Source organism: Planomonospora parontospora, assembly GCA_014647935.1.
Classification (GTDB): domain Bacteria; phylum Actinomycetota; class Actinomycetes; order Streptosporangiales; family Streptosporangiaceae; genus Planomonospora; species Planomonospora parontospora.
Genome location: BMQD01000020.1, coordinates 57002 through 112588 on the forward strand (window position 1 = coordinate 57002; position 55587 = coordinate 112588).

The following is a 55587-nucleotide window of genomic DNA, read 5'->3' on the forward strand; positions in this document are numbered from 1 at the left end:
ATGGGTTTTCCTCCATGGGAACGAAACGGAGCACTGTCGGTGACTCCGGCGGCGGACCGCGTCCGGCCGGCCGCTCGGCGTCGTGAACAAGCATCGCTCCCGGAAAGAGCGCCGCTCCGCCGGGTTCCTGCAGTGTCCGGCCAAGGCCGGGTGATGCTTTCTTGGCCGCCCCCGCCGTTTCGCCCGCGCCGCCGGGAGGTATCCGTGCGGCCGGGAGGTATCCGTGCGGCCGGGAGGTATCCGTGCGGCCGGGAGGTATCAGGTCTCGCGCTCGGGGTGGTAGTCGGCCTCGGACAGGCCGAAGGTCCAGGCGACGCCCTCGCGGGCGGTGCCGGTGGTGGGCGGGACCCGCAGCCAGTACTTCCGGAAGGTGCCGTCGGGTTCGGCGGTGGAGTTGACCACCTCGACCATCACGACGGGCTCGTCGTCGGGCAGGTCGATCCGCCAGAGGACGCCGGTCTCGTCCCGGTGCAGCGGGGTCGCGCCGGACTCCGCCAGATAGCGGTCGTAGCCGAAGTGCTCCAGCATCACCCGGCGCAGCTCGGCGTTCTCCTCGGCGCGGATGCGCGCGGGAGACAACCCCGCCATGGATGCGGCGAAATCCGCGGGGACGGGCATGCCGCCCCAGGCGTGCACCGCGAAGCCGTCGGGGAAGAGCAGGGCCGGACCGTCGGCGCGGTGCAGGCGGTGCAGCTCGTCGAGGTGCAGCTCGGCGGGGCGCTCGCAGACGACGGCCACCCGCTCGAACGGCCACCACCAGCCCGCCGACCGGGCGACCCGGGCGAGTCCCTCGGTCTCCGGCCTGCCCAGCGCGTCGAAGAGCGCCAGCCAGGCGGCGTCCTGCTGGCCCAGCACGGCGTCCAGCGTCGAACCCCGGAGCGCGGCCCCGGCCTCCTCGGTCTCCTCCGCCGCGGCGACGCCCCGCCGGATCTGCGCGGCGAGGTCGCCGACCGGGCCCCAGAGCCGGCCTCCCGTCAGGGACCAGGCCAGCGACCAGTCGGCGGTGCCGAGCGAGGCGTGCACGGCGGCCCTGGCCAGCTCCCACTGCCGGGTCCTGACCTCCTCGCGGACCGGTCTGCCGGCGCCCGGCGCGGTGGCGGCCCGCGCGCCCGCGAGCGGCGAGTCGACCCAGACGATCTCCTCGGGCTCCGCCAGGCCGGCGGTGCGGTAGGCCAGCCGCACCCCGGCCTCGGCTCCGGGGCGGTCGGCGGCTCCGGAACGGAAGGCGACCCCCTCCCAGTCGCGGGCCGTGGCGGTCAGGACGTCGGCGAGTTCGATGGTGACGGTCATCTCGTCGGTCTCCCGGGATCAGTCGGCGACGACGCGGAACGCGCCGGGGGCGTATTCGCGCTGGCGCTGCACGCGGTACCACCCCTTGGGGAGGGGGATCGCGGCGTGCTCCTCGTGGACCACGCGGCCTCCGGAGGGAAGGTGGAGGAAGTCGGGGTCCATCGGATGCGGACTCCGGACCAGGGCTCCGGGGCCGACGACGGCGTGGGCGTGGCCGGTCGCCTCGCCCAGGGCCAGCACCAGCCGGCCGCCGGGGTCACGCGACGAGGAGGGGGCTGTGCGGACGACCGCGGGCACGGCCTCCTCGGGGACGGGCACGATCAGGATGTCACCCTGGCGGTACATGGCCGGCTGGTCTCCTCAGGTCGGGGTCGATCGCAAGCTAGCCCCCGCCACCGACATTCCAGTGGTTCCGGGACGACGGACCCGGACCTGCTCCCGGCCCGCGGCCCGGCGCGGCTTCCGGCCGGGCTCCCGATCGTCCTTCCGGGCTCCCGGGACGGAAGGAGCACGATCGAGACGGGGACCGCGGGCGGAACCGGTGCGATTCCGGCTGGCTACGGTGATGTACGCCTTTTTCGAATAGAACGACAGAAAAGCGGCTCCACGGCCGGGAATTGGCCGTGGAGCCGCTCTAGATTGCGTTGATCAACGCTCCAGAAGTTTCCCCTGAATCGGGGTGGTGTTTACAGGGAAGACGGTTTCCTGTTTTGGAGGACATTCACCTGGTGAATGTTTCCGCTCGGCGGGGACGCCGGGGCGGACCGTCTCCGGACGGGCGTGTCCGATCTCGGGACCGGGCGCGCCGTCGCGCAGAGAGGATCAGTTCTCGATGATGCCGAGGAGCGCGAGGTCGAGGAGGTCGTTCAGGACCTCGTTGTGGTTGCCACCGTTGACGTAGGTGGTGCCGCGGTCGTGACCCCAGTCGCCGGCCGAGGCGGTCCCGGCGACGGCCAGGGCGCCGACGCCCACGAGACCTGCGATGGCCGCACCGGCGAGAATACGACGGATCATGATTTTTCCTCCATGGGAATGGAACGGGGAACTTTTCGGCTTCCGCGGTGGGCCGCATCCGGCCGTCCGCAGGTCGCCGCGAATAAGCATCCCGTACCGGCGGCGTGGTTTCAGCGAATTAACGCCATGATTGATCAAAGCCTGGTGACGGTTCTTTTAAGGTCGTCGCCGGTTTTATTGATTCGCTGATCGCGGCCGTTGTTTTGTTTCTTCCGGACCGGCTCCCAGTGCGCGGAGCACGAATCCGGAGACGATGTCCTCGGCGTCCTCCACCGTCACCGTGCCGTCGAGCAGCGGGAGCCGTTCCGCGCCGATGACGGCGAGGATGAGCCGCGCGGTGGCGGGCACGTCGACGGCCTGGAAGTCGCCCGAGGCCACGCCGCCCTCGATGATGCCGGTCAGGATCCGCTGCATCGGCGCGACATGCTCGGCCAGCCGCTGGTAGGCGTCGGGTCCCAGGGCGGCCGACAGGTCGGCGGGGCCGGGGTGCGGGTGGGCGAGCAGCCCGGCCAGCTGGAGCCGGACGAACGCCCGCAGCCGCTCGGCGGGTGAGGCGTCGTCGGCGAGCTCGCGCTCGTAGGCCTCGATGAAGTAGTGCGTCACCCGCTCGGTGAAGGCCAGCAGCAGCGCGGCCTTGTCCGGGAAGTAGTTGTACAGCACGGTGCGGGTGATCCCCGCCTCGCCGGCCACGTCGGTCATGGAGATGGCGTCGATGCCCTGGCCCCGCGAGAGCCGCGAGACCGCCTGCAGGATGCGCTCCCGCGTCTGTGCGCGGTGCTCGCCTATCGTCGCGGCCGAAATGCGGGGCATGGGCCCATCGTCGCACATGCCCGGCGCGCCGGCCGGGGAGTCGCGTGGGGCGCCGGCCCGGCCGGCCGCTCGGCCGCGGACCCGGCTGCTCGTGCGGGCGCCGGCCCGGCCGACCGGCCGGATGACGGGGCCGGTGGCGGCCGGAGCATCGCGGTCAGGCCGCGAGCTCGGCTCGCGCCACCCGGCCGAGGTCGGCCAGGACCTCCGTGTTGAGCTGGTAGGCGAGCCTGGTCTCGCGGATGATGCGCTGCTTCTCGGGCTCGTCCACCGGCAGGGCGTCCAGCCGGGCGCGGTAGGCGTCCTTGAACCGGGGCAGGCTGCCGACCCGGTCGAAGCGGTAGAAGTCGACCCCGCCGCCGGGCCCGAAGTCGTAGATCTTCTCCAGCTCCATCCGGATGAACTGCCCGCCGGACAGGTCGCCCATGTAGCGGGTGTAGTGGTGGGCGATGTAGCCGCCGGGCCAGGCGGCGACCTGGTTGATCCGGGCGACCAGGGTGAGGGTCGGCTTGGAGGGCTCGATCCGGTCCGCCCAGCGGGCGCCGTAGACCGTCTCCAGGTCGCGGACCAGCGCCTCCTCCCGGTAGAGCTCGGGCAGGACGAACGGCCCGGCGACCGGGTCGCCGGCGAGCTCCCGGGAGGCGCCGTCGAGCGCGACGTAGGCGAAGTAGTGCTGGGCCACCAGCTCGCCGTAGGCCTCGCGGCTGAGCCGCCCGGCCATCAGCGCCTTGAGGTAGCCGTCGTCCTCGGCGGAGGCGTGATCGCCCCAGGTGGCGGTCCTGAGTACTTCGGAGAACGGCGCCTGGCTCATGATCACTCCGTGTCGCAGGGGACTTTCATGACAGAGTGTCACAAAGAATCGGAGGGCACGTCAAGGTGATGATGACACCTTGTCGTGAAACCGGGGGCGCGGGGGTCCCCGGCCGGCTCCGCGCCGTGCGGTGGCCCCTGAGTCGCTTCTGCGGCACGTGGCGATCCCTGAGCCGCTTCCGCGCCGTGCGGTGGCTCCTGAGCCGTCCCTCCGGTACGCGGTGGTCCTTGAGCCGTCCTCCCCGCATGCGGCGTCCGCGTCCGGCGCGCGGCGGGGTCCCGATGTGCGGCGGGGTCCCGGTGTGCGGCCCGCAGCCCGGGACGGCCCCGGCGTACGGCCCGCAGCCCGGCGCCGGCCGTACCGGCCAGGGCGAGCAGTGCGGTGACCACCGCCAGCCAGCCCAGTCGGTGCGCGAGCCAGCCGGGGTCGGCGGGGGAGGAGAGCAGCCCGGGGACGTCCCCGAAGCGGAGCGCCGCGACGGCGGTCACGGACAGGGCCGTCTGGTGCCAGAGGAAGACCGTCATCGCCGACAGGTTGACCATTGCGGTCACCGCCCACAGGCGGGGCCGCCGCATCAGCCGGGCCAGCCGCCCCCGGACCAGCAGGGCCAGCCCCACCTGGGCGAGGCCGAAGCAGACGGCGGCGAGCGTCGGAGGGCTGAGGTTGGACACCTCCGCCCCGGTCACCCCCACCATGCTCGCCGGATATCCGGCCGCGGCCACCAGGAGCACCGCCCCGGCCGCGCCCCCGGCCAGCAGCGCGCCTGCCGCCCGCCGCGAGGCGAGCATGCCGCGCGCCCAGCCCATCCCCAGCGCGTACGGCACCAGCCACCCGGCCGCGAGGTTCACCCAGCCGAGCCGGTCGAGCCAGGCGGGACCGCCGGGCCAGAACCTGGCCGCGTCCGCGGCGAGCACCACCGCGGCCGCCGAGGCGGCCGTGACGCCCGGCCGCAGCCGCGCCAGCAGCGGGGTGGCGGCGGTCAGCGCGGCGAAGACCGCGAGGAACCAGAGCGGCGCGAGCGCCGGCAGCGCCAGGGCCCGGACCGTCGTCCAGGGCGTGCCGTGCAGCGTCAGCCCCGCGACGATCCCCGCCCAGACCAGCAGGAGCGGCATCACCGGCCGGAGCAGCCGCGCGGCCCTGCTCCGCAGCCACGCCCGGACGCCCGGAGTCGAACGCAGGCTCCGCGCCGCTGCGTAGCCGCCGACGAAGAAGAACACCGCCAGGGTCTGGAGCACCCAGGACAGCGGTGTGAACGCCGGCAGGTGGGCCAGCGGGCTGGAGATCGCCAGCTTCCCGCCGGGGGCGGGCGCCCACGCGGTGACCAGCCAGTGCCCCAGGACCACCCCGGAGATCGCCAGCGCCCGGAGCGCGTCGACCCCGCGATCCCTGCCCGCCGGGGTCGAGGCCTCGATCCGGCCCGCCCAGCGGGCCGCCCAGCCGGTCGCGGGGCCGTCCGGGGTGTCGGTCGCGGAGCCGACCAGGGGGCCGGTCGCGGGGCCGGTCACGGGGCGGAGGGTCTCCAGGTCAGCCACGGGACACCTCGGCGGCCCGCCCGAGGGCGATCAGCGCGAGGTTGCGCAGCGACCGGCTGCCCGGCTCGAGGTAGTCGCTGTGCCCGGCGGCACCCGTGGCGAAGATCCGGGAGCCGAAACCGGATCCCGCCGGATCGGGGCCGAAGCCGAGCGGCCCGAAGCGGACCTTGGGGACGTGGCGCATCCAGTCGCGCGTGCCGCTGCCCGCCCACAGGCGCGTCCCGCCCAGTTCGGCGGCCGATGACACCCGCAGGCCCGGGCTGCCGAACACCGCCAGGTCGGAGACCTCCGCCCCGGGCACGGCCCCGGCGCACACCACCGACCCGTAACTGTGGCAGAGCAGGGTGACCCGCTTGCCGCGGAGCGTGTCGGAGACGTAGCGGCGCAGCGCCCGGGCGCCCCGCTCGGCCGCTCCGCCGGTGGCGACGTGCAGGCTGACGGTCGCCGGGCTGTCGTAGCCGAGCCAGGCGACCACCGCCAGCCGCGCCCCGGGGTCGAGCTCCCGCGCCTGCGCCAGCAGGGCCCGGGCGCCGCCCCCCGGCGTGCTGTGCACCTTGGCCCGGCCGCCCTCGAAGGTGGCGGCGGTGGTGTCGGCGCCGGGGACGACGACGGCCACGTGCTCGGCCGTGTGCAGGTCGCCGTAGACCTTGACGATCCGGTCGCCCGGGGGTTGCGGGACGATCACGTAGGTGAGCGCGGTGATCGCGCTCACGGCGAGCACGGGGCGGAGCATGCGGGCCTCCTGTCGGGTTCCCGGGACGTTCCGGGGAACAGGACAGGACGGTACGAATCATGATCGATAACCCGCGTCACCCCGCGGAGCCCACCGCGTCGTCACTCCGGGGAGGGACGGGGACGACAGGGCAAGACCCGGTGCGCGTCACTCGCCGGGGCGGACCACTCCGGTCTCGTAGGCGTACACGATCGCCTGGGCCCGGTCGCGCAGGCCCAGCTTGGCCAGGATCCGGCCGACGTGCGTCTTGACCGTCTGCTCCGAGAGCACGAGCTCCCCGGCGATCTCCTGGTTGGACAGGCCGCGGGCGATCAGCGCGAGGACCTCGGTCTCCCGCTCGGTGATGTCGTCCGGCCGGGCGCGCGGGCGGCTCGGTCCGACGCGGGCGAACTCCGCGATGAGCCGCCTGGTCACTGACGGCGCCAGCAGCGCCTCTCCGGCCGCGACCACCCGGACGGCCTCGGCCAGCTGCTGGGCGGAGGCGTCCTTGAGCAGGAACCCGCTGGCCCCGGCCCGCAGCGCCTCGTAGACGTAGTCGTCGAGGTCGAACGTGGTCAGGATCAGGATCTTCGGCGCGTGGCCGCCGGAGGAGAGGATCTCCCGCGTCGCCGCCAGGCCGTCCATGACGGGCATGCGCACGTCCATCAGCACGACGTCGGGCCGGAGTTCGGCCGTGCGGGCCACGGCGTCCCGCCCGTCCACGGCCTCCCCGACGACCTCCAGGTCGGGCTGGGAGTCCAGGAAGACGGTGAAGCCCGTCCGCACCATGCCCTGGTCGTCGGCGATGAGCACCCGGATCGGCATATGTCCTCCATCGTCATGATTTGTCCGCATCCGGGAGCATGGCAGAGACCGCGGAGAGCGGGAACGGATCACGCCCGGGAGCGGCGGCGGCCCAGGGTCAGGGATCCTCAGGGAGCGGGAGCACGGCGGTGACCGCGAAGCCGTCGCCGGCCGGTCCGGCCCACAGCCTCCCGCCGAGCATGGACACCCGCTCCCGCATGCCGAGCAGGCCGTGCCCCGCGTGCCGGGAGGCCTCCCCGATCCCGGGCTCCGCGGGGGAGCGGCGCCCGCCGTCATCCGCCACGTGGAGATGGAGCTCGTCGGCGGTCCGGGTGATCCGCACCGAGACGGCCGAGCCCGGGGCGTGCCGCATGGCGTTGCTCAGCGACTCCTGCGCGATCCGGTAGGCCGACAGGCTCACCGCCGCGGGCAGCCCGGTCAGGTCGCCGCCGAGCTTGAGCGTCACGGCGAGCCCGGCCGAGCGCGCGGTGGCGGCCAGCTCATCCAGGTGGCCGAGACCGGGCTGCGGCGCGGTGTCCCGCGCCCCGTCGGCGTCCCGCAGCACGCCCAGCACCCGCCGCATCTCGGTCATGGCGGTCAGCGAGAGCGTGCGGATCTCCGCCAGCCCCTCCTCCAGCAACCGTGCCTGGCCCCGGGCCTTCAGGGGTACGGCCTCCGCCTGGATGGCGATCACGGACATGTGGTGGGCCACGATGTCGTGCAGCTCCCGGGCGATCCTGGCCCGTTCCTCCAGCACCGCTTGCCCGGCCAGGGCCTGCTCGCTGCGGCGCTCCTCCTCGGCCAGGAGCCTGACCGCCGTGCGCCGGGCCCGGACGTTGTAGCCGAGCAGGACGGCCGCGGTCATCAGGCCCACGCCGATGGCGGTCACGCCGGACTGGTCGATCTGCACCTCGAGCCACCACGCGCCGGCCGCCGAGACGAGCCATGCACCGATGGTGACGTGCCGCTCGCAGCGGACCGCGACGGCGTAGAGCACCAGCAGGTACATGATCACGGTATCGGCCGAGTAGGGCGTCTCCAGGGTCTGCAGGCGGGTGAGGATCCCGGCGGGGACCAGGACCGCCGCCAGGCGCCAGGCCCCCAGCGGCCAGCGGTCGCGCAGCGCCAGCGGGAGCGCGGAGCAGGCGGCGGCGAACTGGATCTCCCCCCAGCCCAGCGGCGCCGGCAGGCGCGTCGTGTCGGTCTGCAGCATCGACTGCACGGCGCTGTACAGCACGAAGGCGAGGACGAGGTCGGCCAGCAGGATCAGGTCGATCGTGCGGAACGGCAGCAGGCCCAGGAAGCCCGGCACGCGGGGGGCCAGCCGCCGGGAGCGGGGGTGCGCCGGGTCGGCCCTGCCGCTCCACGCCGCGCCGGCGAGCGCGCGCGCCAGCCAGGTCACAGGGCTGCGGGCCCGGTCCCGCGGGGCGGGAGGGGGGATCATCCGGCCAGTCTAGAGAGGGGGATCCCGTCCCGCGTCACCCCGGAGAGGCACCCGCGGACTCACCCCGCAGAGGGACGGCGAGGGATGATTACACGATTACGATCGCTGACAGCGAACAGGCTCAAGCCTGGGAACAATCTGCGGCTCCTGTTAATTGAGTCGGTATAACTCAACCTGATGGAGCCAAGATGAGTGAGAGCTTGAACCTCCCGGTCCTTCCCCTCGACGACGAGGTCGTGCTGCCGGGCATGGTGGTCCCCCTCGACCTGTCCGACACCGAGGTCAGAGCCGCCATCGACGCGGCCCAGGCCCTCGGTGAGAAGAAGCCGCAGGTGCTCCTCGTCCCCCGGATCGACGGGCGTTACGGGGCCGTCGGCGTCAGAGCGGTCGTGGAGCAGGTCGGCCGGCTGCCCGGCGGCGAGCCCGCCGCCGTCGTGCGCGGAGTGGACCGGGTCCGCGTGGGCGCCGGCACCACCGGCCCCGGCGCGGCGCTGTGGGTGCAGACCATCCGGGTCGAGCCCGTCGAGGCGGGGGAGCGCGCAGAGGAGCTCGCCAAGGAGTACAAGGCGCTGGCCACCACGATCCTGCAGAAGCGGGGCGCCTGGCAGGTCGTCGACGCCGTCAACGCGATGAGCGACCCGTCCGTCCTGGCCGACAACTCCGGCTACGCGCCCTGGCTCACCACCCCGCGCAAGGTCGAGATCCTCGAGACCGCCGACCCCGCGGGCCGGCTGGAGAAGCTGGTCGAGTGGGCCCGCGAGCACCTGGCCGAGCTCGACGTGGCCGAGACGATCCGCAAGGACGTCCAGGAGGGCATGGAGAAGCAGCAGCGCGAGTTCCTGCTCCGCCAGCAGCTCGCCGCGGTCCGCAAGGAGCTCGCCGAGCTCGACGGCTCCTCCCCGGAGACCGAGGAGGAGGACTACCGCGCCCGGGTCGAGGCCGCCGACCTGCCCGAGAAGGTGCGCGAGGCCGCGCTCAAGGAGGTCGGCAAGCTGGAGCGGACCTCCGACCAGTCCCCCGAGACCGGCTGGATCCGCACCTGGCTCGACACCGTCCTGGACATCCCGTGGAACGTGCGCACGGAGGAGCGTCGTGCCGAAGGCGCGCCGGAGGGCACTGTCGACATCGCCGCGGCCCGCGAGGTCCTCGACGCCGACCACACCGGCCTCGACGACGTCAAGGACCGCATCATCGAGTACCTCGCGGTCCGGGGCCGCCGCGCCCAGCAGGGCCTCGGCGTGGTCGGAGGCCGCCGCAGCGGCGCGGTGCTCGCGCTGGCCGGGCCTCCCGGAGTCGGCAAGACCTCACTCGGCGAGTCCGTCGCCCGCGCGATGGGCCGCAAGTTCGTCCGCGTCGCGCTCGGCGGCGTCCGGGACGAGGCCGAGATCCGCGGTCACCGGCGCACCTACGTCGGCGCACAGTCCGGCCGGATCGTCCGGGCCATCCGCGAGGCCGGCTCGATGAACCCCGTCGTGCTGCTCGACGAGATCGACAAGGTCGGCTCCGACTACCGGGGAGACCCGACCGCCGCGCTGCTGGAGGTGCTCGACCCCGCGCAGAACCACACCTTCCGCGACCACTACCTGGAGGTCGAGCTCGACCTGTCCGACGTGCTCTTCCTGGCGACCGCCAACGTGCTGGAGGCGATCCCCGGCCCGCTGCTGGACCGCATGGAGGTCGTGACGCTCGACGGCTACACCGAGGACGAGAAGGTCGCGATCGCCCGCGACCACCTGCTCCCGCGACAGCTGGAAAAGGCCGGCCTGTCCGCCGCCGACGTCGCGGTCGGGGAGGACGTGCTGCGCCGCCTGGCGAGCGAGTACACCCGGGAGGCCGGGGTCCGCTCCCTGGAGCGCTCGATCGCCCGGGTCCTGCGCAAGGTCACCGCGCAGGCGGCGCTGGGCGAGGCCGAGCTGCCGGTGACGGTGGACGACCTGGTCCCCTACCTCGGACGCCCGCGCCACGTGCCGGAGTCCTCGCTGCCCGAGTCCCGCCAGCGTACGGCGGTGCCGGGCGTGGCCACCGGGCTGGCGGTCACCGGGGCGGGCGGCGACGTCCTCTACGTGGAGGCGTCGCTGGCCGACCCGGAGACCGGCGCCACCGGGCTGACCCTGACCGGCCAGCTCGGCGACGTGATGAAGGAGTCGGCGCAGATCGCGCTCTCCTACCTGCGCTCGCGCGGGGCGGAGCTGGAGCTGCCCGTCTCCTCGCTCAAGGACCGCTCGGTGCACATCCACTTCCCGGCCGGAGCCGTCCCGAAGGACGGCCCCTCCGCAGGCGTGACCATGACCACGGCCCTGGCCTCGCTGCTCTCCGGCCGACCGGTCAGGAACGACGTGGCGATGACCGGCGAGATCTCCCTCACCGGCCGGGTGCTCCCGATCGGCGGGGTCAAGCAGAAGCTGCTGGCCGCCCACCGCGCGGGCATCACCACAGTGCTGATCCCGGCCCGCAACGAGCCCGACCTGGACGACGTGCCCGAGGCCGTCCTGGGCGAGCTGACCGTGCACGCGGTGAGCGACGTGCGGGAGGTCCTGGAGATCGCGCTCACCCCCGCCAAGGTCGCCGAGCCCGCGGCGGCCTGACGCCCGGCCGCCCGGTCACGGGTCAGGTCCGGACGGCCCGCACCCCGCCGCCGGGGTGCGGGCCGTCCGCCGCGTCCGGGTCCGGAGAGGCGGCCGACGGGCCGAGCCGGTGAACGCGGCCCGGACGGGTCACGGGTCATCCGGAAGATCACGATTTGCCCCATGGCTCCCTGTCCGGGCCGGGGAGTTGGAAGAATCTCGGTCCGGCGGACGTGGACCGAGCAGAGAGCCTTTCATGAGCCCTTCGACGAGCACCGAGACCGACATCTACCACCCTTCGCTGTACGAGACCGCCATGCCCTGGGAGCGGTACGCCCGGCTGCGGGCGGACGACCCCGTCCACCGGCACGCCGAGCCCGGCGGCCCCGGTTTCTGGGCCGTCATGCGCCACGCCGACATCCAGCACGTCTCGCGGCATCCCGAGGTCTTCTCGTCCCGCGCCGGGGGCGTCATGGTCCCCGACGCGAGCGAGGAGCAGCTCTCCCGGAACCGGCTCATGATGCTCTTCCAGGACCCGCCGGAGCACACCGCCACCCGCGCCGTCGTCAACCGGGGCTTCACGCCCCGGATGATCGGGAAGCTGGAGGAGCACATCCGCCAGATCTGCCACGAGCTGGTCGACGCGGCACTGGCCCGCGACTCGGTGGACTTCATCGCCGACATCGCCGCGCCGCTCCCGCTGTACGTGATCTGCGAGCTGCTCGGCGCGCCCGCCGAGGACCGGGAGAAGATCTTCGCCTGGTCGAACGCGATGATCGGCGCCGACGACCCCGACTTCGCCGGCCAGGACACCGCGCCGATCTTCGAGCTGCTCGCCTACGCCTCGGCGCTCGGCGCCCGGCGGCGCGAGGAGCCGCGCGACGACATCGTCAGCAAGCTCGTCGCCCCCGCCGAGGACGGCTCCAGCATGGACGACCTGGCCCTCGGCGTGTTCGTGGTGCTGCTGGCCGTCGCGGGCAACGAGACGACCCGCAACGCCGCCTCCGGTGGGCTGCAGGCCTTCTTCGACCACCCGGACCAGTGGCGGCGGCTGCTGGAGGACCGGTCGCTGCTGCGCACGCTTCCCGACGAGGTCATCCGCTGGGTGTCCCCGGTGATCACCATGCGCCGCACCACGCTCACCGAGACGGAGCTCGGCGGCAGGACGATCCCGGCGGGGGAGAAGGTGGTGCTCTACTACCCGTCGGGCAACCGCGACACCGCCGTCTTCCCGGACGCCGACGTCTTCGACATCGGCCGCGACCCCAACCCGCACGTCGGCTTCGGCGGGGGCGGCCCGCACTTCTGCCTGGGCGCCCACCTGGCCCGGATGGAGGTGCGGGTGCTGTTCGAGGTGCTCGCCGAGCGCACCCCCGGCATCGCCCCGGCCGGTACGGCCCGGCGGCTCCGCTCCAACTTCGTCAACTCCATCAAGGAGATGCCCGTCCGGCTCCGGCTGTGAGCGGCATCACACGAGATGTCGGGAATGGAATGACAGGAACGGCGTGTTGACGCCGACGTGAACGCGGCGCCCGACATCGAGGCGGCCCGGCCGGCCGGCCGGGCCGCCTGTCGTGGCGGGCGAATGCGCCGAATGCGCTGTCGGGCCGTGGAGACACCCCGCACGCGCTGAGACCCGCCCCGCCCGTTCCCTCCCGCCGAGAAGGCCCCGCCGACATGACCTGCCCCGCGGACACCCTCGTCCTGCGCCGTCTGAGCCACCTGCCCTTCCCTCCCGGCACGCGCTAGCCGTACCCCCGCCGAAGTCCTTTCTCCGTGCTGAACCGTTCCGTGTTGGGGGAACCGCTGTGATCGATGTGTCGGGCCTGCGCAAGGTCTATCGAGATAGGGGGCGCGAGGTCGTCGCCCTGGGAGGGGTCGACCTGCGCGTCCGCGAGGGTGAGATCTTCGGCGTGCTCGGGCAGAGCGGCGCCGGCAAGAGCACCCTGCTGCGCTGCGTGAACCTGCTGGAGCGGCCCACCGAGGGCACGGTCTCCGTGGCGGGCCAGGAGCTGACCGCGCTGCGGGAGGGCGAGCTGCGCCGGGCCCGCCAGCGGATCGGGATGATCCACCAGCACTTCGCGCTGCTGTCCTCCCGGACGGTCGCCGGGAACGTGGCCTTCCCCCTCGAGGTGATGGGCGTCGGGCGGGCCGAGCGGGCCCGGCGGGTCGCCGAGCTGCTGGAGCTGGTCGGCCTGGCGGACAAGGCCGGAGCGCACCCGGCGCAGCTGTCCGGCGGGCAGAAGCAGCGCGTCGGCATCGCCCGGGCGCTGGCAGGCAACCCGTCGGTGCTGCTCTCGGACGAGGCCACCTCGGCGCTCGACCCGGCGACCACGCAGTCGATCCTGTCCCTGCTGCGGAACCTCAACCGCGAGCTGGGGCTCACCATCCTGCTGATCACCCACGAGATGCACGTGGTCAAGGGCATCTGCGACTCGGTGGCGGTCATGCGCGACGGCCTGGTCGAGGAGTCCGGGGCCATCCCCGAGCTCATCGCGCGGCCCGGCTCCCGCCTCGCCGCGGAGCTGTTCCCGCTGCCCCGGCCCGAGGCCGGGAACGTCACGATCACCTTCACCGGGCAGGCCGACGAGCCGGTGGTCTCGGAGATCGTGCGCAAGTTCGACGTCGACGTGAACATCCTCGGCGGGGTGCTGGAGGAGGTGGCGGGCGTCTCGGCCGGCCGCCTGCGGGTGCGCCTGACCGGCGGCGAGCGCGAAGCCGCCCTCGACTACCTGACCGAGCGCGGCCTGCTGGTGGAGGTGACCCCGTGACCTGGGACGAGATGAGCCCCCTGCTGCTGGAGGCCACCGGGCAGACCGCCCAGATGGTCGTCTGGTCCACGCTGTTCACCGTGCTGTTCGGGCTGCCGCTCGGCATCGCGCTGGTCGTCACCGACCGGGGCGGGCTGCTGCCCTCCCCGGTGCTGAACCGGGTGCTCGGCCTGGTGGTCAACCTCGGCCGGTCGCTGCCCTTCATCGTCCTGATGATCGCGGTGATCCCGCTGACCCGCCTCATCGTGGGCACCACCATCGGCACGTTCGCCGCGGTCGTCCCGCTGACCCTGGGCGCCGCGCCGTTCTTCGCCAGGCTGGTGGAGACCGCGCTGCGCGAGGTCGGCCGGGACACCGTGCAGGCGGCCCAGGCCATGGGCGCCGGACGCGGGACCATCATCGGCAAGGTCCTGCTCCCCGAGGCGATGCCCGGTCTGGTGGCGGGGCTGACCGTGACCGTGGTGGCGCTGATCTCCTACTCGGCCATGGCCGGGGCGATCGGCGGCGGCGGCCTCGGCGACCTGGCCATCCGGTACGGTTACCAGCGCTTCGAGACCACGCTCATGGTGGTCACGGTCGTGGTGCTGGTCGTCATCGTCCAGCTGGTGCAGACCCTGGGCGACGTCGTCGCCCGCCGTCTCGCCCGGCGCTGAACCCCATCGCTCCCCAGGCGGTCCGCCACGAGGGATATCCTGGGTTTTCCTATCTACAAATAGGGTTTTACTCACCGAAGGAGCGCACAGTGCGCAGATTGTTCGCCATCGCGTCCGCCGCGACCGCTCTCGTCCTCACCCTGGGCGCCTGCGGTTCCAGTGACTCCGGCACCGCCGGGGACGCCGCGGGCAAGGCCTCCGCGCCCGCCGCGGGCGAGGTGCTCAAGGTCGGCGTCAGCCCGGTCCCGCACGGCCAGATCCTCAAGTTCGTCAAGGACGAGCTGGCCGCCAAGGAGGGCCTGAACCTGGAGATCGTCGAGTTCACCGACTACGTGCAGCCGAACGTGCAGCTCCAGGACGGCGAGCTCGGCGCCAACTTCTTCCAGCACCGGCCCTACCTCGACGACTTCAACGCCTCCAAGGGCACCAAGCTGACCTACGTCCAGGACGTGCACCTGGAGCCGCTGGGGCTGTACTCCAAGAAGCTCAAGGCCGTGACCGAGCTCGCCGACGGCGCGACCGTCGCGGTGCCCAACGACGCCACCAACCTGGGCCGCTCCCTGAAGCTGCTGGCCGACAACGGCGTGGTCACCCTGAAGGAGGGGGTCGGCACCGCCGCCACCGAGCGCGACGTCACCGGCAACCCGAAGAACCTGAAGTTCCAGCCGCTGGAGGCCGCGCAGTTGCCCCGCTCCCTGGAGGACGTGGACGCCGCCGTCATCAACGGCAACTACGCGCTCGAGGCCGACCTCAAGCCCGCCTCCGACGCGCTGGTGCTGGAGAAGGCGGAGGGCAACCCCTACGCCAACGGCCTGGTCGTGGCCGCCGGCCACGAGCAGGACCCGCGCGTGGCCAAGCTCGCCAAGCTGCTCTCGGGCGCCGAGGTGAAGCAGTTCATCGAGCGGACCTACAGCGGTTCGGTCGTTCCGGTGAACGCGGGCTGAGAACCGGCGGGACCCCGGACCGGAGATCCTTTCACGGCGCTTCACGCAAGATCGGGAAAAAGCGCTTATCGGATTTCCGGTCCGACCTCGCCGTTTAAGCGGCCTGTAAGCGGGCGGCAATCGGGTGGACATACAACGGGAGCGTCAGAAAATCCTCATTCCCGAGAGGTTCCCTCAGATGCGATTCGCCACCCGTATCCTCGTCGGCGCCGGCGCGGCCACCCTCCTGGCCGTGGGCGCCCCCGTCGCGGCCAACGCCGCCACCCCCATCGAGAACGCCGCCACCGGCCCCGGCGGGGTCTCCGCCTCGCCGTACTTCTCCGACCACTGGGGCCCCTACGCCTCCGCCAACCACAAGGCCGTGGCCCAGGGCAAGGTCCAGGTCACCAAGGAGTCGAAGAAGCAGGGCTACTGGAAGAAGTATCCCAAGGTCGTCAAGAAGTGCTGGTGGAAGAACGGCCACAAGAAGTGCGCCTGGATCAAGACCTGGCAGAAGAAGTGGGTCTGGAAGTGGGTCCACGAGTACGACTACACCGTGCACGGGAAGCTCACCAACCACAAGTGGTGGGGAAACCCGAAGTACCGCTGCTCGTGGGCGACCTTCAAGATCGAGGGTTTCGACGGCTCGACCTCCTTCAAGAGCTTCAAGAACTGCGGCAAGCCCGCGAAGTTCTACTCCTTCAGCGGTGAGGGAGCGCAGGAGATCTCCGTCAAGGTGAGCCGCGGCAACCACTTCGGTCCCAAGGGCTACTACGGCGGCTGGGAGAACGTCTACAGCCACGCCTGATCGCACGGCCGCACCCGTCCGGTAGTACCCGGCGACACCCGATGACACGGGGCCGCGACCTCCTGAAGGAGGCCGCGGCCCCGTCCGGCGTTCCGGGGTAAGCGGGCACTTCCCGCGGATCATCGAACCGAGTAACGTTCGGTTATGCATCCGGGAGCCATCGCAGCCGTTTCGCCCGACAAGCCCGCTGTGATCATGGCGGGCTCCGGACGGGTCGTCACCTACCGCGAGCTGGACGAGGAGTCCAACCGCCTGGCCCAGCTGTTCCGCGCCTCGGGCCTGCGCCCGGGCGACCACGTCGCCTTCATGCTGGAGAACCACCCGCTCTTCCTGGCGGTGGCCTGGGCGGCGCACCGGTCGGGCCTCTACTACACCGCGATCAGCTCCCGGCTGACGGCCGGAGAGCTCGCCTACATCGTGGACAACTGCGAGGCCAGGGTCTTCATCTCCTCCGCGGCCCTCGCCGACGTCGCCACCTCGATCACCGTGGCCACCCCCCGGGTCGAGATCCGCCTCATGCTGGACGGCACCGCCCCCGGTTTCGCCTCCTACGAGGAGGCGGTCGCCGCCCATCCGCCGACGCCGGTCGAGGACGAGTGCCAGGGTGCGGACATGCTCTACTCCTCCGGGACCACGGGCCGGCCCAAGGGCGTCAAGCCGGCCCTGCCCGCCGCCTCCCTCGACGAGCCCGGCCCGCTGCTCCAGCTGGTCCAGTTCCTCTTCGCGCCCTCGGCGGAGAGCGTCTACCTCTCCCCGGCGCCGCTTTACCACGCGGCCCCCCTGCGCTACTGCATGAGCTTCCAGCGCCTGGGCGCGACCGTCGTGGTGATGGAGCGGTTCGACCCCGAACGGGCGCTCGCGCTCATCGAGGAGCACCGCGTCACCCACTCCCAGTGGGTGCCGACCATGTTCATCAAGATGCTCAAGCTCCCGGAGGAGACCCGCGCCGCGTACGACCTGTCGTCGCTGGCGTGCGCGATCCACGCCGCCGCACCCTGCCCCGTCCCGGTCAAGGAGCAGATGATCGACTGGTGGGGGCCGATCGTCCACGAGTACTACGCGGGGACCGAGGGCAACGGCTTCCTCTACGTCGGCCCGGAGGACTGGCTCAAGCACAAGGGCACCGTGGGGCGCGCGCTCCTCGGCGTGGTGCACGTCTGCGACGAGGACGGCGAGGAACTGCCGCCGGGCGAGCACGGCACGGTCTACTTCGACAAGGGGCCGCAGTTCGTCTACCACGGCGACGAGGACAGGACGAGGGCGTCCAGGGATCCGAAGGGCCGGGGTTGGACGACCCTCGGCGACATCGGCTACCTGGACGAGGAGGGCTTCCTCTACCTGACGGACCGGCGCTCCTACATGATCATCTCCGGTGGGGTGAACATCTACCCGCAGGAGGCGGAGAACGTGCTCGCCGTCCACCCCGAGGTCGCCGACGTGGCGGTCTTCGGCGTCCCGGACGAGGAGATGGGCGAGCAGGTCAAGGCCGTCGTCGAGCCGGCCTCCATGGACCGGGCCGGGCCGGGGCTGGAGGCCGAGCTGATCGCCTACTGCCGCGACCGGCTGGCGCCGTACAAGTGCCCTAGGTCGATCGACTTCCGCGAGGAGCTTCCCCGCCACCCCACGGGCAAGCTCTACAAGCGGGTCCTGCGCGACGAGTACTGGCCCGCCAAGTCATGATTTTTTATCTTTCGTACGGCCTCCGCCCGGGCCTCTGACCACGGCTGATAAAGCGGCCGTCAGGAGGCGCGGATCATCCCGATCACGCCCTTAACCAGCTCTTACGCCCCTCCGCGCAGGATATGGACACCGGAGAGAACCGGTCGTCGCCGTGGTGTCCACGGAGGGACGCAGGACTGGGGGATGAACGAGATGGACGACAAGAAGAACGAGCAGGACACCACCCCGATCGAGGCGGCCTCCGGCGGCTGGAGCCAGTTCGGCGCGGAGCCGCCCCGGGCCGGGGGGTTCCCGGGCGGCCGTGCCGCCGGAGCCGCCGGGGCCGCCGGGCAGGGGCGGACCGCCCCGCTGCCGTCGCTGCCTCTCGGCGCACCGGCCGGGGTTCCGGCAGGGACGCCCGCACCGCCCGTCGGGGCTCAGCCGCTCGGCACGCCCGCCGGATCGCCGTCCGGACCGGTCGCGCCGCCGGTGACGCCGTCCGGGGCCCCGGCAGGGCCCGCGGCGCCCGTCACAGCGCCCGTCACAGCGCCCGTCACGGTGCCCGCCCAGCGGGGCCGGTTGAGCGGGATGCAGAAGCTGGGGGCGGGGCTCGCGCTGGCCGCCATGGCCGTGGGCGGTGGAGTGGCGGGGGCCTTCGCCGCGACCGCCCTCGACGACGGCCCCGCGCTCGTCTCCTCGGCGGCTCCGGTGGTCAGCGCCGCCGGCAATGTGGCCACGGTCGCCGACGTCGCCGCGGCCGTCCAGCCCGCGGTCGTCTCGATCGAGGTCAAGACGGCCGCCGGAGGCGGGGAGGGCTCGGGTGTGGTGCTCTCCGCCGACGGACTGATCCTGACCAACAACCACGTCGTGGGCTCCGCCGGCCAGGACGGCCGGGTGACCGTCAAGTTCAGCGACGGCAGGACGGTCTCGGCCAGGATCGTGGGCACCGACCCGGCCACCGACCTGGCGGTCATCAGGGCCGAGAACGTCTCCGGCCTCACGGCGGCCTCGCTCGGCGACAGCGACCGGCTCAAGGTGGGCGACTCCGTCCTGGCCATCGGCAGCCCGCTCGGCCTGTCCGGCTCGGTCAGCGCGGGCATCGTCAGCGCGCTCGACCGGACGGTGACCGTCGGCGGCGAGCGGGAGCAGCAGCTCCCGCCCGGCTGGGGCGGCGACCGCCGGCAGCAGAGCGCCGCGCAGGTCACCACCATCGGCGGCGCCATCCAGACCGACGCGGCGATCAATCCCGGCAACTCCGGCGGGGCGCTGGTCGACTCCTCCGGGCGGGTGATCGGCATCAACACCGCCATCGCCACCAACGGCGGCGACGGCAGCATCGGCGTCGGCTTCGCCATCCCGATCAACACCGCGCGGCAGGTCGCCGACCAGCTCATCGAGACCGGCAAGGTCGTCCACGCCTTCCTGGGCGTCGGTCTCGCCGACGCCACCGGTGACACCGCGGGCGCACTGGTCGGCCAGGTCACCGAGGGCAGCCCGGCGGCCCAGGCGAGGCTGCGGCAGGGCGACGTGATCACGAAGATCAACGACACCGCGGTCGAGGACGGGGACACCGTGGTGGGAGTGGTGCGCGGGCTCAAGCCGGGCGACAAGGTCACCCTCGTCTACCTCCGCGACGGCCGGAGCCAGACCGTCACCGCGACCCTGGTCCAGAAGACCGGGGAATGACCTGACGGGCCGTACCGCCGGGGTCGCCGCGACCCCGGCGGCACGCCCGGCGGTACGGCCCGGGTCCGGTCCGGTTCCGGTCCGGCCGCCCCGGGGGCGAACGGCTCCGTGGCCCCCGCCCGCGGGGGCGGCCGAAGGCCGGGCGAACGGCGCCGCGGTCCCGCCTCCGCACCGTGGACCGCGGCCGGCGGATCACCGGCGCAGGGGTCGCGGGCCGCGGGGGACGAGGGGGACGGCGAGCAGCGGGGCAGCGGCGGCGAGCGCCCACACCGCCTGCCAGGAGGCGGCGTCGAGGACCACGGGGATGAGGAGCGGGGTGAGGAACGCGGCGGCGAAGACCGTGGTGCCCTCCAGCCCGAGGGCCGTCCCCGCCCGGTCCGCGCCCGCCATGGCGGCGATCTCGGTGTAGGCGACACCGTGCCAGGCGTTGGCCAGCAGGCCGCCGAGGGCCAGGGCGGCGACGGTCAGCGGGGTGGGCGCGTGGGTCAGGACGGCCGCGCCGGCCATGGCCACCGCGGTGAGCGTCCCGATGCCGCGGATGAGGGTGCGGCGGCCACCGTGCCGGTCGCCGTGCCGGTCGCTGTGCCTGCCGGTCCAGATGCGCGCCGCGCCGCCCCCGAGCTGGGCGATCAGGACGGTCAGGCTGGCCAGTGCCACCCCGGCGCCCTTGGCGTCGTGGAGGAAGACGGCGGTGAAGGACAGCACCGCGAACTGCGGGACGGTGAGCAGGCCGCTGGCCAGGGCCAGCCGCCAGACGTCCCAGCGGAGCAGGGGTGAGCGCCCGGCCCCGGCCCGCTCCGCCGCCGGGGCGGGTTCCTGGTCCGGCCCGTGCAGCCAGCGCCAGGCCGCCGCGGCGGACAGCAGGCAGAGTGCGGCCGGAACCGCGTAGGCCGCGCGGAAGCCGTACGCCGAGGCCAGCCACGGCAGCAGGGCGACCCCGACGGCGCCGCCCGCCGGAATCGCGGTCTGGCGGATGCTCATGGCGAAGCCGCGGTTCCCGTCGGTGAACCAGGTCATGATCGCGCGGCCGGAGGAGGCGTTGACGCTGCCGCCCAGCGCCCCGGCGGCCAGCATGCATGCGGCCAGCATCGGCACTCCGGCCCGGTCGCCGGGTGTGACGGCGGTGGCCATCAGCGCCAGCAGCGAACCGGTGGAGACCAGTCCGACGAGCAGGATCCGCCGGTCGCCGAACCGGTCGGTCAGCAGCCCCCACGCGATGTCGGACACCGCCACGCCCAGCCCGAGGCAGCCCAGCACCAGGCCGAGCGTGCCGGTGGACAGCCCGTAGCCGGCGCGCATCGCGATCCCGGTGACCGGGATGCCGGAGAACATGGCCGAGAAGCTCGCCTGCGCGGCCACGCCCACGGCGAGGACGATCCAGCGGTGGCGGGGGCCGTACCGCCGTGGTGCGCGGGCGGATGCGGCCGCCGTGCCGGTGGAGACCGGGAGCGCCATGGGCTTCCCTCCATGAAGTAACCGTAAAGAACGGTTACTCACTCTGGCAGCCTTCGAAATAACCTGTCAATGCGGTTACTATGGGGCGATGGAGTTCACCTTCGTGAGTGGGAACCTCGGCCTCGACCTGGCCGGGACGGTGGGCCGGCGCCGGACCGGACGCGTCGATCTGCTGGCGACGCCGGCGGATCTCGCCCGGTGGACGGTCGCCGCGGGGCTTCTCGACACCGAGCCCGCCGTGAGCGACGAGGATCTGGCCCGGACGGCGGCGCTGCGCGAGGCGGTCTACCGGCTGGCGTCCGCCGCCCGCGCCGGCTCGCCGTTCGAGGCGGCCGACCGCGAACTGCTCAACCGCGCCGCGGGCCGGGCGCCGGCCGGTGTCAGACTGCGCGACGACGGCGGGCTGGAGCGGACCGGCGATCTGGAAGCCGCGCTGGCCACCACGGCGCGGGCCGCCGTCGAACTGCTCGGCGGCCCCCGCGCCGTGCTGATCCGCGAGTGTGAGGCGTCCCCCTGCACCCGCCTCTACGTCGACTCCTCGCACCGGCGTTCCCGCCGCTGGTGTGACATGCGCGGCTGCGGCAACCGCGCCAAGGCGGCGGCGTTCCGGGCACGGGACCGCCGGGACGGGCAGGGCGCGCCCGCGCCCGGCCGGACCACGGGCTGAGCCCGCCGCCGCGCCGCGGGGCGGCGGGACGACGGGTTCACGGGCCGTTTCGGAATCCCGGGCCGTCCGAGGCGTCTGAGGAGCCCGAGGAGCCCGAGGAGTCCGAGACGTCCGGGCTTCCGGGCCGTTCAGGATCTCGTTCTCCGAGGCCCGGCGCGGAGGGGCTCAGGAGAAGCGGCGGCCCTCGTCGCGGCGGTAGGCCCAGACCGCCAGCGCTCCGGCGACCGCGACCCAGACGGCGAACATGGCCGTCGCCAGCGGCCGGGGCGAGCCGTACCCGACCGCGGCCCAGACCAGCTCGACCGCGCCCCGGCTGGGCAGGAAGGGTGCGACCGCGTCGATGAAGGCGGGGGCGTCCATCGGGTTCGTCAGCAGGCCGCCGCCCACCGCCATGGGGAAGAACAGCAGCTGCACGACCGCGATCGCCGCCTTGGACGGCAGCGCGTACCCGATGAACAGGCCGAGCAGCTGGAACGGGACCGATCCGAGCAGCAGGGCGCCCACCCCCAGGACGAGCTGGACGGGGGTCACGGTGGCCTCGGTGAACAGCGCGGAGATGACGAGGACCGGCAGCACCCCGACGAGCGTGAAGAGCAGCGAGTTGAGGATGCGGGCCCCGAGCCTCGGCCACGGCCCGGCGGGCAGGGTGCGGGTGTAGGGGTCCCAGGGCTGGACCCGGTCCTCGGCGACGCCGATGCCGTGGGTGAACAGGGCGCTGGACATCACCGCGAAGGTCATCATCGAGGCGGTGGCCAGGGTCGCCCCGACCGGGTGGTCTCCGGCGAACGGGACCACGAAGAACAGCATCGAGGCGGCGGGGAAGAAACCGTTGCCGATCAGCGCGATCGGCACCCGTACGGTCTCCATGAACTGGTACCGGGTGTGGGTGAGAAGGAGCGACATGGGGCCTCTCTCGGAGAAGGGGGACGGCCGGAGGGCGCTCGCGTCGGGGCGGGCGCGGCCGGAAAGGCTCCCGGGAGGAGCGGACGCGGAAGCGGGGTGCGGTCAGGGGCGTGCCGGGCGGGGCAGGGCAGGGCGGGGCGGGGACGACGTGCGGCCGGAGACCGGGGGCGGGACCGGGTCAGGCCGCCTCGGAGCCTGCGGTGATGGTCAGGAACGCCTCCTCCAGGGAGGTGGGCCGGACCTCCAGGCCGGAGAAGGGCACGTCGGCGCGGACCAGCTCGCGCACCAGCGCGTCGGCGTCGGAGGTGAGCAGATGGGTCCGGTCGCCCTCGCGCTCCACGCGCAGGACCCCGGGCAGCGCGGGCAGGTCGCCGGCCGTCAGGGTGACGCGGCGGACGCCGGCGATGTCACGCACCTGCTCGGTGGTGCCGTCGGCCAGGACCCGGCCCTGCCCGATGACCACGACCCGTTCGGCCAGTGCCTCGACCTCCTCCAGATAGTGGCTGGTGAGCACCACGGTGCCGCCGCCGGAGTGGAAGTCCCGGATGGCGTCCCACAGCGCCCGGCGCGCCTCGACGTCCAGTCCCGTGGTCGGTTCGTCGAGGAAGACCAGCCGGGGGTCGCCGACGAACGCCAGCGCCACCGCGAGCCGCCGCTTCTGCCCGCCCGAGAGCCCGCCGACCTGGCGCCGCTCCAGCCCGGACAGGCCGAACCGCTCCAGCAGCGCCCCCCGGGCGACGCTCCGCGGGTAGTGGGCGGCGACGAAGTCCACGATCTCCCCGACCCGCAGGGTCGCCGGCAGCCCGGTCTCCTGCGGCGTGACGCCGATGCCGCGCCGCCGTACCGGATCGGCGGGGGAGCCGCCGAGCAGCTCGACGCGGCCCGAGGTGGGCCTGCGCAGCCCGCAGAACAGGTTGATCAGCGTGGACTTGCCCGCCCCGTTGGGGCCGAGCAGCCCGACCAGCTCGCCGGGCCGGACGCCGAGGGAGACGCGGTCCAGCGCCGTCACGTCCCCGTAGCGCCGGGTGACCTCCACGGCGCGCACCAGGGACTGCTCCGGCTCCGCGCCGGGATCCGGCGGCGAGCTCGGTGCCGCACCCGGTCCTGCGCCCGGTGCCGTTGTAGGTTCCGCCATCGCGGGACCTTCCTTTCTCGAATGTCGAACGGGGGTCAGGCGCCGGAGGGCGGCGCCGAGGTCGTGTCCAGCAGGGTGCGGATCGCCGCGGTGTACTCCTCGAAGGCGAGGCGGCCCCGCCGGGTGAGGGCGACGTAGGTGGCCGGGGTGCGGCCGCGGTGCGTCTTGACGATCTCCACGTAACCGGCCTCCTCCAGCTTGCCGAGGTGGACCGAGAGGTTCCCGGCGGTCATGCCGAGCAGGTCCTTCAGGCCGGGGAAGGCGATCTGGTCCCCTTCGGGCAGGGCGTTGAGCGTGACGACCACCCGGAGCCGGGCCTGGGCGTGGATCACCGGGTCGAGCTCGGGGGTCACCGGCGGACTCTCCTGCTGAACACCAGGCCGGCGACGATGAACCCGCCTCCGCCGCCCACCGCGATCAGCAGCGCGTGCCAGCCCGCCCCGGCGGCCGTTCCCACGGCGTTGAGCACGGCCATCCAGATGCCGACGGCGAACATCGGCCAGTCGTGCCAGACGGCGGCACCGGCCATGTAGAGAACGGAGACCAGCATGATCGACATGCTCGCCCACAGGAGGTTCCGCTCCGCCTCGGGGAGCTGGGCGGCGAACCGATCCGCGATCATCGACATGGTGAGGAATCCGGTCGGCCAGGCGAGGCCGTACATCATGCCGCGCTGCTGGGAGGCGCCTCGGACCTGGTTGCCGGTCCGCCAGAGGACGAAGGCGTTGACCGCCCCGGCCAGCAGCATGGCCCCGAAGAGCACCGCCAGTGCGACGTCTATGGAGATCGGTGCGTACGGCCTGCCGGACAGGCCGTGGTGGAGGAAGAGCGCGCCGAACCCGACCAGCCAGGCGAGCCCCCACGGCAGGTAGAGCAGCGATGTGTCGGGCACGAACCGGCGGACGGCCGCGGAGTCCTGCCGGTCGATCAACCGGAGCATCTCCTCCGGGCTCAGCGCTCGATCGTCTTCCTCCACGGCTTCCTCCTTGTCGGCACAAACCGGTTTGCATTTCAAACTTGTGGTTTGAACTGTAAACCACATTGCTCCGCCAACTCAATCCCCACGGCCGTACCAATCCGGTCCCGCCCGGACCGGGCGGCGGTACGGGGCGCCGGCCCCGCTCGCGAGAATCTCCTCGGCAGACCTGTCGATTCCGGCGGGCGCCGTACGTCATTGGAGTGCGTACGGCATCCGCCGGACGGCGTCGGAAGGGAGAACCATGAGATACGTGCTGCTGGCCGCGGGGGACGAGAGGCCCTGGGCGGAGGCCGGCCCGGCCGAGCGGGAGGAGGTCTACGCCCGGTGGGGCCGCTTCGAGGAGATGCTGACGGCCCGGAACGCGGGCCGGGGCGGCGACGAGCTGGCCCACTCCGGCACCGCCACCACGGTCAGGAAGACCGGGGGGAAGGTGGTCGTCACCGACGGCCCCTACGCCGAGGCGGTCGAGCAGGTCGGCGGGTACGTCACGATCGAGGTCGCGAGCATGGAGGAGGCGATCGAGTTCGCCGAGGCCTGCCCGTCCGACGTCGTGGAGATCCGGCCCGTCCCGGACCGGGGGTGACGGCGCGGTGAAGTACGCACTGCTGCTCTACGGGGACGAGAGCAGGTGGGCCGCCGCCACCGAGGCCGAGATCGAGGAGCTCTCCGCCGCGCACGGCCGGTTCACGGACATGCTCACCGCCCGCGGGGCCTACCTCGGCGGGGAGGAACTGGACCTGTCCACGACCGCCGTCACCGTGCGCACCGCCGGCGGGCGGACGCTGCACACCGACGGCCCCTACGCCGAGACCGCCGAGCACCTGGGCGGCTTCTACCTCGTGGAGGCCCGGGACCTGGACGAGGCGATCGAGTTCGCCACGGCCTGCCCCGAGGAGATCGTGGAGATCCGTCCCGTGGTCGAATATCAAGGGTGAGCGTGACAGCGGTCGAGCAGGCGTACCGGCGGCACTGGGCGCGCCTGCTCGCCCTGCTCACCGCCGAGCTGCGCGATCTGGACCTGGCCGAGGAGTCGCTGCAGGACGCCTTCGCCGCGGCCGTCGCCGCCTGGCCGCCGGAGCCCGGCAACCCGCCCGCCTGGCTGCTCACCACGGCCCGCAGGCGCGCGCTGGACCGGCTGCGCCGGGACGCCGTCGCGGCCAGGAAGTTGCCGCTGCTGGTCGTCGACGACCTCCCGGACCCCTCGGCCATCCCCGACGAGCGATTACGGATGATCTTCACCTGCTGCCACCCGGCGCTGTCCATGGACGCCCGGGTGGCTCTCACGCTGCGCTGCGCGGGCGGCCTGACCACCCGCGAGATCGCCCGGCTCTTCCTGGTCTCCGAGACCACCATGGCCGCCAGGATCACCCGGGCGAAGAAGAAGATCGCCCAGGCGGGCATCCCCTACCGGATCCCGGCCGGACCGGAGCTGGCCGAGCGGTGCGACGGGGTGCTGGCCGTGGTCTACCTCGTCTTCACCGAGGGGTACGCCGCCACCGGGGGAGACCGGCTCATCCGCGCCGAGCTCGCCGCCGAGGCGATCGCGCTGGGCCGGATGCTGCGCGAGCTGCTGCCCGCCGATCCGGAGGCGGACGGGCTGCTGGCGCTGATGCTGCTGCACCACGCCCGCCGGGACGCCCGGTTGGGCCCGTCGGGGGAGCTGGTCCGGCTGCCCGACCAGGACCGCTCGCGCTGGCACCGCGACGAGGTGGGCGAGGCGATCTCCCTGCTGGAGGCGGTGCGCCCGGGCGGCACCGGCGGATTCCCCGGCCCCTACCTGCTGCAGGCCGCGATCGCGGCCGAGCACGCGGTCGCCGAGCGGGCCGAGGACACCGACTGGCCCGCCATCGCCCGGCTGTACGGCAGCCTGGAGGAGGTCACCGGGTCGGCGGTGGTCCGGCTCAACCGGGCCGTGGCGGTCGCCGAGGCCGACGGGGCCGAGGCCGGGTTGGAGCTCCTCGACGGGCTGGACGGGGCGATGGGCCACCACCACCTGCTCCACGCCACCCGCGCCGAGCTGCTGCGCCGCCTGGGCCGGGACCGGCAGGCCCTGGACGCCTACGGCCGGGCGCTGGAGGCCGTAGGCACCGACCCGGAACGCGCCTTCCTGCTGTCGCGCAGGGAAGAGCTGTCCGCCCGCTGACCCCGGTCCCGGAGCGGTGCTACGCCCGGGAGACCAGGGCCTCCGACCGCCACAGGTCGCGGTAGTAGCCGGGGACCTCCACCAGTTCCCGGTGGGTGCCCCGCTGCAGGACCGAGCCGTTCTCCAGCACGACGATCTCGTCCACCTCCTCCAGGCCTCGCAGCCGGTGCGTGACCAGCAGGGTCGTGCGCCCCCGGGTGGCGTCCAGCAGGTCGGCCATGAGCGCGTCGGCGGTCTCCTCGTCCAGCGCCTCGGCCGGCTCGTCGAGCAGCAGCACGGGCGGGTCGTTCAGCAGCGCCCGGGCCAGGGCGAGCCGCTGCAGCTGCCCGCCGGAGACCGTCCGCCCGTCCTCCCCGAGCACGGTGTCCCACCCGGTCCGCTCCGCCCAGTCCTCCAGCCGTGCCCGCCGTACGGCCTCCGCCAGCGCGGCCTCGTCCGCCTCCGGCCCGGCCAGCCGGAGGTTGTCGCGGAACGAGGCCTGGAACACGTACGGGTCCTGGGTCAGGCCCGTCATGATCCGCCGGGCCTCGTCCGAGGGCAGGTCGCGCAGATCGACGGTCTTCCCGGTCCCGGTCCAGGTCCCAGTCCCGGCCCCACCGGCCCCGGCCTCGATCCCGGGCGCGTCGCCGTCGCCGTCGCCGTCGGCGTCGGCGTCGGGGCCGGTGGAACCGGAGCCGGACAGCCGGATCGCGCCGGACTCCGGCTCCACCAGGCGCATCAGGGCCGCCAGCAGGGTGCTCTTGCCCGCCCCGCTGGGGCCGACGACCGCCACCCGCTTACCGGGGGTGAGGGTGAGGGCGACGCCGTTCAGCGCCGGGGCGCGGTCCGCCGCGTGGCGGACGACCAGGTCCTCGACCTCGACCGTGAGCGGCCCGCCGGGGACGGCGGCCGGCCGGGCCGGCTCGGCGACGGCGGGCGGGGTCGCGCGGACCTCCCGCAGCCGGCGCAGGGCGGCGGACACCCCGGTCATGCGCTCGGCGGCCGTGATCATCGGCAGTAGGGGCTCGAAGCAGACCAGGGAGGTCAGCGCGAGCACGGCGGTCGCCACCGAACCGGTGCCCGACCCCTGCGCGACCAGGACCACCCCCGCGACGGTCAGTCCCTGGGCGAGCACGCCCAGGCAGGTGGCCACGGCGCCCGTGCGGGCCTGGGCCCGCTCCAGCGCGGCCAGCCGGGCGTCCGCTCCGGCGGAGGCGGCCAGGGCCCGGTCGCCCGCTCCGTAGGCGGCCAGGTCGGCCGCTCCGTGCAGCAGGTCGGCCACCCGGGCGGCCAGCTCGGCCCGGGCCGGGGCGATCAGCGCGGCTCGGCGCCGTGTGACGGCGGCGACCCCGGCGGGCAGCACCACGCCCGCCGTCAGCAGGCCGGCCGTCAGCACCAGCGCGGCCGCCGGGAGCAGGAACAGGCCGAGCACGACCGCCGCGATCCCGGTCACCAGCGCCGCGACCGCCGGGAGCAGACCCCGGACCAGCAGATCCTGCACGGCGTCGGTGTCGTCCACCATCCGGCTGAGCAGGTCGGCGCCCTTCTGGCTCGGCGGACCGGCCGGGACGAGCGCCTGGTAGAGCCGTTCCCGGGTCGTCGCCTGGGCGCGGAGCGCCACGTCGTGCCCGGTCAGGCGCTCGCCGTACCGGAGGACGCCCTTGCTCGTCGCGAACGCGCGCACCCCGACGATCGCCACGCTCAGCGCCGCCAGCGGCGGCTGCTCGGCCGCCCTGGTGATCAGCCATGCGGCCGACCCGATCAGGGCCAGTCCGGCGAGTTCCGCCGCGACCCCGGCCGCCGCCGCCAGGGCGATCCGCCCGCCCATACGTCTCATCGCGTCCCTCCGGCACCCGTCGCCACCGTGTCGCCGGAAGGCCCTGCGTCCCTGGAAGCCGTCGTGTCATCGGAAGCCGCCTCGCCACCGGGACCGGTCGTGTCAGGGGGCGTCGCGCCGCCGGGACCGGTCGTGCCACCGAGAGGAGCGGCTTCGCCGCGTGCCGCCGACGCACCGGGGGAGCCGCTGTCGGACACGATCCGGCCGCCGGCGATCCGGACCACCCGGTCGGCCAGATCGATCATCGCGGGCCGGTGGGCCACGATCACGGCGGTCCGGCCCTCGGCCAGCTCGCGGGTGGCGGCGACGATCGCCGCCTCGCTCCGGCCGTCGAGCCGGGCCGTCGGCTCGTCCAGCAGGAGCAGGTCCGCCGCGGGCCGGCAGAAGGCGCGGGCCAGCGCGACCCGCTGCCGCTGGCCGGCGGAGAGGTTCGCACCGCGCTCACCGAGCACCGTGTCGTAGCCCTCCGGCAGTTCCGTCACGAAGCCGTCCGCGTGCGCGGCCCCGGCCGCCGCCCGGACCTGCTGGAGCGTCGCCCCGGGGGAGCCGAGCCTGATGTTGTCGGCCACCGAGGCGGCGAACAGGTGGGGGCGCTGGGGCACGAACGCCAGCCGTCCGCGCCAGGCCTCCCAGCGAGCCCCGGCGTCCTCGGCGATTCCGGCGTCACGCGCCACCCGGGTTTCCGTGCTTCCGGCTTCTCCGCCGCCCCGCGTCTCCTCGGCCCCCTCGGCTCCGGCGTCTCCGCCTTCGGTTCCGGCGTCTCCGGCCCCCTCGGCTCCGGCGTCTCCGGAGGCCGCTGCGGCGGGTCCGGAGGCGGGACCGGAGAGTTCCACCCCGTCGACCAGGATCCGGCCGCTCTCCGGGGTGAGGAAACCCAGCAGCAGGTGGAGCAGCGTGCTCTTGCCCGCGCCGCTCTCGCCGACCAGCGCCACCCGCTCGCCCGGCGCGATGACCAGCGACACGTCCTCCAGCGCCGCCTCCGTCCGGCCCGGATAGCGCACCGTCACGTTCTCCAGCCGGATCTCCGGCGCCGCCGCGGGACCGGCCGGGTCGAGGGCACCGCCGCCGGCGGACCGGGGCTCGGGCTCCCTGTCGAGTACGGCGAACACGTCGTCGGCGGCGGTGACCCCCTCCATCGCGGCGTGGAACCTGGTGCCCATGTTCCGCAGCGGCAGATAGGCCTCCGGGGCCAGCAGCAGCACCAGCAGCGCGGCGGGCAGGTCGAGCGTCCCGCCCAGCAGGCGGAGGCCGATCGGGACCGCGACCAGCGCGAGCGAGAGGGAGGCGGCCAGCTCCAGCACCAGCGAGGACAGGAAGGCCACCCGCAGCGTGCGCATCGTCGCGCTCCGGTGGGCGTCGGTGACCCGCCGGATCACCTCCGCCTGGTAGCGGGCCCGGCCGAAGGCGCGCAGCGTGGGCAGGCCGCGGACCACGTCGAGGAAGTGCCCGCCGAGGCGGGACAGGGCCCGCCACTGGCGCTCGGTGACGGCCTTGGTGTGCATGCCGACCAGCGCGCCGAAGACCGGGATGAGCGGGAGTGTGACGAGCACGATCACCGCGCTGGACAGGTCGGCGAAGACCAGCCGGGCGAGCACGGCGACCGGTACGACGCCCGCCACCGCGACCGCCGGGAGGTAGCCGTTCAGGTAGGGGTCGAGGGCGTCCAGGCCGCGCCCGGTCAGCGTCACCAGCTCGCCGGAGCGGTGGGAGGTCAGCCGGGCCGGGCCCAGGTCCCGCAGCCGGGAGAGCAGCCGGTGGCGCAGGACCGACTTCACCGCGGTGGTGGTGCGACCGGCGGCGATCCCCTGGGCGAGGCCGAGCAGCCCCCGGACCCCGACGACCACCGCCAGCAGGGCCAGCGCCGGAGTTTCGAGCCTCCCGGAGAGGACGCCGGCGAGCAGCTCGGCCTGGACGAGGACGAGCAGCCCGGCGAGGACCGCCGCGGCTAGGCAGAGGGCCAGATGGCGGCGGACTGCTCGCTCGCCCCGCACCAGCCGCAGGAGATCCTTGTGCATGTGAGCCCTAGAAGAACGAGGGGAACCGGTCGGCGGCACGCCGGGGACCGAACGTACGCCACACCCATACTTGCGCACCCGCCATGAGCGGCGCGCACGGCAGGATCATGAGACTGAGCACATTCAGCGTATCCGCCGGGGCGGTGTGCTCCAGGAGCCACGGAGCGGTGCCGGCCAGCAGCGCCGCGGCGGGTGCGGCGGCCAGGCAGGCCGTACCGGCCAGCGCCGCCGCGCCGCGGCCCGCACCCGCGGCCGGGCCGGGAAGCCGCCCGGCCGCGCCACCCAGCACGGCGCCGGAGAGCTCGCCGGCCGCCTCGGTGGTCCCGGTCGCGACGGTGGTGGTCCCGGTCGCGACGGTCCCGGCCGCGCCGCCGGGCAGCAGCCAGGAGGCGAAGGCCCGGCCGTGGAAGGCCAGCAGCGCCGCGAGCGCCGCCGCGCCCGCGAGGGCCGCCGGGGTGATCGACAGGCCGGTCGCCAGGGCGGTCAGGGCCGCGCCCCAGGAGAGGGCGAGTCCCCAGGAGCCCAGGCAGATCATCCGGTCCCACCCGGCGCGCCAGGCGGGGCCGTCCGCTCTGCGGCGGAACCAGAGCCCCGCGTCGCGCACGATCCAGGAGACCAGCAGGCAGACCACCAGCGGGTAGAGGCCGAACAGCACCTCGCCCTCGGCCTGCGGATACACGCCGAAGAGCGTTCCGGCCACGGCCACCAGCCACACCTCGCCCGCCAGGACGAACGGCGCCATGGCGGCGACGATCCGGTCCCGGCCCTCCTGGGTGCGGCCGAGTGCGGGCAGCAGCATGCCGAGGCCGATGTTCGCACCCTCCAGGGCGAAGTAGCCGATCAGCAGGACGGCGAAGAGCACGGTCCAGAGGATGTCCATCGGTGTCTCCTTACAGGCTCAGCGCGGGGGTGCGCTCGGGCGGCGGGAGCGGGGCGGCGCCCAGGGTGGCGGCGGCGGGGCCGCGGCGTACCAGGCGGGCGATGAGCAGGTAGTCGACGACCGCGAGCAGCCCGAGCACACCGGTGAAGGCCACCAGGGACGTGGTGATCATCGCCGGGGTGAGGCCGGGGGACATCGCGTCGGCGACGGTGAGCCTGCCGTACACCAGCCAGGGCTGGCGACCGGCCTCGCGGGCGAGCCAGCCGAGGATCGCGGCCAAAAACGGCAGCGGGGTCATCAGCATCACGATCGGGTGCGCCCACCGCCAGCGCGGCAGCCAGCGGATGACGGGCAGCAGCACGAACAGCACGACGAGCTGGAGCAGGTATCCGATCAGGATCATGAATCCGAGGCCGAGGCCGGCCAGGGGGCTGTCGAACTTGCCCGGCTGGAACTCTCCGATCGGACCGAACTGCGCGTAGCCGAAGCCGACCGCGAGCACGACGCCGATCGAGGCGACGGACACGCCCAGCCGGAGGGACTTGGTGAAGAACTCCTGCTCGGCCGTTCTGCGGAACAGCTGGTAGGCGCTGGCTCCCATGATCACGGATCCGCCGGTGAGCAGGGCCGCGCCGGCCACGTGGGGCAGGGCCATGGCGAGCATGGGGTTGGTCAGCACCGCCCCGAAGTCCTCGACCACGAGCCTGCCGCCCCGTTCCACCGCTCCCGCCGGGTTCTGCAGGAACGCGTTGGCCGCCATGATCCAGAACGCCGAGACGTAGGCGGTCAGCGTGACGATCCAGATGCACGCCAGATGGAGCCGGCGGGGCATCCGGTGCCAGCCGAAGATCCACAAGCCGAGGAACGTGGACTCCAGGAAGAAGGCGACGAGCGTCTCGATCGCCAGCGGCGCACCGAAGACGTCGCCGGCGTAGTGCGACAGCCCGCTCCAGCTCAGGCCGAACTGGAACTCCATCACCAGGCCGGTGACGATGCCGAGCGCGTAGTTGATCAAGTAGATCTGGCCCCAGAAGCGGGTCATCCGCTCGTGGACCGGCTTGCCGCCGAAGGTCCAGAGGGTCTGCATGACCGCCACGAGGGGGGCCAGGCCCAGCGTCAGCACGACGAACAGGAAGTGGAGACTCCCCGTCACCGCGAACTGCGCCCGGGCCAGGTCGAGTACGTCCATGGCGCCGCCTCCATCACATGTCTGTCTACCTATAGACACTCTACATGTAGAGAGCCTACATGTAGGTTGCCTATGCGAGGGGTAGGGTGATGGGCGTGAACACCGACGCGCTCCGCGGGCACATGGACGCCCTGCTGCTCTCCGTCCTGGAACACGAGCCCCTGCACGGATACGCGATCATCGAGGCGCTGCAGGCGCGCAGCGGCGGTGCGCTCAGCGTGCCGACGGGCACGGTCTATCCGGCGCTGCGCAGACTGGAGCAGGCGGGATACCTGGCCAGCGAGTGGGCCACGGTGGGCGGGCGCAAGCGGCGCACCTACCGGCTGACCTCGGCGGGCCGCACGGCCCTGGCCGGAGAGCGCTCGGCCTGGCGGGAGTTCACCGGGATCATCGGCAGCGTGCTGGAGCCGCGTGCCACGAAGTGAGCGCACCGGTCTCTGCGGCGGTGTGCGGTGGTGCGCGGTTTCGGCTGTACGGGTGCGCGCGGTCTCAGGCGGCGGGGCGTGCGCCGGTCGCCCGGTCCTCTCTCACGCGGCCGAGGTCCGCCGCCGGGTGAGGGAGAGGCAGCGGGTCGCACAGTAGAGCTGCAGGCCCCAGAACCCGTAGCTCACCGCCGAGGCGGCGAGGCCGGGAGGATAGCCGGAGAACCCGGCCGGCCCGTTCGAGCCGTACATCAGGGCCCCGCACATGACGAGCATGACCGGCATCATGGCCCAGACGAACAGCGCCAGCCCCCGGGCGACCAGCCACGGCCGCCGGATCCGGCGCCGTCCCCGGCCGAGCGCGAGCAGCGCCAGCGCGCCGAGCACCCCGATGGCCATCTGCGTGACGTCCACGGCGCGGGCCACCGGCACGAACCAGCCGGGCCAGGCGTCGCGGGCGGCCGGAGCCGTCGGGAACAGCTCCCAGATCGCGGTCCACATGACCGCGGTGAGCGGCACGGCGAGGAAGAGCAGGGTGGCCAGCCTCCGGCCCGCGGCTACGGACAGCTCCTCCTGGTAGCCCGGGGCGATCTCGTGGACGGCGCCGAACTCCTCGACCGCGGCCCGCTCGGCCGCGGTCCGCTCCAGGCCGCCGTCCTCCAGGGCCTCCGCGGCGTCGAGCAGGCTGTCGCGGGCCTCGGCGACCAGGTCGAGCCTGAGCCCCCTCGGCCCGCGGAGCGTACGGCCGAGCTCTGCGACGTAGTCGTCGATGACTCCGGCGTCCACCTGTTCCCCCTGCTCGCGCGGTCCCCGTCCAGGGGTGTCCGGCGCCCATCATGACCCCTGCCCGGCGCCCGCGCATCAGGGAGGACCCTGATGCGTCCCCGGATCCAGACCAAGGGCAGCCAGTGTTGCCGTGAACCGCTCGACACCATCTGCCAACATTTTCTCATTTCATCATTCGTCCATCTATAGAGGGACGCTAAGGGATCAAAAGACCTCTACGCTCCTGCCCATGCGTGCTTTATCCCGGGCGTTCGCCGCCCTCGCGGCCGTCGGCGTCACCGCCGCCGGCGTCGCGACCCTCACCACGACCCCGGCCCTGGCCGCGCCGGGCACCGTCGTCATCAGCCAGGTCTACGGCGGCGGCGGCAACAGCGGCGCGCCGTTCGCCAACGACTTCGTCGAACTGTTCAACCGCAGCGCGGCGCCCGTCTCCCTGGAGGGCTGGTCCGTCCAGTACGGCAGCGCCACCGGCACCGGCACCTTCGGCGCCAACCTGGTGCCCCTGTCCGGCACGCTCGCGCCCGGCCAGTACCACCTGCTCCAGCTCGCCGGCGGCGCGACCGGCGCCGCGCTGCCCGCTCCCGACGGCACCGGAACCGTCAACATGAGCGGCAGCGCGGGCAAGGTCGTCCTGGCCCGCTCGGCCGACGGCCTCGCCTGCAACGGCGGCTCGGTGCCCTGCACCCCCGAGCAGACGGCGCTCATCGCCGACCTCGTCGGCTACGGCACCGCCAACTACGCCGAGGGCGCCGCGGCTCCCGGCCTGTCCAACGGCACGGCCGGGCTGCGCAAGGACCACGGTTGCGCCGACACCGACGTCAACGCCGCCGACATCGAGGCCGCCGCCCCCGCGCCGCGCAACCGGGCCACCGCCCCGGCCCCCTGCGGCGACGCGGAGCCCACGCCCACCCCGACGGTGACGGCCACCCCGACCGCGACGCCGACGGTGACGCCGACCGCCACGCCGTCCCCGACGCCGACGACCGCGCCGTGCGAGACCCCCGCCACCCACCAGATCGCCGAGGTGCAGGGGAGCGGCGACGCGAGCCCGCTCGCCGGCCGGACGGTCCGGGTCGAGGGCGTGGTGACCGCGGATTTCCAGGAGACGAACCAGCTCAGCGGGTTCTTCCTGCAGGATCCGACCCCGGACGCCGACCCGGCCACCTCCGAGGGCCTGTTCGCCTTCGCCCGCTCGTCCTTCAAGGACGTCAAGGTCGGTGACCGCGTCCTGGTCACCGGCAGGGCCGTGGAGTTCAACGGCTGGACCGAGCTGTCGCCGGTCACCGCCGTGGACGTCTGCGGCACCGGCAGGATCGCTCCGGTGCGGCAGAGCCTGCCGCGCCCCGAGGGCGCCACCTTCGAGCGGGTCGAGAACATGCTCGTCACCTTCCCCGAGCCGCTCACCGTCAGCGACCACTACAACCTGGCCCGCTACGGCGAGATCAACCTCTCCTCCGAGGGCCGGATCTACCAGCCGACCGACCGGCCGGGCGTGAGCGCCGCGCTGAACGCGCGCCGCACCCTGCTCGTGGACGACGGCTCCGGTGCGGAGAACCCGCCGGTCGTCCCGCACACCGACCCGCGCGCGGTCCGGCTCGGCGACACCACGCTCGGCGTCACCGGCGTGATGGGGTACGGCTTCGGCAAGTACCGCCTCCAGCCGACCGAGCCGGTCCAGTTCCTGCGCACCAACCCGCGCCTGCCCAAGCCGTTCCCGGTGCTCGGGAACGTCAGGGTGGCCAGCTTCAACACCCTCAACTGGTTCACCACCCTGGGCTCGCGCGGTGCGAACACCGCCGAGGAGCAGCAGCGGCAGCTGGCCAAGCTGGTCGCCGCGCTGAAGGGCATGGACGCCGACGTCGTCGGCCTCATGGAGGTCGAGAACAACGGCCAGACCGCCGTCCAGGCCCTGGTCGACGCGCTCAACGCCGAGGTCGGCGCGGGCACCTACGCGGCGCTGGCCCACCCCTACCCGGGCACCGACGTGATCCACGTGGCGATGATCTACAAGCCGGCCAGGGTCCGGCCGGTCGGCGCGGCGCAGTCCTCGACCGACCCGGTCTTCCGGCGGCCTCCGCTGATCCAGACCTTCCGCCGCCCCCAGGGCGGCCAGTCGTTCACCGTCCTGGTCAACCACTTCAAGTCCAAGGGCTGCGACGAGGACGCCACCGGCGCCGACGCCGACGCCGGTGACGGGCAGAGCTGCTACAACGGCGAGCGCGTCCGCCAGGCCCAGGCCACGCTGGGCCTGATCGACAGCCTGGACCTGCCCGGCCCGCTGGTGCTGGGCGACCTCAACGCCTACGGCGAGGAGGACCCGATCGACACGCTCGAGGCCGGCGGCCTGACCAGCGTGACCAAGAGGTTCGTCCCCGCCCCGCTGCGCTACAGCTACCTGTTCGAGGGCCAGGTCGGCGAGCTCGACCACGCGCTGGTCGGCAGGGAGCTGCTCAAGCGGGTCACCGGTGCGACGATCTGGCACATCAACTCCGACGAGGCCAGGGCGCTCGACTACAACACGGAGTACAACCCGCCCGGCCTCTACCGGCCGGACGCGTTCCGCTCCTCCGACCACGATCCCGTGGTCATCGGCCTGACCCTGCCCGGCGGCAGGCGCTGACCAGGACGCCCACCGGCGTCACCGAGGGGGCCCGTCCCGCGCCGTACCGGCGGGGCGGGCCCTCCGCGCTCCCCGCGGTCCCGGGGCCCGGCCGGAAACCGGGTCCCCGCTGCTCAGAGCGGATCCGCCCCAGGCGGATCGCGTCGACGCCGGTCCGGACCGCCGCGCATGATGGGCGCATGAGCGGAGAATCCAACCTTCCACTGTTCGACGCGCGGGTGCGGCGCGAACTCTACGACCAGCGCGTCCTCGTCCTCGACGGCCCTCTCGACGACGACAACGGGACACTGCTGGCCACGCAGCTGATAGCCCTCGCCGCGCACGACGCGTCAACGGACATCGCATTGTGGATCCATTCGCCGGGCGGTTCGGTCCCCTCGATGCTCGCGATCCGCGACATCATCCGGCTCATCCCCTGTGACGTCTCGACCCTCGTGCTGGGCATCGCCTACAGCGCCGGGCAGTTCCTGCTGTCGTCGGGGGCCCGCGGGAAGCGCCGGGCCCTGCCGCACTCACGCGTCCTGATGCACCAGGGCTCGGCGGGGATCGGCGGCACCGCGGTCGACATCGAACTGCAGGCCGGCGACCTCCGGCACACTCGCGACACGGTGCTCGGTCTCATCGCCGAGGACACGGGGCAGCCCGTCGAGCGCATATTCGAGGACTCCCTGCACGATCGCTGGTACACGGCGCGGGAGGCGCTGGACTACGGCTTCGTGGACGCGATCGTGCAGGACTTCGACGAGATCGCGCCGCGCAACCGCCCGCGGCTCGGATTCGACGTCACCGAAGGGGCCGGCCAGTGAGCGCGTACACGATTCCGAACGTCATCACCCAGAATTCGCGCGGCGAGCGGATCATGGATGTCTACTCGCACCTGCTCACCGAGCGGATCATCTATCTGGGCACCGCGATCGACGCGGGCGTCGCGAACGCGCTCATCGCGCAGCTGATCTTCTTGGAGTCGGACAACCCCGACGCCGAAATACAGTTCTACATCAACTGCGAAGGCGGGGATCCGAGCGCGATGCTCGCGATCTACGACACCATGCGCCACATCCGTCCGCGGGTCTCGACGACCTGCGTCGGACAGGCCGTCGCGGTGGGCGCCGTCCTGCTCGCCGCGGGCGCCGAGGGGAAACGCGCGGCTCTCCCGCACGCACGAGTGATCCTGCACCAACCGGCCGCTCAGGGGCGGGGGGCGATCCCCGACCTCATCCTGCAGGCCGACGAGGTCGTCCGCGTCCGGGCGGACATCGAGCGCATACTGTCACGGCACACCGGCCAGACGATCGAGACCCTGCGCGCCGACACCGATCACGATCGCGTGTTCACCGCGACCGCGGCCCTGGAGTACGGGCTCCTCGACCAGATCATCGAGGAGCGTCCGTAGGCCGGCGGATGATCCTGGCCGATCGCGCTACGCGGCCAGGGCGTACGCCGCCGAGCAGGTGGCGCCGCTCGAGGTGCTGCGCTGAGCGGACCGCAGGCTCTCGGTGACGGCGAGGGTCAAGTCGACCAGGGTCACGTCCAGCGCACCGGCGACCGCGGCGATCATCTCGCTCGACGGCTCTTTGACGCCCCGCTCCATCTCGGAGAGATACTGCGGCGAGACTCCGGCGCGGCGCGCCGTCTCGCTCAGCTTCTCGCCCCGCTCGTGACGGAGGCCTCTGAGACACTCGCCGAGCGCGTGCCGCCACAGCGGCTCGCGAGCGGAAGACGGCTTGGAGGCGGTCCGATCGGTCGCCGGACGCAGCGGCGGGATGGAAGAGGCCATGGCCTCACCTTAGGTAGACGATGCGTTCGATTTCGGCCGGATCCGCGCAGGGCGGAATCCTCCCCGTCTCCTCGGGCCCGTCCGGGGCGGATCACGCGTCCGCCGGGTGGCCACCGTGGCGGAGATCGTCCGGTGGTGCCGACGGCCGTTCCTGTGAGGGCGCCGCGGACGGTGCCGCCACGTGCCCGGGCACCCCGGTCCGCACCCGGCAGGCCGGTTTCCCCGGAGTCCGGAGGGATGGAATGCTCAGCGCGGGTACGCAGTTATGCGAGCCGTACAGACGCAGACACAAGAGGAGCCAGTGGTGGCGACCATCGAGGTAACCGAGAAGAACTTCAACGAGATCGCCGACCAGGGGATCGTTCTGCTGGACTTCTGGGCGGCCTGGTGCGGGCCGTGCCGCACGTTCGGCCCGATCTTCGAGAAGGCCTCCGAGAAGCACGGCGACATCACGTTCGGCAAGATCGACACCGAGGCGGAGCAGGCGCTGGCGCAGGGCTTCGACATCACCTCGATCCCCACCGTCATGGCCATCCGCGACGGCATCGTCGTCTTCGCCCAGCCCGGTGCGCTGCCCGCGCCGGCGCTGGAGGACCTGATCACCCAGGTCCGGGCGCTGGACATGGACGAGATCCGGGCCGAGCTCGCCAGCGAGCTGGGCGCCCAGAAGAACTGACGGGCGGAAGGCGGGCGCCCGCCCGGGGCGCCCGCGGTGCCTCAGAGCGACCGGTAGAGCTCCGCCACGCGGAAGGCGAGGTCCAGCGACTGGCTCCGGTTGAGGCGCGGGTCGCAGGCCGTCTCGTAGCGCAGGGCCAGGTCGCCCTCGGCGATCTCGTGGCCGCCGCCCACGCACTCGGTGACGTCGTCGCCGGTGAACTCGATGTGGATGCCGCCGGGGTGCGTGCCCAGCGCGCGGTGCACCTCGAAGAAGCCGACCACCTCGTCCAGCACGTCGTCCAGGCGGCGGGTCTTGTGGCCGCTGGGAGCCTCGAAGGTGTTGCCGTGCATCGGGTCGCAGATCCAGGCCACCTGGGCGCCGCTCGCGGTGACCTTCTCCACCAGCTCGGGCAGGTGCTGACGGATCTTCGACGCGCCCATCCGGGTGATGAACGTCAGCCGGCCCGGCTCGTTGTCCGGGTTCAGCTTCTCGATCAGGGTGAGGGCCTCCTCGACCGTGGTGGTCGGGCCCAGCTTCACGCCGATCGGGTTGCGGATGCTCGCGAAGAACGCCACGTGCGCGCTGTCGAGCTGGCGGGTGCGCTCGCCGATCCAGACCATGTGCGCCGACACGTCGTACGGCAGGCCGGTCCGGGAGTCGATCCGGGTGAGCGCCTGGTCGTAGTCGAGGATGAGCGCCTCGTGCGAGGAGTAGAACTCGACCGTGTGGAACTCCTCGGGGTCGGCCCCGCAGGCGTGCATGAACGCCAGCGCCTGGTCGATCTCGCGGGCGAGCTGCTCGTAGCGCTTGCCGGCCGGGGACTCCGCCACGAAGTCCTGGTTCCAGGCGTGCACCTGGCGCAGATCGGCGTAGCCGCCCTTGGTGAAGGCCCGGACCAGGTTCAGCGTCACCGCCGAGGAGTGGTAGGCGCGCAGCAGCCGCCAGGGGTCGGGGATGCGGGACTCGGGGGTGAAGTCGAGCCCGTTGACCATGTCGCCGCGGTAGGCGGGCAGCTCCACCCCGCCGCGGACCTCGGTGCCCTTGGACCTCGGCTTGGCGAACTGCCCGGCCATGCGGCCGATCTTCACCACGGGCACCTTCGCCGCGTAGGTGAGGACGATGGCCATCTGCAGCAGGGTCTTCAGCTTGTTGCGCACGTCGTCCGCGGTGGCGCCGGCGAAGGTCTCGGCGCAGTCTCCGCCCTGGAGCACGAAGGCCTCGCCTCGCGCCACCGCCGCCAGATGCGCCTTGAGGCTGTCGCACTCCCCGGCGAACACCAGGGGAGGCAGCCCTTCGAGCTCGGCGACGACCTTCTTCAGCTCGTCGCGGTCGGGCCATTCGGGCTGCTGAGCCGCGGGCAGCCGCCGCCAGGAATCCAGGTTGATGCTCACGCCCACCAGGCTATTGCAAGCGGTCGGGCGGACTGGCCGTAATGTCCACGGACTGAGAAGGTCTTTCCTCCTGGTGAGACGCGGCCGGGATCCTCACGTGCTCGGGAAGCACGCCCAGGCCGATGAAACGGCGGGCCGCGGCACCGGCCAGCGGGATGCGGGCCAGGGCGGGAACCCGTACCGGCCGGGCGGGTCCCGACAGGACCGGTCGTATCAACCGGTTCTGGACGAGGCGCTGGGCGAACTGGGTGACCGCCGTCGGCGGCGTGCGCCGCCGCTGCACCCGGGCGAGCAGCGACTCGGGGACCTCGCCCCCGGCCAGCAGCGGCCCGGCCAGCAGGTTCGCGGCGGCGACCGCGTCCTGCACGGCCAGGTTGATGCCGACGCCGAAGATCGGGGACATGGCGTGTGCGGCGTCACCGATGACGAGCAGGCCGGGCCGGTGCCAGCGGCGCAGCCGGTTGAGCGCCACCGACAGCATGCTGACGTCGTCGAAGCCCTCGATCAGGCCGACGCGGCCGGACAGGTGCGGCAGCATCGCGGCCACCGGCCGGCGCAGCGCGTCGACCCCCCGCTCCCGCAGGGCGTCGAAACCGCCCTTGGGGATCACGTAGGCGAGCTGCCAGTAGGTCCCGCGGTCGATCGACACCACCAGGTGGCCGGCGGAGGCCCGCAGGAAGGTCTCGTCGGGATCGGACGGCTCCCGGGGCAGCCGGAACCACAGGACGTCCATCGGCGCGCCGTACTCGGCGGGGACCAGCCCGGCGGCCCGGCGCACGTCGGAGCGGCGGCCGTCGGCGGCGACGGTGAGGGCCGCCCGGAGCTCGTGCTCACCATCCGGGTCGCGGTAGCGGACCCCGCGCACCGCGTTCCCCTCCCGGATCACACCGGTGACCTCCGCGTTCATGACCAGCTCGAACCCGGGGTACCGCGCGGCCGCGGAGGTGACCAGGTCGAGGAAGTCCCACTGCGGGACGAACGCGATGTAGCGGTAGGGGCCCTTCAGCCGGGACAGGTCGGCGACCGGGATCTCGGCGTCGTCGGTCCTGACCGTCATGCGGTACGCCTTGCGGTGCGGGAGCCGGTGGAACTCCTCCGCCAGGCCGAGCTCGTCGAGGACCTGCAGGGTCGAGGGATGGATGGTGTCGCCCCGGAAGTCGCGCAGGAAGTCGGCGTGCTTCTCCAGCAGCGTCACCCGGACGCCGGAGCGGGCCAGCAGGAGGGCGAGCACCGCTCCTGCGGGGCCGCCCCCGGCGATCACACATGTCGTTCGACTCATAATTCATCACCCATTGAAATTATGGCACGGGCCGGGCGCGGGGAGAAGGCCGGGATCCCCGGTGGCGCGCCGATCACGCGGCGCGGGGCGGGGGACCCGGCCGGATCCGTCCCGCGGGTGATGCGGGGGCGGGCACGCTGCGGGAGAGTGTCCGGCATGACCGTCTACGAGACCGAACGGCTGGTCGTCCGCCTGTGGACCGGAGCGCAGGACGACCTCGACCGGGTGACCGACATCTACACGCGGCAGGAGGTGACCCGCTGGCTGCCGCCCTTCGACGGCTTCGACGCGGCCCGGGCGGTGGAGACCTGGCGGGCCTTCCACGAGAGGGACCGCAGGTACGGCTCCTGGGCCGTGCAGGTCCGCGCCACCGGGGCGGTGGCCGGGACCGTGCTGTTCCGGCCGATCCCCGGAGGCGGGGGAGAGGTGGAGGTGGGCTGGCACCTGCACCCCGACTCCTGGGGGAACGGCTACGCCACCGAGGCCGCCCGCGGGGCCGTGCGGCGCGGGTTCGCCGCCGGGCTGCCGGAGGTGTACGCGCTGACGATGCCGGGCAACGAGGCGTCCATGGCCGTGTGCCGCAGGCTGGGCATGAGCCACCTCGGGCGGACCCGGCGCTTCTTCGACCTGGAGGCGGAGCTGTTCCGCCTGTCCGGGGAGGATGTCGAGCCGCACGGTCCGATCGAGACCGAAGCGGCTCGACGCCTCGCCGAAGACCTCGATCCGGAGTGATCGCCCGGTTACCCGACACCTTCTCTCAGAGCGGCGTGCAGGTCAGGTCGAGCAGCGGGCCGAACGGCACGCTGGAGCTGCCGTTCGCCGCGAGCTGGCCGGTCTGGGCGCCCGGCGCGAGGTTGCCGTTCCAGAACGCGTTACCGGCGGTGACCTGCCGCCCGGTCTGACTCCACCGGCTGCTCGTGATCGCGTGGAGTTTCTGGTCGCCGGTGAACGTCCAGGTCACCCGCCAGCCGTTCAGGGGGACCGTACCGGTGTTGACCACCCTGAGCGGGATGTTGAACCCGCCCCGCCACTCCACGCCCTTCTCGACCGCCAACGAGCACGACGGCCCGTCCGCGTGCGCCTGGCCGGGGAAGCCGGCCACGGCGGTGGCGAGGGCCGTGAACGCGGCGGCGGACCAGACGGCCAACCTGCGCCGTGTGCCGGACCGGACTCGCTGCTCTGTCATTTCGTCCCCTCCCGCCGCGGATCCGGCCCGGTCCCGCCGGGCGGGGCCGGGCCGCACGCGGCTCTGCCGAATGAACGTCACCCGGATTGTGGGTAAGGATCACGATCCTGTCACGGCCGGCGGACTCCGCCCGGCCGGGACGCGGTCCGCCCGCCGCCCGGCGCCGGCCGGCGTTGCGGGAGGTCAGCGGGGAGCCGCCCGGCGCCGGGCGGAGGCATCGGGCGGCGGGGCGGCGATGAACGTTTCACGGAGGCCCCCGCGCGGTTGCCGTCCCGGCGCCGGGGCCGCCAGCACCCCCCAGGCCGCCCCCGCGAGCACGGCGGCGCCGCCGGCGAGCTGCGGCCACGACAGCGTCCCGCCCAGCAGCAGCCAGGTGGCGACCACCGCGACCAGGGGCTCGAACATGCTGAGCAGCGAGGCGCGGACCGGGCCGAGCGCCGCCGACCCCACGAAGAACAGCGACATCGCGAGCACCGTCGACAGCACCGCCACCGCCGTGACCCAGCCCCATCCCGCGGTCGCGAAGCCGAGGTCCAGCGCGCCGGCCGCCGACCCGAGCAGCACGAAGGAGCCCGCGGCGAACATCGACAGGTAGCCGGTGGTGACGGCGGGGGACAGCGCGGCGGAGACCCGGGTGCCGACGACGATGTAGAGGGCGTAGGTCACGGCGGATCCGACGGCCGCGAGCACCCCGAGCAGGTCCAGGTCCGCGCCCGGGGGCCCCACGACGAGCGCCAGCCCGGCGAGGGAGACCAGGATCGGCCCGAGGACGGCCAGGCCGGGACGGGACCGCTCGACCACCGCCGAGACGACGGACACCAGTGCCGGATACAGGTACAGGAGCAGTACGGCCAGGGCCGGGGCGATGCGCTCGACCGCCGTGAAGTACAGCAGCGACTGGGCGGCGTACATCACCCCGCCCAGCAGTGCGAGGACGGCCCACTGCCGCGCGGTCGGCCGCTCCAGCCGGCCGCGCGCGCCCAGCCAGGCCAGGAAGACCGCCGCCGCGATCGTGAAGCGCAGGGCCAGCAGCGTCGGCACCGACATGCCCGTGCCGTACGCGTAGGACGCCAGAACGGGCATGAGCCCGAACGCCGCCGCGGACACCAGCGTCGCCGAGACGCCCCGCCGTGTCATCACCGTCACCTCCGACGGATCATTGTGGCGTATCGCCTCCGCCGCTCCGGGTCTGCGACCTGCGCGTCTGCCGAGGTGTCAGATCGTGCGGATAGTCGGTTACACCTCGTTACGAGGGGGTAACGCTAAGAACGAACCGTCATCGGGGGGATGAGAAATGATCAGCATGCTTCACAGGATGGGTGTGAAGTCCGGCATGATGTACACCGCCGGGATAGCGTCGATCGGCCTGTCGTTCGCGACGTGGTGGGCCTCGAAGAACAAGGAGAACGCGGGCCTCGACCGGGCGGACCGCTGGGGCATCTTCGTGGGCGAGTGGGCGCCGACCTTCTTCGCCATGGGCGTCGCGCTCCGCATCGAGGAGACGCACCGCGACCTCTCGCAGGGCGGGGAGCGCGAGATGCTCGACGGCACCTACGCCGAGGGCAGGATGCCCTCGCACGCCAGGGTCTGAACCCCGGCGGCGGATACCGGCGGGCGGGCCGTCCCTTCCTCGGAAGGGGCGGCCCGACCTTGTTCGTTCGCCCTTTTTTGTCCGCGATGGCCGGTCCGTGCTGACCGGTCCGCGCCCGAACCGCCCGGATCCCGGCGGGCCGGGCGGTTCAGCGGGCCGAGACGACGTCCAGGGCACGGGCGAGATCCGCGACGGCGCCGTCGCGGATCGGGGCGTACTCCTCCTCGGGATACTGCCGGGGCCCGTTCTCGACGAGCAGGATCAGGTCCAGGTAGAGGCGGTAGAGCGCCATCCGGACGCGGGCGCCGTCGTCGAAGGGCACGACCCCGCCCGCCTCGCGGTAGCCGGCCACGATCGGGTCGTCCTCGGCCAGCTCGCCGAAGATCGTCGGAGTGACGAAGTCGGCCAGCGGGTCGCCCCAGAACGCGCGTTCGTGGTCGATGATCGCCTGGACGCGGGGGCCGCCCTCCAGGGAGACGAAGACGTTGCCCGGCCAGACGTCGAAGTGCACCAGGCGGGGCGTGGTCACCTCCTCCAGGGCCTCGGCCCCGGCCTCGACCGCCGCGGCGACGGCCGCGGCCGGGACGGGCAGCGGGATGGCATAGCGGCCGGCGTCCGACAGCACCGCGCCGACCATCGCCGGGAAGGCCTCGCGCCAGGTGCGGCCGGTCAGCCCGGCGTGCGGATAGCCGTACGTCTCACCGGTCACCGCGTGCAGCCGGGCCAGGTGCGCGCCCACCTGGTGCCAGAGCGGCCCGTCGGGCACCTCCCCGGCGCGGTTCCAGGCCGTGCCGTCCAGCACGGACAGGATGAGGTGGTCGCCGCCGAGCACCGGGTCGTCGAACCCGGCGTGCAGCAGCTCGGGGCCCGGCAGCGAGCCCGTGCGGTAGACCATCGCCTCGGCGCGCAGCAGGTTGCGCTCGTAGCGCAGCTGCTCCAGCTCGGGCGGGGGCGAGAGCTTGAGCACCACCTCGCGGCCGTCGTCCAGGGTCAGCCGCCACACCGCGTTGGCGAACCCGTCGCTCAGCTCGGCGGAGGAGACGACCCCGGCGCCCAGGGACCGCCGCAGCAGCGCGTCCAGCTCGGCCGGGCCGAGCCGGCGCTTGGTCCTGCTCTCCATCGCCCTATCCCCCCAGCGGGGAGATCGTCCAGGAGGCCTCGGCCTTCTCCCCGGGCTGGAGCACGATCAGGTCGGTGCCGGAGTTGAAGGCGTCGGGCGGGCAGGTCATCGGCTCGACGGCCAGCCCGGCGTGGTCGAGGGCGCTGCCGGTGCACACCTGCACCCACGGCAGCTCCGCGGCCTGCCAGCGCATCTCGACTCCGCCGTCCGGGCCGCTCACCCGGACCCGCACGAGGCCGTCGGCGCCGGGCCGGAGCCCGGTGAAGGCGTGGTCGACGGCGGTGCCGCCGACCGGGCGGGGCGAGGTGAAGTCGTACGGCGTGCCGGAGACGTCCTCCAGCGAGCGGGGGAGCAGCAGGTCGTCCACGAGCAGCACCCGCTCGGCGGGCAGGTGCAGCTCGTACTCCCCGACGTCCCCGCCGGCCAGCAGCCACGGGTGCGGGCCGCAGCCGTACGGCGCGGCGGTGTCGCCGGTGTTCTCCGCCGTCAGCGTCGTCGTCAGCCCGTCGGGGGTGAGGGAGTGGAGCACCTGCAGGGACAGGGTGAACGGGTAGCCGGGGACGGGGCCGACCGTGTGCGCCAGCCGTACGGAGTCACCGGGGTCACCGGGGTCACCGGGGTCACCGGGGTCGCGATCGTCCTCCACCGCCTCCCAGACGGCGTCGGCGACCAGCCCGTGCAGGGCGTGGCCGCGGTCCTCCTCGTTGACCGGGAGCCGGTGGGTCTCGCCGCCGAAGGAGTAGGAGGCGCCGCCGACCCGGTTGGGCCACGGCGCGAGCAGAGAGCCGCTGTAGTAGGGCATCGGCCCGTCGGCGGGCCAGCTCGTCACCAGGTCGCGCCCGCCGTGGCGGAGCAGCCGCAGGGCCGCGCCCCGCTCGGTGATCTCGGCGTGCAGCGTGCCGCTGCGGAGGATGAACTGCCGGGACAAGGGGGAGTCCTTTCGCGTGACCGGGTGGGAGAGCCGGCATGAACCGGTGTGTCGCTCTTCGTCTTCCCCGTTCCGGTCGTCCGACTGTCTGTCCGGTCTCTAGGGGATCGCTCCCGGGAGAGCACGCTAGAGAGGCTTATTCATTCGGTCAACTAAGTCGTGATTTAAGCAGCCGGGTATCCGGGTCGTCACCGGACGCCCGGCTGCGGGCGAACCGGCCCGTCGTCTCCGCTCTCGAAGGCGGGCCCGGAGCACCCGGAGGGCTCCTCAGGCGGAGGCCCGCTCGACCAGATGGGTGTCGAGTATCACCACGGGCTGCTCCAGGTGCTCGCCGTTGATGCGGGCGACGAGCAGGTGGGCCATCTGACGGCCCATGGCCTCGGTGGGCTGGTGCACCGTGGTGAGGCTGGGGGAGGAGTGGGCACCGGCGGGGGAGTCGTCGAAGCCGATCACCGCGACGTCGCCGGGGATCTCCCGGCCCTCCTCGCGCAGCACCCGCATCGCGCCGAGCGCCATCGGGTCGGAGGCGGTGAAGACCGCGTCGATGTCCGGGTTCTCCGCCAGCAGCCCGCGCATGGCGAGGATGCCGCTCTCCTCGCTGAAGTCGCCGTAGGCCACGATCTCCGGCACGCCGGTGGCGAGCAGGGCGTCCCGGTAGCCCGCGAGCCGGTCGACGCCCACGCCCATGTCCTGCGGGCCGGCGATGGTGGCGATCCGGCGGCGGCCCTTGGCCAGGAGGTACTTCACCGCCTGCCGGGCGCCGGCCCGGTTGTCGACGTCCACGTAGCTGTAGGGGTTCAGGCCGATGGGGCGGCCGCCGATGACGGTCGGCACGCCCATCGCCTCCAGCCGGCCCGGCAGCGGGTCGGCGCCGTGCAGCGAGATCAGCAGCACGCCGTCGACGTGCTGGCCGGTCAGGTAGAGCTCCAGCCGCTCGTGGTCCTGCTGCGACTGGGCCATCGCCAGGATCAGCTGCAGCCCGGTCTCCGACAGCGCCGAGCCGATGCCGCGGATCGTCCCGGCGAAGTAGGGTTCGTCGAAGACCCTCAGCTCCGACTCCGAGACCACCAGCGCGACGGTGTCGGTCCGCCGGGTGACGAGCGCCCGCGCGGCCCGGTTGGGAACGTAGCCCAGCTCCTGGATCGCCTGGTGCACCGCGTCGCGGGCCTTCTCGCTCACCTTCGGCGAGCCGTTGATGACCCGCGACACCGTGCCGCGGCCGACGCCGGCCAGAGCCGCGACCGCCTCGAGAGTCGGACGACGATCGCCGTTCATGTGCTTCGCCCCCATGGGTAATGTGCTGCCCTTATTCTGCCGGACCGCTCAGGCCTCCGCGCCTGATGGTTTCGGCATACCAAAGAGCGCTCTCCTTGGGAACTCTCACCTGGGTCTCATAGTCGACGTGCACGAGACCGAAGCGCTTGCCGTACCCCCACGCCCACTCGAAGTTGTCCATCAGCGACCAGGCGAAGTATCCCTCGAGCGGGACCCCCGCCTCGATCGCGGCGTGGCAGGTGCGCAGGTGGGCGGCGATGTAGTCGCGCCGCTCGTAGTCCCGCACGGTCCCGTCGCCGGTCATGACGTCGTCGAAGGCGGCGCCGTTCTCGGAGATGACCAGCGGGACCGCCGGGTACTCCCGGGCCAGCCGGACCAGGAGCTCGTAGAGGCCGGAGTCGTCGATCTCCCAGCCCATGGCCGTGACCGGCCGGCCGCCCTGGACGAACGAGACGTGCTCGCTGCCGACCCACGGGGAGCCGCTGTCGGTGGGAGCGGCCGCCGCCGACGCCGCGCCGCCGGGCTTGCCCGAGACGGTGAAGCGGCTGTAGTAGTTGATCAGCAGCATGTCCAGCGGGGCCGAGATCACGTCCAGGTCGCCGTCCTGGGCGAAGTCCGCCATCGCGCCGAAGTCCTCCAGCACGTCGGCGGGGTAGGCGCCCTTGAGCAGGGCGTCCAGGAAGAACCTGTTCTGCAGGCCGTCGATGCGGCGCGCGGCGTCCAGGTCGGCCTCGGACTCGGACTCCGGAGAGATGGCGTAGAGGTTGACGCAGCCGCCGATCCGGGTGTCGGAGCGCTGGGCCCGCATCGCCTCCACGGCCAGGCCGTGCGCGAGCAGCAGGTGGTGCGCGGCGCGCAGGGCCTGGGCCGGCTCGCGCCGCCCGGGGGCGTGCTCGCCGGAGGCGTAGCCGAGGAACGCGGCGCACCACGGCTCGTTGACCGTGCTCCAGTTGCGGACCCGGTCGCCCAGCGCGTCGTGCACGAGGGCCGCGTAGTCGGCGAAGCGCTGCGCCGTGTCGCGCGAGGGCCAGCCGCCCGCGTCCTCCAGCGACTGCGGCAGGTCCCAGTGGTAGAGCGTCACCCACGGGTCGATGCCCCGGGAGAGCAGCTCGTCGACGAGCCTGCTGTAGAAGTCGATGCCCTTGGCGTTGGCCGGGCCGGTGCCGTCCGGCTGGATCCGGGGCCAGGAGATGGAGAACCGGTAGGCGCCGAGGCCGAGGCCGGCCATCGTCTCCACGTCCTCGCGGTAGCGGTGGTAGTGGTCGATGGCCGTGTCCGCGTTCTCGCCGTTGACCACCCGGCCGGGCTGCCGGACGAAGGTGTCCCAGATGGAGACACCGCGGCCGTCCTCGGAGACGGCTCCCTCGATCTGGTAGGCGGAGGTGGCCGCGCCCCAGACGAAGCCGGTCGGGAACACCAGATCCGGGACCTGAACCTGCGTCTCTTGCGTTGTCACGCCTTGACCGCACCTTCCATGAGGCCGCCGACGATCTGCCGGCCGAACATGACGAAAACGATGACGAGCGGGAGGACCGAGGCCGCCGTGCCGGTGAAGAGCATGACGTAGTCGGTGCCGTGCGCCTGGTTGAGCGCCGCGATCGAGGTCTGGACCACCGGGTTGTCCGGGTTCAGCACGATCGACGGCCACAGGAACTCGTTCCAGTTCTGCATGAAGGTGAGCAGCGCCAGAACCGCCATGCCGGGCCGTACCGCGGGCAGGATCACGTTGGCGTAGATGCGCATGGTGGAGGCGCCGTCGACGCGCGCCGCCTCGACGAGCTCGTCCGGCACCGCCTGGGTGGTGTACTGGGTCATCATGAAGACCCCGAACCCGTTGACCAGGAAGGGCAGGATCACGGCCTGGATCTGGCCGGTCCAGCCGAGGTTCACCATCATCTCGTAGAGCGGGACGATGCCCATCTGCTGGAGCGGGACCATCATGGTCAGCAGGATCGAGCCCAGCAGGATCTTGCTGCCCCGGAACCTCAGCTTGGCGAAGGCGAAGCCGGCCAGGGTGGAGATGATCACCACCGAGAGGGTCACGGTGGTCGAGATGATGATCGAGTTGATCAGGCCGGTGGCGAAGTACGCGTCCTCGGTGGCCAGCAGCCGCTCGACGTTCTCGCCGAGGTGACCGCCGGGGAGCAGCGGCGGCGGGGTGTCGAGCGCCTCGTCGTTGGTCCGCGTGGCCATGATGAACATGTAGTAGATCGGGAAGGCCGACAGCACGAGGGCGAAGGCGAGGGTCACCTTCGTCAGCGGGCCCGCGTCCCAGATGCGGTTCGCCGAGGATGCGGGACCCGACGAGCGCCGCCGGGTTTGGATCGCCGTCACTTTTTACCCCCGATGCGGCGGGTGAAGGAGTAGTTGATCAGGATGCCGATGAGGATCAGCGCGAACAGCAGCCAGGCGGCCGCCGAGGCGTAGCCCATGTCGAAGTCGCGGAACGCCTCCTTGACGATGAACATGGCCACCGTCTGGTACTGGCCCGTGGCGCCGCCGGCCATCGTCGGGTTGCCCTCGAACATGACCGGTTCGGCGAACAGGGTCAGGCCGCCGATGGTGGAGACGAACACCACGAAGATGAGCGTCGGGCGCAGCATCGGCACGGTGATCTGCCAGAACTGCCGCCGGGCCGAGGCCCCGTCGAGGGAGGCGGCCTCGTAGAGGTCCTTGGGGATCGTCTGCATGGCGGCCAGCAGGATGATCGCGTTGTAGCCGGTCCAGCGCCAGTCGATCATCGTGGCGATCGCGATCCACGCGCTCCAGCTCTGGTTCTGCCATTCGATGGCCTCGACGCCGAACAGGCTGAGGAACCAGTTGATCATGCCGTAGTCGCGCCCGTAGAGTTGGGTGAAGACCACGGCGACCGCGACGACGGAGGTCACCAGGGGGAGCAGGATGCCGAGGCGGAAGAAGAGCCGGCCCCGGATGCGCTTGTTGAGCGCGTTGGCGAGCATCAGCGCCAGGACGAGCTGCGGGATCGTCGCGATGACGAAGATCCCGACCGTGTTGAGCACCGCGTTCCAGAAGGCTCCGTCGGCGATCAGCTCGGTGTAGTTGTCGAGTCCGGTGAAGGTCTTGTCCCCGGCGAGCTCCCAGTCGTGCAGGGACACCCAGGCGGTGTAGCCGAGCGGGAAGAGGCCGAAGACGGCGAAGAGCAGGAAGTACGGTGAGACGAGGAAGTACGGGGTCGCCCGGAGGTCGAACCGGGCGAGTCCCCTGCCGCCGCGTCCCGGGTTCCGGGGCCCGGAAGACCGGCGGGGGCCTTCCCGCCGCGCCGGAGCGGGGGTGTCGACGTTGAGGGTCATCGGTCAGCCTTTCAGCTCAAGGGCAGGCGACGGGCCCGGCGGCGGGGGTAGCCGCCGCCGGGCCCGTGCCGAACGGGAGGGGGATCAGCCCGCTGCCTTGGTGCCGGCCTCGACGAACTTGGTCCAGGCCTCGGCGTAGGGGATCGAGCCCTTGTCCATGCCCTCCAGGACCTTCTCCGCCGCGGTCTTCACCTGGGCGTGCTTCTCACCCAGGAAGAGGGGGAGCAGGTCCTTGACCGAGGCGCCGAAGATCTGGCCGGTCGGCGCGTCGTTGAAGAACTCGTTCTTCAGGTCGGCGACGGCCGGGTCCTGCTGCGCGGGCAGGGAGCTCGGGAAGGCCGCGGCCTCCTTGAAGGCCGCGATGTGGCCCTCCTTGCCGGTGAGGTAGTTCAGGACCTCAGCGGCCTCCTTCTGGTGCTTGCTCTGCGCGGGGATCGCGAGGTAGGAGCCACCCCAGTTGCCGGCGCCGCCGGGGACCGAGGCCACGTCCCACTTGCCCTTGTTCTCGTCACCGGCCGCACCGGAGACCACGCCCAGCATCCAGGCCGGGCAGCCCATGGTGGCGAAGCCGCCCTTCTTGATGGCGGCGTTCCACTCGGGGGTGAACGAGGCGAGCTTGGCGGTCAGACCGGCCTCGCTGAAGGACTTCACCGTGTCGAACGCGGTCTTGACGGCCGGGTTCTTGTCGATGACGAGCTGGTTGTTGGTGTCGAAGTAGGCGATGTTGCCGTTCTTCGGCCCCTCCTGCGAGAGCACCACGTTGTAGAGGGTGTTCGGGCCGTCGAGGAACTTGGGGTCGCCCTTGCCGGGGTTGGCGGCCTGGAACTTCTTGCCGGCCTCCATGAAGGCGGCCCAGTCCGGCCAGAGCTTGCCGACTTCCTCGCGCTCGGTCGGCAGGCCCGCCTTCTCGAACAGGTCCTTGCGGTAGCACATGGTCATGCCGCCGATGTCGGTGCCCAGCGCGAAGAGCTTGCCGTCCTTGTTGACGCCGTTCTCCCACTTGGCCGCGGGGAAGTCGGCCTTGCGGTTCTCCAGGCCGAACTGACCGAGGTCGGCGAAGAACTGCGGGCGGGCCTTCATCAGGCCCATCGCGCCCTCGTCGATGCCGACGATGTCGGCGGCGCCGCTGCCGGCCTGCAGCTTCTGCAGCAGCTGCGGGAGGAAGACGTCCTCGAACCGGTCGGTCAGGTTCTGGTACTTGACCTGGATGTTCGGGTGCTCGGCGTTCCACTTCTTGACGGCTTCGTCGTAACCGAAGTTCTCGCCGCCGCCGAAGGTGTGGACGGTGATGGTGACCGGCGCGGCCGCGGCCGAGGACGCGCCGTCGCCGCCGGCGGCGGGCGTGGGCTCGCTCGAACCGCAGGACGTGATCGCAAGGGCGGTGGCCGCCATGACCGCTACTGCGGCGAGCTTGCCCTGCCGCTTGGTGTTCAACATTCCGGACCCCTCTCAGGTGGTCGCCCGAATCGGTGGGAGGTGCAGCCGCGGCCGGTCCCCGACAAACCCGGACCGAGGCTGGCTGCTCTGCAACATGCTTTGGGAGCGCTCCCACGAAGAGTGGACGATAGGCAACCGGAACGTCAATATGCCGAAACTCAACCGTTACATCTCGGACTTAAACCTAGGACATATAGCGGTTTATCGGGAGATAAGCCTCAGATAGGCTGTTGGGAGCGCTCCCATCACGCGAACATGTGTCCCGCCCCTTCCGGAGCAGGGAGGGGAGAACCCTCCGTTCGCGGACGGCGGAACCCCGGCCTCGGACGGCGGAGCGGGGACCCCGTGTCCGGCGGTCGGAAGAGGGGCACGGCCCGCCGGGCCGTACCCCTCCGGAGCGCCGTCCGGCGCGGATCAGCCCCGGTAGACCGGGTAGCCGTAGCCGACGACCTCGGCTTTGGGCCGGACGCGCCGTTCGACCTTGCCGTTGCCGGTGTTGCCCTCGATCGTGGTGATCGTGCCGTCGCCGTTGTCCTCCTCGACCAGGCCGACGTGGTCGATGCCGTACAGGCTGTCGCCCCGCTTCCAGTCGAAGAAGACGACCGCGCCGGGCTTGGCGGTGGTGCCCCAGTGGCCGTTGGCCCGGAACCACTGGGCGTAGGTCACGGTGTAGGCGTCCCAGCCGAAGACCGGCCGGATCCCGGCCTGCTCGCCGACCCAGGAGACGAACATCGCGCACCAGGGCGCGTTGGCGTAGCCGCGGATCGCGCCGCCGTCGCGCTCGACGGTCTCCGCAGCGCGGTAGGAGTCCATGTACCAGCGGTGGAACCTGGTGCCGCCGCCCCGGTCGTTCTCCTCGACGCCGATCTGGCTCTCGGCGATGGAGAGCACCTCCTCGGCCGAGACCCGGGGCAGCCCGTCGGCGATGAGCTGCAGGGGGGTCCTGGCGGAGGCGGCGGAGGCGGGCAGGCCCCCGGAGGTCCCGGCGGCCGCGGTGAGGGCGCTGGCCGACGCCTGGAGGGGGGCCTCGGCGTGGGCCGGGGGGCTCGCCACGGCGCCGCCCGCGAGGGTGACCGACGCGCCCAGCAGGGCGTGGGTCAGGCGGCGCCCCCTCGTGGAGGCGGGAGAGGAGGGGGCGGCGGGGGAGGAGCCGCCGGTCTTCACGGGGGAGGTGCGCTTCACGGGGGAGGTACGGCGGTGCTTGCCCATGCGGGGGTTCGACTCCTTGCTCGGCTTCCGTGCCGCCTACCGGGTTAGCTGACGGGTTCGGGCCAGGAAGTGCCCTACAGCGCGCGGGCGCTGATTCACCCCAGGGGAGGTGGGTCCCCGGTTCCGCGGGGTCGCGGATTCGGCGTCCATGACCTCATCGGGAGGAGACCGGGCGGGTTGAGTCACGTCCCGGCAAAGTCCGGTCAAGACGGGATGGGGATGCGGGCGGGAAGCCAGAGCAGGGTATCGATCGGGAAAAACATTGATAAATACGAAAAACCGGGCAGGGCTCGCCCGGCGGCGAGCCCTGCCCGTAACGGCGGCCCCTCGAACGGTCGCCGAGCGGTGCTCAGCTCACCTGGTTGAACGTCGCGGGGTCCGGGCCGAGGCGCCGGCCCGCGTCCAGCGAGGCGATCGCCGCCATGTCCTCGTCGTCCAGCTCGAACCCGAACACGTCGAGGTTCTCGGCGATCCGCGACGGCGTGACCGACTTGGGGATCACCACGTTGCCCAGCCGCAGGTGCCAGCGGAGCACCGCCTGGGCCGGGGTGACCCCGTGCCGGGCCGCGACCTCGGCCAGCACCGGCTCCTCCAGCAGCCCCCGGCCCTGCCCGAGCGGGCTCCACGCCTCCGTGACGATGCCGTGCCCGGCGTGGTGGCCGCGCAGCTCGGCCTGGGGGAGCTGCGGGTGCAGCTCGATCTGGTTGACGGCCGGGACGACGCTCCCCTCCTGGAGCACGCGCTCCAGGTGCTCCACCGTGAAATTGCTGACCCCCACGGCCCGCACCCGGCCGTCGGCGTACAGCTTCTCCAGCGCCCGCCAGGCCTCCGGGTACAGGTCCTGCGCCGGGACCGGCCAGTGGATCAGGTAGAGGTCGAGGTAGTCCAGGCCGAGCCGTTCCAGGCTCGCGTCGAACGCGCGCAGCGCCGCGTCGTAGCCGTGGGCGTCGTTCCAGAGCTTGGACGTGACGAACACCTCCTCACGTGGCACGCCCGAGGCGCGCAGGGCCCGGCCCACGCCCGCCTCGTTGCGGTACAGCGCGGCGGTGTCGATGCTCCGGTAGCCGGCCTCGAGGGCGGTGGCCACGACGGTGGCCGCCTCGTCGTCGGGCACCTGCCAGACGCCGAAACCGAGCCGGGGCATGCGGACGCCGTTGTTGAGAGTCACGAATTCCATGCCTTCATGATCTCCCATCCACACCCGGACGAACCGGTTGGAACAGTGCTTTACCTCTCGCTGGGCGTGGTCGGCTGTTCACCCGGGGTTCCCGGTCCCGTAAGACCGCCGCGTTACGTTGGGGCGGTCGTGAACGGGTCATCGCCCGGCGTGGAGCAGGACGGTCGAGACCACGCGCGGGATCAGTGTTCGGCCGTAGCCTGGGTGGAGTCCCCGCTGCAGATGCTCTGCGCGGTGGAGGCCCACCACGCGGGACTGCTGGGCACCCGGACCCGGGTCGTGTCCCGGGCGGGGCTGCGCCCGCTCGCCGTCACCCGCCGGGAGCTGCACCGGCTCGGCCTGCCGGACGGGCTGGAGCTGGCCGGACCGGAGCCGGACATGCCGCGCCCGGAGCGCGCCGCCGCCTGGGTGGTGGGCGACGCCTTCTCCGGCCGGGTCCAGCTGGCCTGGCTCACCGCCTTCCCGCGCCGGGTCGTGATCGTCGACGACGGGCTGGCCACCGTCAGGCTCCTGGAACTGCTCACCCGGCGGCCGGGCACGCCGCTGCTGCGGGCCCGCGCCACCGGCGGGGCGCTGCGCTCCGCGCTCCGGGCGGCACTGGGAACGGCCGCAGCCCTCCGGCTCCGCGCCGCCGCCCGGTCCGGCCGGCTGACGGTCTTCACCGCGCTGCCCGTCCCGGACGAGCTGGCCGAGGCCGTACGGAGCACCGGAGCGGAGCTGGTGGCCCACGACTTCGCCTGGCTGCGCGGCCAGCCGCTGC

The 55587-nt window shown here is 72.7% G+C and carries 54 protein-coding genes and 1 riboswitch (2 of these 55 only partly in view); of the genes, 20 read left to right on the forward strand and 34 right to left on the reverse strand.

Features of this window, described 5'->3' with window-relative positions:
* The 10 genes from IEZ07_RS26760 to IEZ07_RS26805 form a co-directional block, all read right to left on the reverse strand.
* Positions 1 to 2, reverse strand: a 2-nt sliver of a protein-coding gene (locus tag IEZ07_RS26760) for a hypothetical protein (RefSeq protein WP_068893973.1). Its footprint begins 205 nt before the window's first position; a 2-nt sliver of its 207-nt coding sequence is all that appears in the window; the start codon is cut by the window's left edge — 2 of its three bases fall inside, at positions 1 to 2; its stop codon lies beyond the left edge, outside the window.
* Between the two features lie 256 nt (positions 3 to 258).
* On the reverse strand, positions 259 to 1290 hold the full coding sequence (locus IEZ07_RS26765) for a DUF6745 domain-containing protein (protein WP_191897284.1): 1032 nt from the start codon (positions 1288 to 1290) through the stop codon (positions 259 to 261).
* Positions 1291 to 1308: 18 nt separating this feature from the next.
* A complete protein-coding gene (locus IEZ07_RS26770) occupies positions 1309 to 1635 on the reverse strand; it encodes a DUF8820 family protein (protein ID WP_191897285.1) in 327 nt (108 codons plus the stop codon).
* Positions 1636 to 2112: 477 nt separating this feature from the next.
* Positions 2113 to 2304, reverse strand: a complete 192-nt coding sequence (locus tag IEZ07_RS26775) for a hypothetical protein (RefSeq protein ID WP_068893970.1) — start codon at positions 2302 to 2304, stop codon at positions 2113 to 2115.
* Positions 2305 to 2478: 174 nt separating this feature from the next.
* Entirely contained in the window at positions 2479 to 3114 is a 636-nt protein-coding gene (locus tag IEZ07_RS26780) for a TetR/AcrR family transcriptional regulator (protein WP_191897286.1), read from the reverse strand.
* 154 nt (positions 3115 to 3268) lie between these two features.
* Entirely contained in the window at positions 3269 to 3922 is a 654-nt protein-coding gene (locus tag IEZ07_RS26785) for a biliverdin-producing heme oxygenase (protein WP_191897287.1), read from the reverse strand.
* Between the two features lie 38 nt (positions 3923 to 3960).
* Positions 3961 to 5454 carry an acyltransferase family protein gene (locus IEZ07_RS26790; RefSeq protein WP_275413865.1) on the reverse strand — a complete coding sequence of 498 codons (1494 nt, stop codon included), beginning with the start codon at positions 5452 to 5454 and terminating at the stop codon, positions 3961 to 3963.
* Positions 5447 to 6187, reverse strand: coding sequence for an alpha/beta hydrolase (locus IEZ07_RS26795; RefSeq protein ID WP_191897288.1), 741 nt, complete (start codon positions 6185 to 6187; stop codon positions 5447 to 5449). The genes IEZ07_RS26790 and IEZ07_RS26795 overlap by 8 nt, the downstream gene beginning before the upstream one ends.
* A gap of 147 nt (positions 6188 to 6334) precedes the next feature.
* On the reverse strand, positions 6335 to 6991 hold the full coding sequence (locus IEZ07_RS26800) for a response regulator (protein WP_191897289.1): 657 nt from the start codon (positions 6989 to 6991) through the stop codon (positions 6335 to 6337).
* A 97-nt stretch (positions 6992 to 7088) separates the two neighbouring features.
* The gene (locus tag IEZ07_RS26805; RefSeq protein ID WP_191897290.1) at positions 7089 to 8414 is read right to left on the reverse strand and encodes a sensor histidine kinase; all 1326 of its coding nucleotides are present in this window, start codon (positions 8412 to 8414) and stop codon (positions 7089 to 7091) included.
* A 188-nt stretch (positions 8415 to 8602) separates the two neighbouring features.
* Here IEZ07_RS26805 and lon point away from each other — a divergent pair, with 188 nt between their 5' ends.
* The 8 genes from lon to IEZ07_RS26845 all read left to right on the forward strand — a co-directional run bounded on the left by lon (position 8603) and on the right by IEZ07_RS26845 (position 19478).
* Positions 8603 to 10999, forward strand: coding sequence for an endopeptidase La (gene lon, locus IEZ07_RS26810; protein ID WP_191897291.1), 2397 nt, complete (start codon positions 8603 to 8605; stop codon positions 10997 to 10999).
* 235 nt (positions 11000 to 11234) lie between these two features.
* Positions 11235 to 12440, forward strand: coding sequence for a cytochrome P450 (locus tag IEZ07_RS26815; protein WP_191897292.1), 1206 nt, complete (start codon positions 11235 to 11237; stop codon positions 12438 to 12440).
* Between the two features lie 346 nt (positions 12441 to 12786).
* Positions 12787 to 13749 carry a methionine ABC transporter ATP-binding protein gene (locus IEZ07_RS26820; protein WP_191897293.1) on the forward strand — a complete coding sequence of 321 codons (963 nt, stop codon included), beginning with the start codon at positions 12787 to 12789 and terminating at the stop codon, positions 13747 to 13749.
* Positions 13746 to 14402 (forward strand): methionine ABC transporter permease, encoded by a 657-nt coding sequence (locus IEZ07_RS26825; protein WP_191897294.1) that lies wholly within the window; start codon positions 13746 to 13748, stop codon positions 14400 to 14402. Before IEZ07_RS26820 ends, IEZ07_RS26825 begins: the two co-directional genes overlap by 4 nt.
* Positions 14403 to 14491: 89 nt before the next feature.
* The gene (locus IEZ07_RS26830; protein ID WP_191897295.1) at positions 14492 to 15346 is read left to right on the forward strand and encodes a MetQ/NlpA family ABC transporter substrate-binding protein; all 855 of its coding nucleotides are present in this window, start codon (positions 14492 to 14494) and stop codon (positions 15344 to 15346) included.
* A 178-nt stretch (positions 15347 to 15524) separates the two neighbouring features.
* A complete protein-coding gene (locus tag IEZ07_RS26835; protein WP_191897296.1) occupies positions 15525 to 16133 on the forward strand; it encodes a hypothetical protein in 609 nt (202 codons plus the stop codon).
* Between the two features lie 144 nt (positions 16134 to 16277).
* Positions 16278 to 17813, forward strand: a complete 1536-nt coding sequence (locus tag IEZ07_RS26840) for an acyl-CoA synthetase (RefSeq protein ID WP_191897297.1) — start codon at positions 16278 to 16280, stop codon at positions 17811 to 17813.
* Positions 17814 to 17996: 183 nt separating this feature from the next.
* On the forward strand, positions 17997 to 19478 hold the full coding sequence (locus IEZ07_RS26845; protein ID WP_239320682.1) for a trypsin-like peptidase domain-containing protein: 1482 nt from the start codon (positions 17997 to 17999) through the stop codon (positions 19476 to 19478).
* A 192-nt stretch (positions 19479 to 19670) separates the two neighbouring features.
* Here the strand turns inward: IEZ07_RS26845 and IEZ07_RS26850 are convergent, their stop codons facing one another.
* Positions 19671 to 20933: an MFS transporter gene (locus tag IEZ07_RS26850; protein ID WP_191897298.1), complete on the reverse strand. Its 1263-nt coding sequence runs from the start codon at positions 20931 to 20933 to the stop codon at positions 19671 to 19673.
* 88 nt (positions 20934 to 21021) lie between these two features.
* Here IEZ07_RS26850 and IEZ07_RS26855 point away from each other — a divergent pair, with 88 nt between their 5' ends.
* Positions 21022 to 21600 carry a CGNR zinc finger domain-containing protein gene (locus tag IEZ07_RS26855; protein WP_191897299.1) on the forward strand — a complete coding sequence of 193 codons (579 nt, stop codon included), beginning with the start codon at positions 21022 to 21024 and terminating at the stop codon, positions 21598 to 21600.
* Between the two features lie 165 nt (positions 21601 to 21765).
* Here the strand turns inward: IEZ07_RS26855 and IEZ07_RS26860 are convergent, their stop codons facing one another.
* The 4 genes from IEZ07_RS26860 to IEZ07_RS35985 form a co-directional block, all read right to left on the reverse strand.
* A complete protein-coding gene (locus IEZ07_RS26860) occupies positions 21766 to 22503 on the reverse strand; it encodes an ABC transporter permease (RefSeq protein ID WP_068893958.1) in 738 nt (245 codons plus the stop codon).
* A 178-nt stretch (positions 22504 to 22681) separates the two neighbouring features.
* Positions 22682 to 23638, reverse strand: coding sequence for an ABC transporter ATP-binding protein (locus tag IEZ07_RS26865; protein WP_191897300.1), 957 nt, complete (start codon positions 23636 to 23638; stop codon positions 22682 to 22684).
* 35 nt (positions 23639 to 23673) lie between these two features.
* A complete protein-coding gene (locus IEZ07_RS35980) occupies positions 23674 to 23991 on the reverse strand; it encodes a transcriptional regulator (protein ID WP_239320685.1) in 318 nt (105 codons plus the stop codon).
* Positions 23988 to 24614 carry a hypothetical protein gene (locus IEZ07_RS35985; RefSeq protein ID WP_239320688.1) on the reverse strand — a complete coding sequence of 209 codons (627 nt, stop codon included), beginning with the start codon at positions 24612 to 24614 and terminating at the stop codon, positions 23988 to 23990. The genes IEZ07_RS35980 and IEZ07_RS35985 overlap by 4 nt, the downstream gene beginning before the upstream one ends.
* Positions 24615 to 24858: 244 nt before the next feature.
* Between IEZ07_RS35985 and IEZ07_RS26875 the strand changes: the two genes are divergently transcribed.
* From IEZ07_RS26875 to IEZ07_RS26885, 3 genes are read left to right on the forward strand one after another with little or no spacing between them, the layout of a single operon-like run.
* Positions 24859 to 25200, forward strand: a complete 342-nt coding sequence (locus IEZ07_RS26875; RefSeq protein ID WP_191897301.1) for a YciI family protein — start codon at positions 24859 to 24861, stop codon at positions 25198 to 25200.
* Between the two features lie 7 nt (positions 25201 to 25207).
* Positions 25208 to 25552, forward strand: a complete 345-nt coding sequence (locus IEZ07_RS26880; protein WP_191897302.1) for a YciI family protein — start codon at positions 25208 to 25210, stop codon at positions 25550 to 25552.
* The gene (locus tag IEZ07_RS26885; RefSeq protein WP_239320691.1) at positions 25549 to 26760 is read left to right on the forward strand and encodes an RNA polymerase sigma factor; all 1212 of its coding nucleotides are present in this window, start codon (positions 25549 to 25551) and stop codon (positions 26758 to 26760) included. Before IEZ07_RS26880 ends, IEZ07_RS26885 begins: the two co-directional genes overlap by 4 nt.
* A gap of 19 nt (positions 26761 to 26779) precedes the next feature.
* Here IEZ07_RS26885 and IEZ07_RS26890 read toward each other — a convergent pair whose 3' ends face one another.
* The 4 genes from IEZ07_RS26890 to IEZ07_RS26905 are packed head-to-tail and all read right to left on the reverse strand — an operon-like array spanning position 26780 to position 32660.
* Positions 26780 to 28576, reverse strand: coding sequence for an amino acid ABC transporter ATP-binding/permease protein (locus IEZ07_RS26890; RefSeq protein ID WP_239320694.1), 1797 nt, complete (start codon positions 28574 to 28576; stop codon positions 26780 to 26782).
* Entirely contained in the window at positions 28573 to 30591 is a 2019-nt protein-coding gene (locus tag IEZ07_RS26895; protein ID WP_191897303.1) for an ABC transporter ATP-binding protein/permease, read from the reverse strand. Before IEZ07_RS26895 ends, IEZ07_RS26890 begins: the two co-directional genes overlap by 4 nt.
* Positions 30592 to 30598: 7 nt before the next feature.
* The gene (locus IEZ07_RS26900; RefSeq protein WP_191897304.1) at positions 30599 to 31471 is read right to left on the reverse strand and encodes a cytochrome d ubiquinol oxidase subunit II; all 873 of its coding nucleotides are present in this window, start codon (positions 31469 to 31471) and stop codon (positions 30599 to 30601) included.
* Positions 31472 to 31481: 10 nt separating this feature from the next.
* Complete coding sequence (locus IEZ07_RS26905; RefSeq protein WP_191897305.1) at positions 31482 to 32660, reverse strand: cytochrome ubiquinol oxidase subunit I; 1179 nt, start codon at positions 32658 to 32660, stop codon at positions 31482 to 31484.
* A gap of 89 nt (positions 32661 to 32749) precedes the next feature.
* Here IEZ07_RS26905 and IEZ07_RS26910 point away from each other — a divergent pair, with 89 nt between their 5' ends.
* Positions 32750 to 33085, forward strand: coding sequence for a helix-turn-helix transcriptional regulator (locus IEZ07_RS26910; protein ID WP_444980678.1), 336 nt, complete (start codon positions 32750 to 32752; stop codon positions 33083 to 33085).
* A gap of 102 nt (positions 33086 to 33187) precedes the next feature.
* On the opposite strand, the gene IEZ07_RS26915 is transcribed toward IEZ07_RS26910, so the two are convergent.
* Entirely contained in the window at positions 33188 to 33868 is a 681-nt protein-coding gene (locus IEZ07_RS26915; RefSeq protein WP_191897307.1) for a permease prefix domain 1-containing protein, read from the reverse strand.
* Positions 33869 to 34097: 229 nt separating this feature from the next.
* Between IEZ07_RS26915 and IEZ07_RS26920 the strand changes: the two genes are divergently transcribed.
* From IEZ07_RS26920 to IEZ07_RS26930, 3 genes are all read left to right on the forward strand, one after another.
* A complete protein-coding gene (locus tag IEZ07_RS26920; protein ID WP_191897308.1) occupies positions 34098 to 36488 on the forward strand; it encodes an ExeM/NucH family extracellular endonuclease in 2391 nt (796 codons plus the stop codon).
* 179 nt (positions 36489 to 36667) lie between these two features.
* Positions 36668 to 37294 carry a ClpP family protease gene (locus IEZ07_RS26925; protein ID WP_068893949.1) on the forward strand — a complete coding sequence of 209 codons (627 nt, stop codon included), beginning with the start codon at positions 36668 to 36670 and terminating at the stop codon, positions 37292 to 37294.
* Entirely contained in the window at positions 37291 to 37881 is a 591-nt protein-coding gene (locus IEZ07_RS26930) for a ClpP family protease (protein WP_191897309.1), read from the forward strand. The genes IEZ07_RS26925 and IEZ07_RS26930 overlap by 4 nt, the downstream gene beginning before the upstream one ends.
* Before the next feature lie 27 nt (positions 37882 to 37908).
* Here the strand turns inward: IEZ07_RS26930 and IEZ07_RS26935 are convergent, their stop codons facing one another.
* Entirely contained in the window at positions 37909 to 38265 is a 357-nt protein-coding gene (locus IEZ07_RS26935) for a helix-turn-helix domain-containing protein (protein WP_191897310.1), read from the reverse strand.
* A gap of 304 nt (positions 38266 to 38569) precedes the next feature.
* Between IEZ07_RS26935 and trxA the strand changes: the two genes are divergently transcribed.
* Positions 38570 to 38941 carry a thioredoxin gene (gene trxA, locus IEZ07_RS26940; protein ID WP_068893946.1) on the forward strand — a complete coding sequence of 124 codons (372 nt, stop codon included), beginning with the start codon at positions 38570 to 38572 and terminating at the stop codon, positions 38939 to 38941.
* Positions 38942 to 38982: 41 nt separating this feature from the next.
* Here the strand turns inward: trxA and IEZ07_RS26945 are convergent, their stop codons facing one another.
* Together IEZ07_RS26945 and IEZ07_RS26950 are read right to left on the reverse strand one after the other, a co-directional pair.
* Positions 38983 to 40314 carry a class II 3-deoxy-7-phosphoheptulonate synthase gene (locus tag IEZ07_RS26945; RefSeq protein ID WP_068894393.1) on the reverse strand — a complete coding sequence of 444 codons (1332 nt, stop codon included), beginning with the start codon at positions 40312 to 40314 and terminating at the stop codon, positions 38983 to 38985.
* Between the two features lie 10 nt (positions 40315 to 40324).
* Complete coding sequence (locus IEZ07_RS26950; protein ID WP_191897311.1) at positions 40325 to 41593, reverse strand: FAD-dependent oxidoreductase; 1269 nt, start codon at positions 41591 to 41593, stop codon at positions 40325 to 40327.
* Positions 41594 to 41749: 156 nt separating this feature from the next.
* Here IEZ07_RS26950 and IEZ07_RS26955 point away from each other — a divergent pair, with 156 nt between their 5' ends.
* Positions 41750 to 42325 carry a GNAT family N-acetyltransferase gene (locus IEZ07_RS26955; protein ID WP_191897312.1) on the forward strand — a complete coding sequence of 192 codons (576 nt, stop codon included), beginning with the start codon at positions 41750 to 41752 and terminating at the stop codon, positions 42323 to 42325.
* A gap of 25 nt (positions 42326 to 42350) precedes the next feature.
* On the opposite strand, the gene IEZ07_RS26960 is transcribed toward IEZ07_RS26955, so the two are convergent.
* Both IEZ07_RS26960 and IEZ07_RS26965 read right to left on the reverse strand, forming a co-directional pair.
* Positions 42351 to 42779: a cellulose binding domain-containing protein gene (locus IEZ07_RS26960; RefSeq protein ID WP_191897313.1), complete on the reverse strand. Its 429-nt coding sequence runs from the start codon at positions 42777 to 42779 to the stop codon at positions 42351 to 42353.
* 183 nt (positions 42780 to 42962) lie between these two features.
* A complete protein-coding gene (locus IEZ07_RS26965; RefSeq protein WP_191897314.1) occupies positions 42963 to 43916 on the reverse strand; it encodes an EamA family transporter in 954 nt (317 codons plus the stop codon).
* A gap of 178 nt (positions 43917 to 44094) precedes the next feature.
* Here IEZ07_RS26965 and IEZ07_RS26970 point away from each other — a divergent pair, with 178 nt between their 5' ends.
* Positions 44095 to 44370 carry a hypothetical protein gene (locus IEZ07_RS26970; protein WP_229798094.1) on the forward strand — a complete coding sequence of 92 codons (276 nt, stop codon included), beginning with the start codon at positions 44095 to 44097 and terminating at the stop codon, positions 44368 to 44370.
* 148 nt (positions 44371 to 44518) lie between these two features.
* Here IEZ07_RS26970 and IEZ07_RS26975 read toward each other — a convergent pair whose 3' ends face one another.
* The 9 genes from IEZ07_RS26975 to IEZ07_RS27015 all read right to left on the reverse strand — a co-directional run bounded on the left by IEZ07_RS26975 (position 44519) and on the right by IEZ07_RS27015 (position 54827).
* Positions 44519 to 45490 carry an aminoglycoside phosphotransferase family protein gene (locus IEZ07_RS26975; protein ID WP_191897315.1) on the reverse strand — a complete coding sequence of 324 codons (972 nt, stop codon included), beginning with the start codon at positions 45488 to 45490 and terminating at the stop codon, positions 44519 to 44521.
* Between the two features lie 4 nt (positions 45491 to 45494).
* Positions 45495 to 46418, reverse strand: coding sequence for an aldose 1-epimerase family protein (locus tag IEZ07_RS26980; protein ID WP_191897316.1), 924 nt, complete (start codon positions 46416 to 46418; stop codon positions 45495 to 45497).
* A gap of 267 nt (positions 46419 to 46685) precedes the next feature.
* Positions 46686 to 47693, reverse strand: a complete 1008-nt coding sequence (locus IEZ07_RS26985; RefSeq protein ID WP_068894391.1) for a LacI family DNA-binding transcriptional regulator — start codon at positions 47691 to 47693, stop codon at positions 46686 to 46688.
* 31 nt (positions 47694 to 47724) lie between these two features.
* Positions 47725 to 49149 carry a GH1 family beta-glucosidase gene (locus IEZ07_RS26990; protein WP_191897317.1) on the reverse strand — a complete coding sequence of 475 codons (1425 nt, stop codon included), beginning with the start codon at positions 49147 to 49149 and terminating at the stop codon, positions 47725 to 47727.
* Complete coding sequence (locus IEZ07_RS26995) at positions 49146 to 50027, reverse strand: carbohydrate ABC transporter permease (RefSeq protein WP_191897318.1); 882 nt, start codon at positions 50025 to 50027, stop codon at positions 49146 to 49148. Before IEZ07_RS26995 ends, IEZ07_RS26990 begins: the two co-directional genes overlap by 4 nt.
* Entirely contained in the window at positions 50024 to 51004 is a 981-nt protein-coding gene (locus IEZ07_RS27000; protein WP_068893938.1) for a carbohydrate ABC transporter permease, read from the reverse strand. The genes IEZ07_RS26995 and IEZ07_RS27000 overlap by 4 nt, the downstream gene beginning before the upstream one ends.
* A gap of 84 nt (positions 51005 to 51088) precedes the next feature.
* On the reverse strand, positions 51089 to 52441 hold the full coding sequence (locus tag IEZ07_RS27005) for an ABC transporter substrate-binding protein (protein ID WP_191897319.1): 1353 nt from the start codon (positions 52439 to 52441) through the stop codon (positions 51089 to 51091).
* 414 nt (positions 52442 to 52855) lie between these two features.
* Positions 52856 to 53650 carry a CHAP domain-containing protein gene (locus IEZ07_RS27010; protein WP_191897320.1) on the reverse strand — a complete coding sequence of 265 codons (795 nt, stop codon included), beginning with the start codon at positions 53648 to 53650 and terminating at the stop codon, positions 52856 to 52858.
* A 19-nt stretch (positions 53651 to 53669) separates the two neighbouring features.
* Positions 53670 to 53805, reverse strand: a riboswitch (cyclic di-AMP (ydaO/yuaA leader).
* A 194-nt stretch (positions 53806 to 53999) separates the two neighbouring features.
* Positions 54000 to 54827, reverse strand: coding sequence for an aldo/keto reductase (locus IEZ07_RS27015; RefSeq protein WP_191897321.1), 828 nt, complete (start codon positions 54825 to 54827; stop codon positions 54000 to 54002).
* A gap of 204 nt (positions 54828 to 55031) precedes the next feature.
* Between IEZ07_RS27015 and IEZ07_RS27020 the strand changes: the two genes are divergently transcribed.
* Positions 55032 to 55587, forward strand: the 5' portion of a protein-coding gene (locus tag IEZ07_RS27020; RefSeq protein WP_239320698.1) for a hypothetical protein. 422 nt of this gene lie beyond the right edge of the window; only the first 556 of its 978 coding nucleotides appear in the window; the start codon lies at positions 55032 to 55034; the stop codon falls past the right edge of the window.

Excerpts from the sequence above, each read along its gene's own strand:
- IEZ07_RS26765 (WP_191897284.1), bottom strand. The coding sequence starts at position 1,290 with ATGACCGTCACCATCGAACTCGCCGACGTCCTGACCGCCACGGCCCGC.
- IEZ07_RS26770 (WP_191897285.1), bottom strand. The coding sequence starts at position 1,635 with ATGTACCGCCAGGGTGACATCCTGATCGTGCCCGTCCCCGAGGAGGCC.
- IEZ07_RS26775 (WP_068893970.1), bottom strand. The coding sequence starts at position 2,304 with ATGATCCGTCGTATTCTCGCCGGTGCGGCCATCGCAGGTCTCGTGGGC.
- IEZ07_RS26780 (WP_191897286.1), bottom strand. The coding sequence starts at position 3,114 with ATGCCCCGCATTTCGGCCGCGACGATAGGCGAGCACCGCGCACAGACG.
- IEZ07_RS26785 (WP_191897287.1), bottom strand. The coding sequence starts at position 3,922 with ATGAGCCAGGCGCCGTTCTCCGAAGTACTCAGGACCGCCACCTGGGGC.
- IEZ07_RS26795 (WP_191897288.1), bottom strand. The coding sequence starts at position 6,187 with ATGCTCCGCCCCGTGCTCGCCGTGAGCGCGATCACCGCGCTCACCTAC.
- IEZ07_RS26800 (WP_191897289.1), bottom strand. The coding sequence starts at position 6,991 with ATGCCGATCCGGGTGCTCATCGCCGACGACCAGGGCATGGTGCGGACG.
- IEZ07_RS26805 (WP_191897290.1), bottom strand. The coding sequence starts at position 8,414 with ATGATCCCCCCTCCCGCCCCGCGGGACCGGGCCCGCAGCCCTGTGACC.
- lon (WP_191897291.1), top strand. The coding sequence starts at position 8,603 with ATGAGTGAGAGCTTGAACCTCCCGGTCCTTCCCCTCGACGACGAGGTC.
- IEZ07_RS26815 (WP_191897292.1), top strand. The coding sequence starts at position 11,235 with ATGAGCCCTTCGACGAGCACCGAGACCGACATCTACCACCCTTCGCTG.
- IEZ07_RS26835 (WP_191897296.1), top strand. The coding sequence starts at position 15,525 with ATGCGATTCGCCACCCGTATCCTCGTCGGCGCCGGCGCGGCCACCCTC.
- IEZ07_RS26840 (WP_191897297.1), top strand. The coding sequence starts at position 16,278 with ATGCATCCGGGAGCCATCGCAGCCGTTTCGCCCGACAAGCCCGCTGTG.
- IEZ07_RS26845 (WP_239320682.1), top strand. The coding sequence starts at position 17,997 with ATGAACGAGATGGACGACAAGAAGAACGAGCAGGACACCACCCCGATC.
- IEZ07_RS26850 (WP_191897298.1), bottom strand. The coding sequence starts at position 20,933 with ATGGCGCTCCCGGTCTCCACCGGCACGGCGGCCGCATCCGCCCGCGCA.
- IEZ07_RS26855 (WP_191897299.1), top strand. The coding sequence starts at position 21,022 with ATGGAGTTCACCTTCGTGAGTGGGAACCTCGGCCTCGACCTGGCCGGG.
- IEZ07_RS26860 (WP_068893958.1), bottom strand. The coding sequence starts at position 22,503 with ATGTCGCTCCTTCTCACCCACACCCGGTACCAGTTCATGGAGACCGTA.
- IEZ07_RS26865 (WP_191897300.1), bottom strand. The coding sequence starts at position 23,638 with ATGGCGGAACCTACAACGGCACCGGGCGCAGGACCGGGTGCGGCACCG.
- IEZ07_RS26875 (WP_191897301.1), top strand. The coding sequence starts at position 24,859 with ATGAGATACGTGCTGCTGGCCGCGGGGGACGAGAGGCCCTGGGCGGAG.
- IEZ07_RS26890 (WP_239320694.1), bottom strand. The coding sequence starts at position 28,576 with ATGAGACGTATGGGCGGGCGGATCGCCCTGGCGGCGGCGGCCGGGGTC.
- IEZ07_RS26895 (WP_191897303.1), bottom strand. The coding sequence starts at position 30,591 with ATGCACAAGGATCTCCTGCGGCTGGTGCGGGGCGAGCGAGCAGTCCGC.
- IEZ07_RS26900 (WP_191897304.1), bottom strand. The coding sequence starts at position 31,471 with ATGGACATCCTCTGGACCGTGCTCTTCGCCGTCCTGCTGATCGGCTAC.
- IEZ07_RS26905 (WP_191897305.1), bottom strand. The coding sequence starts at position 32,660 with ATGGACGTACTCGACCTGGCCCGGGCGCAGTTCGCGGTGACGGGGAGT.
- IEZ07_RS26910 (WP_444980678.1), top strand. The coding sequence starts at position 32,750 with ATGGGCGTGAACACCGACGCGCTCCGCGGGCACATGGACGCCCTGCTG.
- IEZ07_RS26920 (WP_191897308.1), top strand. The coding sequence starts at position 34,098 with ATGCGTGCTTTATCCCGGGCGTTCGCCGCCCTCGCGGCCGTCGGCGTC.
- IEZ07_RS26925 (WP_068893949.1), top strand. The coding sequence starts at position 36,668 with ATGAGCGGAGAATCCAACCTTCCACTGTTCGACGCGCGGGTGCGGCGC.
- IEZ07_RS26935 (WP_191897310.1), bottom strand. The coding sequence starts at position 38,265 with ATGGCCTCTTCCATCCCGCCGCTGCGTCCGGCGACCGATCGGACCGCC.
- IEZ07_RS26950 (WP_191897311.1), bottom strand. The coding sequence starts at position 41,593 with ATGAGTCGAACGACATGTGTGATCGCCGGGGGCGGCCCCGCAGGAGCG.
- IEZ07_RS26955 (WP_191897312.1), top strand. The coding sequence starts at position 41,750 with ATGACCGTCTACGAGACCGAACGGCTGGTCGTCCGCCTGTGGACCGGA.
- IEZ07_RS26960 (WP_191897313.1), bottom strand. The coding sequence starts at position 42,779 with ATGACAGAGCAGCGAGTCCGGTCCGGCACACGGCGCAGGTTGGCCGTC.
- IEZ07_RS26965 (WP_191897314.1), bottom strand. The coding sequence starts at position 43,916 with ATGACACGGCGGGGCGTCTCGGCGACGCTGGTGTCCGCGGCGGCGTTC.
- IEZ07_RS26970 (WP_229798094.1), top strand. The coding sequence starts at position 44,095 with ATGGGTGTGAAGTCCGGCATGATGTACACCGCCGGGATAGCGTCGATC.
- IEZ07_RS26975 (WP_191897315.1), bottom strand. The coding sequence starts at position 45,490 with ATGGAGAGCAGGACCAAGCGCCGGCTCGGCCCGGCCGAGCTGGACGCG.
- IEZ07_RS26985 (WP_068894391.1), bottom strand. The coding sequence starts at position 47,693 with ATGAACGGCGATCGTCGTCCGACTCTCGAGGCGGTCGCGGCTCTGGCC.
- IEZ07_RS27000 (WP_068893938.1), bottom strand. The coding sequence starts at position 51,004 with ATGACCCTCAACGTCGACACCCCCGCTCCGGCGCGGCGGGAAGGCCCC.
- IEZ07_RS27005 (WP_191897319.1), bottom strand. The coding sequence starts at position 52,441 with ATGTTGAACACCAAGCGGCAGGGCAAGCTCGCCGCAGTAGCGGTCATG.
- IEZ07_RS27010 (WP_191897320.1), bottom strand. The coding sequence starts at position 53,650 with ATGGGCAAGCACCGCCGTACCTCCCCCGTGAAGCGCACCTCCCCCGTG.
- IEZ07_RS27015 (WP_191897321.1), bottom strand. The coding sequence starts at position 54,827 with ATGGAATTCGTGACTCTCAACAACGGCGTCCGCATGCCCCGGCTCGGT.